Annotated in this window: 49 protein-coding genes, 1 tRNA gene and 1 pseudogene (1 of these 51 running past the window's edge); 17 read left to right on the forward strand and 34 right to left on the reverse strand. The window is 71.6% G+C overall.

The window, feature by feature from the left end:
- From atpA to ACIPPM_RS14045, 22 genes are all read right to left on the reverse strand, one after another.
- A protein-coding gene (atpA, locus tag ACIPPM_RS13940) for a F0F1 ATP synthase subunit alpha (RefSeq protein WP_401447044.1) crosses the window boundary here: on the reverse strand, positions 1 to 749 show its beginning. Its footprint begins 844 nt before the window's first position; the window shows 749 of its 1,593 coding nt (coding positions 1-749); the start codon lies at positions 747 to 749; the stop codon falls past the left edge of the window.
- A gap of 144 nt (positions 750 to 893) precedes the next feature.
- Complete coding sequence (locus tag ACIPPM_RS13945; protein WP_401447046.1) at positions 894 to 1,709, reverse strand: F0F1 ATP synthase subunit delta; 816 nt, start codon at positions 1,707 to 1,709, stop codon at positions 894 to 896.
- A complete protein-coding gene (locus tag ACIPPM_RS13950; protein WP_217461617.1) occupies positions 1,706 to 2,251 on the reverse strand; it encodes a F0F1 ATP synthase subunit B in 546 nt (181 codons plus the stop codon). Before ACIPPM_RS13950 ends, ACIPPM_RS13945 begins: the two co-directional genes overlap by 4 nt.
- Before the next feature lie 41 nt (positions 2,252 to 2,292).
- Positions 2,293 to 2,526: an ATP synthase F0 subunit C gene (atpE, locus tag ACIPPM_RS13955; RefSeq protein WP_031181218.1), complete on the reverse strand. Its 234-nt coding sequence runs from the start codon at positions 2,524 to 2,526 to the stop codon at positions 2,293 to 2,295.
- A gap of 74 nt (positions 2,527 to 2,600) precedes the next feature.
- The gene (gene atpB / locus ACIPPM_RS13960; protein WP_401447050.1) at positions 2,601 to 3,437 is read right to left on the reverse strand and encodes a F0F1 ATP synthase subunit A; all 837 of its coding nucleotides are present in this window, start codon (positions 3,435 to 3,437) and stop codon (positions 2,601 to 2,603) included.
- A gap of 210 nt (positions 3,438 to 3,647) precedes the next feature.
- A complete protein-coding gene (locus ACIPPM_RS13965; protein ID WP_401447053.1) occupies positions 3,648 to 4,088 on the reverse strand; it encodes a hypothetical protein in 441 nt (146 codons plus the stop codon).
- A gap of 420 nt (positions 4,089 to 4,508) precedes the next feature.
- Entirely contained in the window at positions 4,509 to 4,841 is a 333-nt protein-coding gene (locus tag ACIPPM_RS13970; RefSeq protein ID WP_401447055.1) for a hypothetical protein, read from the reverse strand.
- Positions 4,842 to 5,129: 288 nt separating this feature from the next.
- Positions 5,130 to 6,470 carry an MraY family glycosyltransferase gene (locus ACIPPM_RS13975; RefSeq protein WP_401448457.1) on the reverse strand — a complete coding sequence of 447 codons (1,341 nt, stop codon included), beginning with the start codon at positions 6,468 to 6,470 and terminating at the stop codon, positions 5,130 to 5,132.
- A gap of 128 nt (positions 6,471 to 6,598) precedes the next feature.
- Positions 6,599 to 7,837: a serine hydroxymethyltransferase gene (gene glyA, locus ACIPPM_RS13980; protein ID WP_401447057.1), complete on the reverse strand. Its 1,239-nt coding sequence runs from the start codon at positions 7,835 to 7,837 to the stop codon at positions 6,599 to 6,601.
- Between the two features lie 119 nt (positions 7,838 to 7,956).
- Complete coding sequence (locus ACIPPM_RS13985) at positions 7,957 to 8,616, reverse strand: protein-tyrosine-phosphatase (protein ID WP_388995438.1); 660 nt, start codon at positions 8,614 to 8,616, stop codon at positions 7,957 to 7,959.
- Positions 8,617 to 8,668: 52 nt separating this feature from the next.
- A complete protein-coding gene (locus ACIPPM_RS13990; protein WP_030815943.1) occupies positions 8,669 to 9,316 on the reverse strand; it encodes an L-threonylcarbamoyladenylate synthase in 648 nt (215 codons plus the stop codon).
- Positions 9,317 to 9,374: 58 nt separating this feature from the next.
- Positions 9,375 to 10,214: a peptide chain release factor N(5)-glutamine methyltransferase gene (gene prmC, locus ACIPPM_RS13995; protein ID WP_401448460.1), complete on the reverse strand. Its 840-nt coding sequence runs from the start codon at positions 10,212 to 10,214 to the stop codon at positions 9,375 to 9,377.
- Positions 10,215 to 10,297: 83 nt separating this feature from the next.
- Positions 10,298 to 11,374 carry a peptide chain release factor 1 gene (gene prfA / locus ACIPPM_RS14000; protein WP_393596145.1) on the reverse strand — a complete coding sequence of 359 codons (1,077 nt, stop codon included), beginning with the start codon at positions 11,372 to 11,374 and terminating at the stop codon, positions 10,298 to 10,300.
- Positions 11,375 to 11,482: 108 nt separating this feature from the next.
- A complete protein-coding gene (gene rpmE / locus ACIPPM_RS14005) occupies positions 11,483 to 11,704 on the reverse strand; it encodes a 50S ribosomal protein L31 (RefSeq protein ID WP_388995447.1) in 222 nt (73 codons plus the stop codon).
- 168 nt (positions 11,705 to 11,872) lie between these two features.
- A complete protein-coding gene (locus ACIPPM_RS14010) occupies positions 11,873 to 13,003 on the reverse strand; it encodes an LCP family protein (protein WP_401447061.1) in 1,131 nt (376 codons plus the stop codon).
- A gap of 347 nt (positions 13,004 to 13,350) precedes the next feature.
- The gene (gene rho / locus ACIPPM_RS14015) at positions 13,351 to 15,357 is read right to left on the reverse strand and encodes a transcription termination factor Rho (RefSeq protein WP_401447064.1); all 2,007 of its coding nucleotides are present in this window, start codon (positions 15,355 to 15,357) and stop codon (positions 13,351 to 13,353) included.
- A gap of 406 nt (positions 15,358 to 15,763) precedes the next feature.
- Positions 15,764 to 16,681: a homoserine kinase gene (gene thrB, locus ACIPPM_RS14020; RefSeq protein WP_401447066.1), complete on the reverse strand. Its 918-nt coding sequence runs from the start codon at positions 16,679 to 16,681 to the stop codon at positions 15,764 to 15,766.
- A gap of 250 nt (positions 16,682 to 16,931) precedes the next feature.
- Positions 16,932 to 17,990, reverse strand: a complete 1,059-nt coding sequence (gene thrC / locus ACIPPM_RS14025; protein ID WP_388995459.1) for a threonine synthase — start codon at positions 17,988 to 17,990, stop codon at positions 16,932 to 16,934.
- A gap of 6 nt (positions 17,991 to 17,996) precedes the next feature.
- Positions 17,997 to 19,289, reverse strand: a complete 1,293-nt coding sequence (locus ACIPPM_RS14030) for a homoserine dehydrogenase (RefSeq protein WP_393596149.1) — start codon at positions 19,287 to 19,289, stop codon at positions 17,997 to 17,999.
- A gap of 134 nt (positions 19,290 to 19,423) precedes the next feature.
- Positions 19,424 to 20,815 (reverse strand): diaminopimelate decarboxylase, encoded by a 1,392-nt coding sequence (lysA, locus tag ACIPPM_RS14035; RefSeq protein WP_401447069.1) that lies wholly within the window; start codon positions 20,813 to 20,815, stop codon positions 19,424 to 19,426.
- Positions 20,816 to 20,839: 24 nt separating this feature from the next.
- The gene (gene nrtL, locus ACIPPM_RS14040) at positions 20,840 to 21,826 is read right to left on the reverse strand and encodes an ArgS-related anticodon-binding protein NrtL (RefSeq protein ID WP_401447071.1); all 987 of its coding nucleotides are present in this window, start codon (positions 21,824 to 21,826) and stop codon (positions 20,840 to 20,842) included.
- Between the two features lie 68 nt (positions 21,827 to 21,894).
- Positions 21,895 to 22,302, reverse strand: a complete 408-nt coding sequence (locus tag ACIPPM_RS14045; protein WP_401447073.1) for a response regulator — start codon at positions 22,300 to 22,302, stop codon at positions 21,895 to 21,897.
- A 233-nt stretch (positions 22,303 to 22,535) separates the two neighbouring features.
- Here ACIPPM_RS14045 and ACIPPM_RS14050 point away from each other — a divergent pair.
- From ACIPPM_RS14050 to ACIPPM_RS14060, 3 genes and pseudogenes are all read left to right on the forward strand, one after another.
- Positions 22,536 to 22,607: transfer RNA gene (locus tag ACIPPM_RS14050), tRNA-Arg, on the forward strand.
- Between the two features lie 96 nt (positions 22,608 to 22,703).
- Positions 22,704 to 22,877 (forward strand): annotated as a pseudogene (locus ACIPPM_RS14055) (cold shock domain-containing protein); the annotation flags it as partial.
- A 5-nt stretch (positions 22,878 to 22,882) separates the two neighbouring features.
- Entirely contained in the window at positions 22,883 to 23,566 is a 684-nt protein-coding gene (locus tag ACIPPM_RS14060) for a DUF4304 domain-containing protein (RefSeq protein WP_401447076.1), read from the forward strand.
- Positions 23,567 to 23,589: 23 nt separating this feature from the next.
- Here the strand turns inward: ACIPPM_RS14060 and ACIPPM_RS14065 are convergent, their stop codons facing one another.
- Both ACIPPM_RS14065 and ACIPPM_RS14070 read right to left on the reverse strand, forming a co-directional pair.
- Positions 23,590 to 24,663 carry a hypothetical protein gene (locus ACIPPM_RS14065; protein ID WP_401447078.1) on the reverse strand — a complete coding sequence of 358 codons (1,074 nt, stop codon included), beginning with the start codon at positions 24,661 to 24,663 and terminating at the stop codon, positions 23,590 to 23,592.
- Positions 24,664 to 24,783: 120 nt separating this feature from the next.
- Positions 24,784 to 25,833 (reverse strand): Ku protein, encoded by a 1,050-nt coding sequence (locus tag ACIPPM_RS14070; protein WP_401447080.1) that lies wholly within the window; start codon positions 25,831 to 25,833, stop codon positions 24,784 to 24,786.
- Between the two features lie 65 nt (positions 25,834 to 25,898).
- On the opposite strand from ACIPPM_RS14070, the gene ligD reads away from it, so the two are divergent.
- From ligD to ACIPPM_RS14110, 8 genes are all read left to right on the forward strand, one after another.
- Positions 25,899 to 26,780 carry a non-homologous end-joining DNA ligase gene (ligD, locus tag ACIPPM_RS14075; RefSeq protein ID WP_401447082.1) on the forward strand — a complete coding sequence of 294 codons (882 nt, stop codon included), beginning with the start codon at positions 25,899 to 25,901 and terminating at the stop codon, positions 26,778 to 26,780.
- Between the two features lie 164 nt (positions 26,781 to 26,944).
- Complete coding sequence (locus tag ACIPPM_RS14080; protein WP_401447085.1) at positions 26,945 to 27,355, forward strand: SH3 domain-containing protein; 411 nt, start codon at positions 26,945 to 26,947, stop codon at positions 27,353 to 27,355.
- 25 nt (positions 27,356 to 27,380) lie between these two features.
- Positions 27,381 to 28,742 carry an FtsW/RodA/SpoVE family cell cycle protein gene (locus ACIPPM_RS14085; RefSeq protein WP_401447087.1) on the forward strand — a complete coding sequence of 454 codons (1,362 nt, stop codon included), beginning with the start codon at positions 27,381 to 27,383 and terminating at the stop codon, positions 28,740 to 28,742.
- Between the two features lie 32 nt (positions 28,743 to 28,774).
- Positions 28,775 to 30,226, forward strand: coding sequence for a penicillin-binding transpeptidase domain-containing protein (locus tag ACIPPM_RS14090; protein ID WP_401448465.1), 1,452 nt, complete (start codon positions 28,775 to 28,777; stop codon positions 30,224 to 30,226).
- A 132-nt stretch (positions 30,227 to 30,358) separates the two neighbouring features.
- Positions 30,359 to 31,297, forward strand: a complete 939-nt coding sequence (locus ACIPPM_RS14095; protein ID WP_401447090.1) for a diiron oxygenase — start codon at positions 30,359 to 30,361, stop codon at positions 31,295 to 31,297.
- Between the two features lie 46 nt (positions 31,298 to 31,343).
- Positions 31,344 to 32,003: a TetR/AcrR family transcriptional regulator gene (locus ACIPPM_RS14100; RefSeq protein ID WP_401447093.1), complete on the forward strand. Its 660-nt coding sequence runs from the start codon at positions 31,344 to 31,346 to the stop codon at positions 32,001 to 32,003.
- Positions 32,004 to 32,007: 4 nt separating this feature from the next.
- Entirely contained in the window at positions 32,008 to 32,319 is a 312-nt protein-coding gene (locus ACIPPM_RS14105) for a hypothetical protein (protein WP_401447096.1), read from the forward strand.
- A 114-nt stretch (positions 32,320 to 32,433) separates the two neighbouring features.
- Positions 32,434 to 33,480, forward strand: coding sequence for an NlpC/P60 family protein (locus ACIPPM_RS14110; RefSeq protein WP_401447099.1), 1,047 nt, complete (start codon positions 32,434 to 32,436; stop codon positions 33,478 to 33,480).
- 36 nt (positions 33,481 to 33,516) lie between these two features.
- Here ACIPPM_RS14110 and ACIPPM_RS14115 read toward each other — a convergent pair whose 3' ends face one another.
- The 5 genes from ACIPPM_RS14115 to ACIPPM_RS14135 are packed head-to-tail and all read right to left on the reverse strand — an operon-like array spanning position 33,517 to position 39,157.
- On the reverse strand, positions 33,517 to 34,773 hold the full coding sequence (locus tag ACIPPM_RS14115; protein ID WP_388995504.1) for a styrene monooxygenase/indole monooxygenase family protein: 1,257 nt from the start codon (positions 34,771 to 34,773) through the stop codon (positions 33,517 to 33,519).
- 29 nt (positions 34,774 to 34,802) lie between these two features.
- Positions 34,803 to 35,459 carry an ATP/GTP-binding protein gene (locus ACIPPM_RS14120; RefSeq protein ID WP_393596165.1) on the reverse strand — a complete coding sequence of 219 codons (657 nt, stop codon included), beginning with the start codon at positions 35,457 to 35,459 and terminating at the stop codon, positions 34,803 to 34,805.
- Positions 35,440 to 35,865: a DUF742 domain-containing protein gene (locus ACIPPM_RS14125; RefSeq protein WP_393596166.1), complete on the reverse strand. Its 426-nt coding sequence runs from the start codon at positions 35,863 to 35,865 to the stop codon at positions 35,440 to 35,442. The genes ACIPPM_RS14120 and ACIPPM_RS14125 overlap by 20 nt, the downstream gene beginning before the upstream one ends.
- Complete coding sequence (locus ACIPPM_RS14130) at positions 35,862 to 36,362, reverse strand: roadblock/LC7 domain-containing protein (protein ID WP_388995513.1); 501 nt, start codon at positions 36,360 to 36,362, stop codon at positions 35,862 to 35,864. Before ACIPPM_RS14130 ends, ACIPPM_RS14125 begins: the two co-directional genes overlap by 4 nt.
- The gene (locus ACIPPM_RS14135) at positions 36,359 to 39,157 is read right to left on the reverse strand and encodes a nitrate- and nitrite sensing domain-containing protein (protein ID WP_401447105.1); all 2,799 of its coding nucleotides are present in this window, start codon (positions 39,155 to 39,157) and stop codon (positions 36,359 to 36,361) included. The genes ACIPPM_RS14130 and ACIPPM_RS14135 overlap by 4 nt, the downstream gene beginning before the upstream one ends.
- 381 nt (positions 39,158 to 39,538) lie before the next feature.
- On the opposite strand from ACIPPM_RS14135, the gene ACIPPM_RS14140 reads away from it, so the two are divergent.
- Complete coding sequence (locus ACIPPM_RS14140; RefSeq protein ID WP_401447108.1) at positions 39,539 to 40,327, forward strand: hypothetical protein; 789 nt, start codon at positions 39,539 to 39,541, stop codon at positions 40,325 to 40,327.
- An 18-nt stretch (positions 40,328 to 40,345) separates the two neighbouring features.
- Here the strand turns inward: ACIPPM_RS14140 and ACIPPM_RS14145 are convergent, their stop codons facing one another.
- Positions 40,346 to 40,837, reverse strand: coding sequence for a MarR family winged helix-turn-helix transcriptional regulator (locus tag ACIPPM_RS14145; RefSeq protein WP_393596169.1), 492 nt, complete (start codon positions 40,835 to 40,837; stop codon positions 40,346 to 40,348).
- Between the two features lie 225 nt (positions 40,838 to 41,062).
- On the opposite strand from ACIPPM_RS14145, the gene ACIPPM_RS14150 reads away from it, so the two are divergent.
- Complete coding sequence (locus ACIPPM_RS14150) at positions 41,063 to 41,881, forward strand: lysozyme (RefSeq protein WP_401447110.1); 819 nt, start codon at positions 41,063 to 41,065, stop codon at positions 41,879 to 41,881.
- 60 nt (positions 41,882 to 41,941) lie between these two features.
- On the opposite strand, the gene lon is transcribed toward ACIPPM_RS14150, so the two are convergent.
- On the reverse strand, positions 41,942 to 44,371 hold the full coding sequence (gene lon / locus ACIPPM_RS14155) for an endopeptidase La (RefSeq protein WP_401447112.1): 2,430 nt from the start codon (positions 44,369 to 44,371) through the stop codon (positions 41,942 to 41,944).
- Between the two features lie 145 nt (positions 44,372 to 44,516).
- Here lon and ACIPPM_RS14160 point away from each other — a divergent pair, with 145 nt between their 5' ends.
- The 4 genes from ACIPPM_RS14160 to ACIPPM_RS14175 all read left to right on the forward strand — a co-directional run bounded on the left by ACIPPM_RS14160 (position 44,517) and on the right by ACIPPM_RS14175 (position 51,300).
- On the forward strand, positions 44,517 to 45,203 hold the full coding sequence (locus ACIPPM_RS14160) for a spermidine synthase (RefSeq protein WP_401447114.1): 687 nt from the start codon (positions 44,517 to 44,519) through the stop codon (positions 45,201 to 45,203).
- 108 nt (positions 45,204 to 45,311) lie between these two features.
- Complete coding sequence (locus ACIPPM_RS14165) at positions 45,312 to 46,052, forward strand: response regulator transcription factor (RefSeq protein ID WP_388995535.1); 741 nt, start codon at positions 45,312 to 45,314, stop codon at positions 46,050 to 46,052.
- On the forward strand, positions 46,049 to 47,161 hold the full coding sequence (locus ACIPPM_RS14170) for an ATP-binding protein (protein WP_401447117.1): 1,113 nt from the start codon (positions 46,049 to 46,051) through the stop codon (positions 47,159 to 47,161). The genes ACIPPM_RS14165 and ACIPPM_RS14170 overlap by 4 nt, the downstream gene beginning before the upstream one ends.
- A 314-nt stretch (positions 47,162 to 47,475) precedes the next feature.
- Positions 47,476 to 51,300 carry a multifunctional oxoglutarate decarboxylase/oxoglutarate dehydrogenase thiamine pyrophosphate-binding subunit/dihydrolipoyllysine-residue succinyltransferase subunit gene (locus ACIPPM_RS14175; protein ID WP_401447119.1) on the forward strand — a complete coding sequence of 1,275 codons (3,825 nt, stop codon included), beginning with the start codon at positions 47,476 to 47,478 and terminating at the stop codon, positions 51,298 to 51,300.
- A 73-nt stretch (positions 51,301 to 51,373) separates the two neighbouring features.
- Here ACIPPM_RS14175 and fxsT read toward each other — a convergent pair whose 3' ends face one another.
- From fxsT to ACIPPM_RS14190, 3 genes are all read right to left on the reverse strand, one after another.
- The gene (gene fxsT / locus ACIPPM_RS14180) at positions 51,374 to 54,391 is read right to left on the reverse strand and encodes an FxSxx-COOH system tetratricopeptide repeat protein (RefSeq protein ID WP_401447121.1); all 3,018 of its coding nucleotides are present in this window, start codon (positions 54,389 to 54,391) and stop codon (positions 51,374 to 51,376) included.
- 130 nt (positions 54,392 to 54,521) lie between these two features.
- On the reverse strand, positions 54,522 to 55,925 hold the full coding sequence (locus tag ACIPPM_RS14185) for an aKG-HExxH-type peptide beta-hydroxylase (RefSeq protein ID WP_401447123.1): 1,404 nt from the start codon (positions 55,923 to 55,925) through the stop codon (positions 54,522 to 54,524).
- Entirely contained in the window at positions 55,922 to 57,067 is a 1,146-nt protein-coding gene (locus ACIPPM_RS14190; RefSeq protein WP_401447126.1) for an FxsB family cyclophane-forming radical SAM/SPASM peptide maturase, read from the reverse strand. The genes ACIPPM_RS14185 and ACIPPM_RS14190 overlap by 4 nt, the downstream gene beginning before the upstream one ends.
- Between the last annotated feature and the right edge of the window lie 82 nt (positions 57,068 to 57,149).

Below are 57,149 nucleotides of genomic sequence, written 5' to 3' on the forward strand. Positions count from 1 at the left end.
GCAAGGTACTTGAAGCCGGCCGGGTCCGACGCCGGGGCGGCGACGATGGTCGTGTACTCCAGCGCGCCGTTCTCCTCCAGCGCGCGGCGCACGCCGGCGATGGTGGAGCCCTTCTGGCCGATGGCGACGTAGATGCAGCGGACCTGCTTCTCCGGGTCGCCGGTGCGCCAGTTGTCGCGCTGGTTGATGATCGTGTCGACGGCCAGGGCGGTCTTGCCGGTCTGGCGGTCACCGATGATGAGCTGGCGCTGGCCGCGGCCGACCGGGGTCATGGCGTCGACCGCCATGTAGCCCGTCTCCATGGGCTGGTGCACCGACTGGCGCTCCATGACCGTGGGGGCCTGCAGTTCGAGGGCGCGGCGGCCGTCGGTCTCGACCTCGCCGAGGCCGTCGATCGGCTGGCCCAGCGGGTCGACGACACGGCCGAGGTAGCCGTCGCCGACGGCGACCGAGAGGACCTCTCCGGTGCGGTGCACCGGCTGGCCCTCCTCGATGCCGCTGTACTCGCCGAGAACGATGGCACCGATCTCGCGCTCCTCGAGGTTGAGGGCGAGGCCGAGGGTGCCGTCCTCGAACTTCAGCAGCTCGTTGGCCATGGCCGAGGGAAGACCCTCGACCTTCGCGACGCCGTCGCCGGCGACGGTGACCGTACCGACCTCCTCGCGCGAGGCCGCGTCCGGCTTGTACGACTGGACGAAGTTCTCCAGTGCGTCCCGGATCTCCTCCGGCCGGATCGTGAGCTCCGCCATCTGGGTTCCCTGCTCTCCTTGTTGGGCCCGAAGTTTCACTTTGGGGGGATGTCTGACTCCGGACTCCCCCCTGAACGAGGTGAATCCTCTGCACGGCCCAACCAGGGCCGTAATTACGTACTGCGTGGTGCTACGTGTTGAGTTCTAGCTCGCCATACGGCGGGCGGCGTCGTCCAGCCGATCCGCCAGGGAGCCGTTGATGACCTCGTCACCGACCTGCACCCGGATACCGCCGATCACATCGGGGTCCACGTCCAGGTTGAGGTGCATCCGGCGGCCGTAGAGCTTCGCCAGGGCGTCGCCCAGGCGACGCTTCTGGGTCTCGCTCAGCGGCACCGCCGAGGTGACGGTCGCCACCAGCCGGTCCCGGCGCTCCGCGGCCAGCTTGGACAGGGACTCGAGTCCCGCTTCCAGGCTACGTCCACGCGGCGCGGTGACCAGTCGGGTGACCAGACGCTCGGTGACGGGCTTGGCCCGTCCGCCCAGCAGCCGGTGCACCAGCTCGGCCTTCGCCTTGGGGCTCGCCGACCGGTCGGTCAGCGCGGCGCGCAGGGCCGGGTCGGAGGCGACGATCCGGCCGAACCGGAACAGCTCGTCCTCGACCTCGTCCAGCGTGCCCGACTTCTCCGCGGCGGTGAGGTCGGCGATGTCCGCCAGCTCCTCCAGCGCGTCCACCAGGTCGCGGGACTGCGACCAGCGGGAGCGGGCCATCCCGGCCACCAGGTCGGCGGTCGGACCGCTCACCTGGTTGCCGATCAGACGTCCCACCAGCTCGGCCTTGGCCTCGGCGGGCTGCGCCGGGTCGGTGAGGGCCCGGCGCAGGCCGGCCTCGCGGTCGAGCAGCGCGGTGACGGCCGCCAGCTCGTCGGCGAGCTGCGCGGCGTCCACGGACGTGGAGTCCGTCAGGGCGTCGAGACGCTCCCGTGCGGCTGCCAGGGCCTCGCGGCTCGCTCCGTTCATCGCGTGGCCTCGGCCTTCTCGTCGAGCTCGTCGAGGAAGCGGTCGATCACACGGCTCTGCCGGGCGTGGTCCTCGAGGGACTCACCGACGAGCTTGCCGGCCAGTTCGGTGGCGAGCTTGCCGACGTCCTGGCGGAGCGAGGCGGACGCGGCCTTGCGGTCGGCCGCGATCTGCGTGTGACCGGCTGCGACGATCTCCTCGCGCTGACGCTGGCCCTCGGCCCGCATCTCCGCGATGAGCGTCGCACCCTGCTCCTGAGCCTCCTGGCGAAGCCGGGCGGCCTCGTGACGAGCCTCGGCGAGCTGCGCCTTGTACTGCTCAAGGACGCTCTGAGCCTCGGTCTGCGCGGCCTCGGCCTTCTCGATCCCGCCCTCGATCGCTTCGCGGCGCTCCTCCAGAACCTTGTTGATGTTCGGGAGGAGCTTCCAGGCGAGGAAGCCGAAGACGATGACAAAGGCGATCAGGCCGATGACGAGCTCTGGGATCGGCGGGATGAGGGGGTTTTCGGCCTCCTCAGCCGCGAGCTGAACCAGGGGGCTCATATCAATGCCTTTCGTCTAATGGGCTGTCGTGAATCCGACGATTACTTGCCGTAGACGAACGGCATGACCAGACCGATCAGGGCGAGCGCCTCACAGAAGGCGAAGCCGAGGATCTGGTTGGCGCGGATCAGGCCGGCAGCCTCGGGCTGGCGGGCGAGCGCCTGCGTGCCGTTACCGAAGATGATGCCGACGCCGACGCCGGGGCCGATGGCCGCGAGGCCGTAACCGATCGAGCCGAGCGAGCCGGAAACAGCAGCAGCAAGAGTCTGGGACATGCCCGTTCTTCCTTTTCTTTACGGACCGGTGGGGGTTGGCCACCGGACGAATGAGGGACCGAGGGAGGGAACGCTCAGTGGTGCTCGGCCAGCGCGCCCTGGATGAAGCTGCAGGTGAGCAGTACGAAGACGTACGCCTGCAGAGCCTGGATGAAGAGCTCGAACGCCGTCATCACGATGGTCATGATGAACGACACACCGGCGTAGGCGATACCGACGCCGTTGAGCATGTACCAGCTGGCGATCGTGAAGAGGAGCAGCAGCGTGTGGCCGGCGAACATGTTCGCGAAGAGTCGGACGGCGTGAGTGAAGGGCCGCACGAGGAGGTTCGAGAACAGCTCGATGAGCATGGCCAGCGGCAGCACCGCGCCGAGCGACTTGTCGTAGCCGGTGAAGTTCTTGAAGGCGCCGACGAATCCGTGCCGCTTGAAGGTCAGCGACACCCACAGGATGTAGACGATCGCGGCCAGGACGATCGGGTACGCGATGATCGAGGTGACCGGGAACTGGGCGACCGGGATGATCGACCAGAGGTTCATCATCCAGACGAAGAAGAAGAGCGAGACGACGAGAGGTACGTACTTCTCGCCTTCCTTCTTTCCGATCGTCTCGTAGACCACGCCGCGGCGGATGAAGTCGTAGCCGCTCTCGGCGATCATCTGGAGCTTGCCCGGGACGACCTTGGGCTTGGCGAAGGCGGCCCAGAAGAAGACCACGACGATGATCGACCCGAGCAGAGCCAGCAGCATCGGCTTGTTGAAGTACAGGTTGCTGTCCGCGTCGCCCCAGAGCGGCTTGAACAGGAACGAGTGCAGGCCCGGAGCCGGGAAGCCGCACCCGGAGAACAGGTGGCAGCTCGTGTCGAAAGCGAGCGTCTGCGTCGGCTCAGCACTCACCGCGGGCTCCTTCATCGTGGCGCATGGGTACGGCAACCTCGTTGTGTCGGCGCGGCGTACGGCCGCGGTTCGGCACGGGACTGGTGTGACGGATGTGGGGGCGGCTGGGGGGCATCTAGCCTCGCAGTGGAACAGGCGTCAGCTCGGATGCCCGCGTCCGCGATGCCGCAGTTGGCACCGGACGATAGCAGGATCTTTCCCGTGCCTTTATCCCGGCCCTACCCCTCACGACGAACGGTCCGTCTTGTGGGACTTGTCTTCCTTCGCCGAAGCGTCGGGATCGACGTAGAGGATCTTGGACTTCATGTGGGCGCGCGCCTGGGCGACGATCCACGTGAGGGTGGCCACCACCAGAACGACGGCGAAGGCACGGGGGTTGAACATGGTCGTGTTCTTGAACAGGCCCACGAAGATGACCAGCAGCAGGAGTTGGGCCGCGTAGAGCAGGAGGCCCATCATCTGGAAGAGCTGCGGGAAGGACCTGGCGGTGCGCTGGAGAACGTAAAGACCGATACCCATGAAGAGGATGACGATCAGTGTGCCCACGACGGCCCCGATCGCGCCCTTGCCACCTGCGACCACACCGCTGACGACGGCGGCGATCGCGCCGACGGCAGCCGTGGGCACGGCGGCCTGGGCAAGAATCCGGACGTCATTGGACGGCATGGCGGCAACTCCGCTTTCACAGGGGGCAGGTGTCGTCATGGACGAGCGTAGCCCCGGACCGGGTGATCGTTACCGCGCACCAATGGACCGTCGCACTAGGGTCCTTCGGCTCTGTCCGGGGTTCTCGTGAACCGTATCACAAACTATTTGATGAGGTCTTTACCTGGGGGGTGCATTGCCGTCACACATGAGAGTGACGGCGCGCGCACGTGCAGGAACCAGGTGGGCTTGTCTGGTATTGGGGGGCTTTGCTCCACCACGATTTGGCAATGCTCTAGTCAGATTCTTACCTTGCGGCAGGACGGGCTCAGCGGGAGTGCAGGAGATCACACCGACGCGACAACGCCCCCGGAGAAGCCCGGGCGGGCTTTCTCCAGGGGCGCTCGAGCGTGACTCAGTCAGCTCTCACGGCCGACCTCGTCAGCAGGTCACGACCTTGTCGTAGTCCACCCACGGCTGCGAGGACGTGAGGAGGGCCGACTTGCTCTTCTTCACCGACTCGCAGGCCGAGTCGTATCCGTACTTGAAGATGCCCTTGAGCTTCTTCGTGCCGCTGCAGTTGTTCGTGACCTTGTACGCCGGGTACCCGGCGTCGACCTTGGTCCTCTCGACCTTGACGCAGCTCGGCGCGGTCCCCTGGGCGACCTGTACGACCTTGCCGGCCTGCGGCGCGGCCACGGCCTCCGTGGTGGCGAGTCCGAGCGAACCGCCGAGTACGACGACCGCGACGCCCGCTGCTGCGAACTTGCGCATCGTCCACCTCCATTCATGAGCGAATGGGGCGGCGCCCGCCTGGTCATGACAGGCGCCTCAATCCCCCTGACGCGCCCATTTCTAGCAATGGGAATCACGTCGGCACCAGCGGTTACTTGTGCCTCATCCGGCCCATCCGTCTCAAAATCCACTTGCCTGACGAAACGACACACGGGCGGGCGCACGAAGATCGGCAACGTGCCTGGTGGAGGGGGTTCCATGCGGTGTGGTCCGGAAAGTCCCCGGGGCGGCCGACGCCGCTGTTCGTCTCAAAATCGAACAGGCTCGTCAGCGGTAGCTCTTGTCCTTGGGCCGGCCGGTCGGCCTCGGGCGGTGGCCGATCGCGGTCGCTCCGTTGACGCCCGGCACCGCCGCCACGGCGGTGGGCTGGGGGGTCGGCTCCGCCGGGGCCGCGCTGGACGCCTCGGCCTCTCCCCCGGCCTGCTCGACCCCGGTCTCCCCGTACCTGCGGTAGCGCGGTGGTACGAAGCGCTCGGCCCAGCGTGGGGCGTGCGGGGTGAAGCGGGGCAGGAGCAGCATCACCAGGCCGACGGCGCTGAGGAACACCACCCCGAGCACGATCCACATCGACGCCGAGTTGACCGAGTACGCCAGCACGCCGAAGCCGATCAGCGCCGACCAGAAGTACATGATCAGCACCGCCCGGCTGTGCGAGTGCCCGATCTCCAGCAGCCGGTGGTGCAGATGCCCGCGGTCCGCCGCGAACGGCGACTGGCCGCGCCAGGTGCGCCGCACGATGGCCAGCACGAGGTCGGCGGCCGGGATCGCGATGATCGACAGCGGCAGCAGCAGCGGGATGTACGCGGGCACCATCTGGTGCACGGTGCTGCGCTCGGAGCCGGAGAACAGGTTCAGCCGGTCCGGGTCGATCTGGCCGGTGACGGAGATGGCGCTGCCCGCCAGCACCAGGCCGATGAGCATCGAGCCCGAGTCGCCCATGAAGATGCGCGCCGGATGCATGTTGTGCGGCAGGAAGCCCAGACACATGCCCATCAGGATCGCCGCGAACAGGGTCGCGGGCGCCGCCGCCTCGATGCCGTAGCCGTACCAGATGCGGTAGGCGTACATGAAGAACGCGGCGGTGGCGATGCAGACCATCCCCGCCGCGAGGCCGTCGAGGCCGTCGACGAAGTTGACCGCGTTGATGGTGATGACGACCAGGGCGACGGTCAGCAGGGTGCCCTGCCACTGGGTGACGGCGACCAGACCCACACCGGGCACCGGCAGCCACAGGATCGTCAGACCCTGCACCACCATCACACCGGCGGCGATCATCTGGCCGCCCAGCTTGATCAGGGCGTCGATCTCGAACTTGTCGTCCAGCACGCCGATCAGCCAGATCAGCGCGGCCCCGGACAGCAGGGCGCGGGGCTCGTTGGAGTTGACGAAGACCTCTTTGAGGTTCTCCAGGTGGTCCGCGACGAGCAGCCCGGCGCACAGCCCGAAGAACATGGCGATACCGCCGAGCCGCGGAGTGGGCTCCCGGTGCACGTCGCGTGCCCGGATCTCCGGCATCGCTCCCGCCACGATCGCGAATTTCCGTACCGGCCCAGTCAGCAGGTAGGTCACCGCGGCCGTGATGAGAAGCGTCAGCAGGTATTCACGCACGGGCATCCCCACAGATCTCGCTGGCCATCACAGCCCCTCACCCTAGCGAGGGACGGGTAATGGTGAGGACTTCCGGGTGGCGGGCACGGTTGCGGATCGGGCCTTCCGTACCTGTATGCCACCCCTCCTCACTCCGGGTAGGGCGGGAAGTCGGCGGTCAGGGCGCGTACCTCGGCCCGTGCCGCCGCCGGGTCCCGGCCGCCGCGGACGACGCCGACCAGCAGCGCGGCGATCCGCGCCATGGCCGGCTCCCCCATGCCCTGGGTGGTGACGGCGGCCGTGCCGAGCCGGAGCGCCCGTCCGCCGGTGTGCGCAAGCGCACAGCAGTCCAGCACCAGACCGGCGGCCGCGAGCCGTCCGCGCGCGGTCCGGCCGTCCATGCCGAGCGGAGCGGGGTCGGCGACGATGAGATGGGTGTCGGTGCCGCCGGTGGCGACCGCGAACCCGGCGTCGGCCAGGTGTCCGGCGAGCGCGTGCGCGTTGGCGACCGTCTGCTGGGCGTAGGCCGCGAACGCGGGGGTGGCCGCCTCGCCGAACGCGACGGCCTTCGCGGCGACGCTGTTCATCTGGGCGCCGCCCTGGGTGAACGGGAAGACGGCGCGGTCGACCCGCCGGGCCAGCCCGGCCCCGCACAGGACCATCCCGCCGCGCGGCCCGCGCAGCGTCTTGTGCGTGGTGGCGCACACCAGGTCGGCGTACGGCACCGGGCTCGGCGCCGCTCCCCCGGCGACCAGCCCGGCGGAGTGGGTGAGGGTGACGATCAGATGCGCCCCCACCTCGTCGGCGACCTCGCGGAAGAAGGCGTAGTCGAAATGGCGGGGATAGGCGATGGAGCCGCACACGATGGCCTTGGGCCGGTGCTCGCGGGCCAGCCGCCGCACCTGGTCGTGGTCGATGAGCCCGGTCTCCGGGTCCAGCCCGTAGGCGACGAAGTCGAACCAGCGGCCGGAGAAGTTCGCGGGCGAGCCGTGGGTGAGGTGGCCGCCGTCGTCGAGGCCGAGGGCGAGGACCGTGTCACCGGGGCGCAGCACCGCGGCGTAGGCGGCCAGGATGGCGGAGGAGCCGGTGGTGGGCTGGACGTTGGCGTGCTCGGCGCCGAACAGCTCCCTGGCCCGCTCGACGGCGATGCGTTCGGCGGTGTCGGCCAGCGCGCAGCCGCCGTGGTGCCGGGCGCCGGGGTAGCCCTCGGCGTACTTGTTGGCCAGCGCGGAGCCGAGGGTGGCGAGCACGGCGGGCGAGGCGAAGTTCTCCGCCGCGGTCAGCTGGAGGGTCGTCGACTGCCGGTCCAGCTCGCCGCGCAGGATCTCGGCCAGCTCGGGGTCCTGCCGACTCAGGGCGTCCGCTTCCAGCACGGGTGTGACCGACATGACGGGCTCCGGGCGGTCGACAGTGACATGGGACGAGGCCCCAGGTCTCCAATGTAGGCCGAGGTGGAGGCGGCCGCGCGGCCTGCCGGGCCCGTCCCCGCGCCGGAGCCCGGCGCGTGTCACATGCGGGCGGGTACGCCCGTCAGCGCGGTGACGACCGGGTCGAGGGCGTCGCGTATCTCGTCGCCGATGGACCGGAAGAAGGGCAGCGGCGCCCCGTAGGGGTCGTACACCTCGTCCGCCTCGGCGGTGGGGGCGAGCAGCCAGCCGCGCAGCGCGGCGGCCGCGCGGACCAGGGCGCGGGCGCGCAGCACCACGCCGTCCTCCAGGGGCGGCAGGGTGGCCGGGTCTATCGCGCGGACCAGGCGGGTGAACTCCTTCAGCGTGAAGGTGCGCAGGCCCGCCGAGTGGCCCATGGAGATGACCTGGGCGCGGTGGTCGCGGGTGGCGGTCAGCACCAGGTCGGCCATGATGACGTGCTCGTCCAGCAGCTCCCGGCCGGTGAACCCGGCGGCGTCCGCGCCGAACTCGGCGAGCACGGTCTCCGCGTTCTCCTCCATCCGGGCGCCCTCGTGGCCCCAGGTGCCGGCGCTCTCCACGATCAGGCCGCCGCCGAGCACGCCGAGCCGCTCCGCCACGAAGTGCCGGGTCAGCCGCTCGGTGATGGGTGAGCGGCAGACGTTGCCGGTGCTGACGTGGAGGATGCGGAAGGTGTCGCGCGGGAACCCGAACGTCGTGGTCTGCTCAGCCGGGCGGTCCGCGCCGCCTATGCCGCGCATGGGGTGACCCCCTGCCCGGCCTGCTTCTCGGGGACGTACCGGTCGGGGGCCGTCAATTCGCCACCTCGAGGTCGGGTACGACCTTCCGCAGCTCCTCGGGGGAGATCGCGCCCTGGCGCAGCAGCACCGGCACCGGGCCGGAGACGTCCACGATGGACGAGGGCACGTTGCCGGGGGTGGGGCCGCCGTCGAGGTAGACGGAGACGGAGTCGCCGAGCATGCGCTGGGCGTCGTCGCAGGTCTCCGGCGCGGGGTGGCCGGTGAGGTTGCCGGAGGAGACGGCCATCGGGCCGACCTCGGTGAGCAGCTCGATGGCGACCGGGTGCAGCGGCATGCGCACGGCGACGGTGCCGCGGGTGTCGCCGAGGTCCCACTGGAGGGACGGCTGGTGCCGGGCGACCAGGGTGAGCGCGCCGGGCCAGAAGGCGTCGACCAGCTCCCAGGCCAGCTCGGAGAAGTCGGTGACGAGGCCGTGCAGGGTGTTCGGGGAGCCGATGAGCACGGGGGTGGGCATGTTGCGGCCCCGGCCCTTGGCGGCGAGCAGGTCGGCGACGGCTTCCGAGGAGAACGCGTCGGCGCCGATGCCGTAGACCGTGTCGGTCGGCAGCACCACCAGTTCGCCCCGGCGTACGGCGGCGGCTGCCTCGCGCAGGCCCGTCACGCGGTCGGTGGCGTCGTTGGTGTCGTATCGCCGTGCCATGTCTAGCGGGCCTCCTCGTACACGTAACTCTGGTGGTGGTGCTGGTTCCGGGTGCTGCTCACAGCGTCGCCTTGCGGGCCGTGGCGAACCGGGGGCGGTTGTTGAGGTCGGGGTGGTCGGCCGCGTCGGCCCAGCCCCGCTCCTCGGTGAAGATCCACGGCACCTGGCCGCCCTGGGTGTCGGCGTGCTCGATGACGACGACCCCGCCGGGGCGCAGCAGCCGGTGCGCGGTGCGTTCGATGCCCCGGATCAGGTCGAGCCCGTCCTCGCCGGAGAACAGGGCCAGCTCGGGGTCGTAGTCCCGGGCCTCGGGTGCGACGTACTCCCACTCGGTGAGCGGGATGTACGGCGGGTTGGAGATGACCAGGTCGACCTGGCCGTCCAGGTCCGGGAAGGCGGACAGCGCGTCACCCTGGCGCAGGTCGACGCGGGAGCCCTCGACGTTCTTCCGGGTCCAGCGCAGCGCGTCCTCGGACAGCTCGACGGCGTGCACCCGGGAGCGGGGCACCTCCTGGGCGAGGGCCAGCGCGATGGCGCCGGAGCCGGTGCACAGGTCGACGATGCTGGGCTCGACGACGTCCATGGCCCGTACCGCGTCTATCGCCCAGCCGACCACGGACTCGGTCTCCGGCCTGGGCACGAAGACACCGGGGCCGACCTGGAGTTCCAGATAGCGGAAGTAGGCCCGCCCGGTGATGTGCTGGAGCGGCTCACGCTGCTCGCGGCGGGCGATGACCTCCCAGTACCGGGCGTCGAAGTCGGAGTCCTGCACGGTGTGCAGGGCGCCGCGCTTGACGGCGTGCACGAAGGCGGCCAGCTCCTCGGCGTCGGTGCGCGGGGAGGGAACTCCGGCGTCGGCCAGCCGCTGGGTGGCCTGGGCCACCTCCGCGAGCAGCACGCTGCGGGGGCTCGGGGGTCGCCCCCCGAAGTCTTGCTGCACGCTTCTCCTCCGGTCCTCGTGCGTGGTCCTGCCGGGTGTTCTTACGCGGACGCGAGCTTCGCCGCCGAGTCGGCGTCGACGCACGCCTGGATCAGCGCGCTCAGCTCGCCGTCCAGTACCTGGTCCAAGTTGTACGCCTTGAAGCCGACGCGGTGGTCGGAGATGCGGTTCTCCGGGAAGTTGTACGTACGGATCTTCTCGGAGCGGTCGACCGTGCGGACCTGGCTGCGGCGGACGTCCGCGGCCTCGGCCTCGGCCTTCTCCTGGGCCGCGGCCAGCAGCCGGGACCGCAGGATGCGCATCGCCTGCTCCTTGTTCTGGAGCTGGCTCTTCTCGTTCTGGCAGGAGGCGACCACACCGGTGGGCAGGTGGGTGATGCGCACGGCGGAGTCGGTGGTGTTGACGGACTGGCCGCCGGGGCCGGAGGAGCGGTAGACGTCGATGCGCAGGTCGTTCGCGTTGATCTCGACGTCGACCTCCTCGGCCTCGGGGGTGACGAGCACGCCCGCGGCGGAGGTGTGGATGCGGCCCTGGGACTCGGTGGCGGGCACCCGCTGCACGCGGTGCACGCCGCCCTCGTACTTCAGCTTGGCCCACACGCCCTGGCCGGGCTCGGTGGCGCCCTGGCCGCCCTTGGTCTTCACGGCGACCTGGACGTCCTTGTAGCCGCCCAGCTCGGACTCGGTGGCGTCGATGATCTCGGTCTTCCAGCCGACCCGCTCGGCGTAGCGCAGGTACATGCGCAGGAGGTCACCGGCGAACAGGGCGGACTCGTCGCCGCCCGCGCCGGCCTTGATCTCCAGGATGACGTCCTTGTCGTCGCTCGGGTCGCGCGGGACCAGCAGCAGGCGGAGCTTGTCGGTGAGCTCCTCGCGCTGCTTCTCCAGGTCCTTGACCTCGGCGGCGAAGTCGGGGTCGTCGGCCGCCAGCTCGCGGGCGGTCTCGATGTCGTCCCCGGTCTGCTTCCAGGAGCGGTAGGTGCCGACGATCGGGGTCAGCTCGGCGTAGCGCTTGTTCAGCTTGCGAGCGTTCGCCTGGTCGGCGTGGACCGACGGGTCGGCGAGCTTGCTCTCCAGATCGGCGTGCTCGGCGACGAGTTCCTCGACGGCCTCGAACATCTTTCGGCTCCTGTACTGCGGGTGAAGGGTTGGCGGGCGACCAAAAACGCCGGTCCGTGGGCGCGCCCCTCGCGGGGCGCGACCGTGGACCGGCGGTTCGGGGGCTCGCTACTTCTTGGAGCCGGAAGCCTTGCCGAAGCGGGCCTCGAAGCGGGCCACACGGCCACCGGTGTCGAGGATCTTCTGCTTGCCCGTGTAGAACGGGTGGCACTCGGAGCAGACCTCGGCACGGATGGTGCCGGAGTCGATGGTGCTCCGCGTGGTGAACGAGGCGCCACAGGTGCAGCTGACCTGCGTCTCGACGTACTCGGGGTGGATGTCGCGCTTCAAGGTGTCTCCTAGGTTCGGGAGGGCGCCGGGTCGCGGCCGCGGGATGCGGGCGCGTGAACCGGAGCCGACGTACCAGTCTGCCAGGACTGGCGCCATCCCCCAAAACCGGGGGTGAGCGTCATCTATTCCCGAGGTGGGCTTCGGGGGCCTTCACGGGGTCGGGCGGCTTCAGGGGGTGACGACGCCCTTGGCCCCGCCGGTGGCGTTGCCCGTGGTCGCCGACTCGGGGATCGGCTGGTCGTTCTTCAGGGCCGTCCAGATCTGCCGGGCCTTGGTCCGCTCCAGCAGCACCCGGTTGGGGTCGGCGGGGTCGTACTGGACCGGCATGGTGACCATGTGCATCCCGGAGGCGCTGATGCCCTTGAGGCCGCCCGCGAAGTCCGCGAGGGAGTTGACCGAGCCGAGGTCGGAGTCGGTGGTGACGGTCCTGGTCGCGGTGTCGGCGAGGTCGTAGAGCTTCTTGGGGTTGCTCAGCACGCCGACCTGCTTGGTCTGGGCGATCAGGGCCTTCACGAACGCCTGCTGGAGCTGGATGCGGCCGAGGTCGGAGCCGTCGCCGACACCGTGCCGGGTGCGGACCAGACCGAGCGCCTGCGTGCCGTCGAGGGTGTGGGTGCCGGCCGTCAGGTCCAGGTGGCTGTCCGGGTCCTTGATGGGGCGCGTGGTGGTGACGCGCACGCCGCCCAGGTCGTCGACGAGGCGCTCGAAGCCCGAGAAGTCGACCTCCAGGTAGTGGTCCATCCGGATACCGGTGAGCGACTCGACGGTCCGCACCGCGCAGGGCGCCCCGCCGGTGGCGTAGGCCGAGTTGAACATGACGTTCCGGACCGCCGGGTACGTGTGGCCCTTGGTGTCGGCGCAGGCGGGGCGGTCGATGAGGGTGTCGCGCGGCACGGAGACCACGGACGCCTTCTTGTGGCCCTTGTAGAGGTGGACGATCATCGCGGTGTCGGAGCGGGCCCCGCTGTCGGCGGCGCCGCCGCCGAGCTTCCGGTTGGCGCCGGAGCGGGTGTCGGAGCCGAGGACCAGGATGTTCTGGGAGCCGTTGTCGGCCTTGGGGGGCCGGTCGTGGCCGAGCATCTGGTTGATGTCGATGCTGTGCAGGTTGCCGTTCAGCTTGAAGTAGACGTAACCCGCGCCCGCACCGGCCAGCACGACCACGCCCGCGGCCGTCCAGGCCGTGGCGAGCAGGGCCTTGCGGCCCGCGCTGCGGGGCTTGCGACGGCGCCCCTTGCCGCGGCGGCGGGGGCCGTCTCCGGTCTCCGGTATGCCGGGCTCCGGCGTGCTCTCGGTGGACACTGCGCTCCTAGGTCTCGTCCGTTCGATTACCCCCTGCGTTCAGGGTCGGGAGCGGTCATCACCACTCCATCGTCGCTCCACCTGGTCGGACAGGGAAACTCGGGACAGGCTCGCACAGCGCGCCGCGCCACCTGGTACGACAGTGATCACCTTCCGTGACCGGATCGCCGGACCGTCTCGCCGTTCACCTGCGCTTTCTCGTAAGGGGGCGTACCGAGGCAACTCGGTACCGGACGTCACACCTGTGGCAAAGGTCTCGTGAGAGCGCTCCGCACGCAAAAGGGGCCGCCCCCGTCGCGTGTGCGGCGGGGGCGGCCCTCAGATCCTTCAGGGGTGACTGGCCGGGCTCAGTCGTTGTTGCCGGGGGCCGGCGTGGTCTTCTGGATCTGGGTCAGGAACTCGATGTTCGACTTGGTCTGCTTCATCTTGTCGAGCAGCAGCTCGATCGCCTGCTGCTGGTCGAGCGCGTGCAGCACGCGACGCAGCTTCCAGGTGATGGCCAGCTCCTCGCTGCCGAGCAGGATCTCTTCCTTGCGGGTACCGGACGCGTCGACGTCCACCGCCGGGAAGATGCGCTTGTCGGCGAGCTTCCGGTCGAGCTTGAGCTCCATGTTGCCGGTGCCCTTGAACTCCTCGAAGATCACCTCGTCCATGCGGGACCCGGTGTCGACGAGCGCGGTGGCGAGGATGGTCAGCGAGCCGCCGTCCTCGATGTTGCGCGCGGCACCGAAGAAGCGCTTGGGCGGGTAGAGCGCCGTGGAGTCGACACCACCGGAGAGGATGCGGCCCGACGCCGGGGCGGCGAGGTTGTACGCACGGCCCAGACGGGTGATCGAGTCGAGCAGCACGACGACGTCGTGACCCAGCTCCACCAGACGCTTGGCGCGCTCGATGGCCAGCTCGGCGACCGTGGTGTGGTCCTCGGCCGGGCGGTCGAAGGTCGAGGAGATGACCTCGCCCTTGACCGACCGCTGCATGTCGGTGACCTCTTCCGGACGCTCGTCGACCAGGACGACCATCAGGTGGCACTCGGGGTTGTTGTGCGTGATCGCGTTGGCGATCGCCTGCATGATCATGGTCTTACCGGTCTTCGGCGGGGCCACGATCAGACCGCGCTGGCCCTTGCCGATCGGCGACACGAGGTCGATGATGCGGGTCGTCAGCACGGAGGACTCGGACTCCAGACGGAGCCGGTCCTGCGGGTACAGCGGCGTCAGCTTGTTGAACTCCGGCCGCCCGCGGCCGTGTTCGGGCGCCATGCCGTTGACGGAGTCGAGGCGGACCAGCGCGTTGAACTTCTCGCGGCGCTCGCCCTCCTTCGGCTGGCGGACCGCGCCGGTGGTGTGGTCGCCCTTGCGCAGACCGTTCTTGCGGACCTGGGCGAGGGAGACGTACACGTCGTTCGGGCCCGGCAGGTAGCCGGAGGTGCGGATGAACGCGTAGCTGTCGAGGATGTCCAGGATGCCCGCGACGGGGATCAGGACGTCGTCCTCGTTGACCTGCGGCTCGGCGATGTCGTCACGGCCACGGCGGCCACGGCGGTCGCGGTAGCGGCCCCGACGGCCACGGCGGCCGCCCTCGAAGTCGTCGTCGTCCTGCTGGCCCTGCTGACGGTCCTGGCGGTCCTGACGGCCACCGCCGCCCTGCTGCTGGCCCTGCTGACGGTCCTGGCGGTCCTGACGGCCACCGCCGCCGCCCTGCTGGTCGTCGCCCTTGCCGCGGCGGTCGCGGTCACGGCCGCCCCGGTCGCGGTCACGGTCACGGCGGTCGCGGCGGCCACGGCCCTCGCCGTCACCCGCGTCGCCCTTGTTCTCGGTCTGCGACTGCTGGGCGTCGCCCTTCGGCTCGCTCTTCTCGCCCTTGGTCTCGGACTCGGCGGCGGCCGGGCTGCCCGCGTCGGCGGTGGCACGACGGCGGCGGCGCTCGTTCGGGGCGTCGTCCGACCCACGCTCGGCGGCGGGCTGGCCGGGGATGTCGATCTGCTGCTGGGCGGCCTCGTCGGCGGCCGGCTGCGCGGGCTTCTCCGTCTTCGCCTCGGCGGCGGTCTCACCCGTACGGGCCTTGGAGGTGGCGCGGCGCTTGGGCTTGGTCTCCTCGGCGGCCTCGGCCTTGGGGGCGCTTCCCCCGGCCTGGGCCTCCTTGATGACCTCGATCAGCTGGCTCTTGCGCATCCGCGCGGTGCCCCTGATGCCGAGGCCCGAGGCGACCTGCTGGAGCTCGGCCAGCACCATGCCGTCGAGGCCGGTACCGCGGCGCCGCCGGGAGCCGGCACCGGTGGCAGGCGCGGAGTCCGTGGCGGGCGCGGCAGCGGTCTCCTCGACACGCGCGCCCATCAGATCGGTGGTGTCGCTCACGAAGGGTCCTTCCCTGGAGCGGACGTCGGCCTGTCTGGCTCGGCGACCGGTTGTGCTGTCCGGCATCGGTTCTGTTGGCAGGTACCGAGCCGGGGCGGTGGTCCGCCTTGAAGCGGCGGAAGAGAATTTCTGGTGATGGCACTCCCCGCGAGCCGTGACACCTGGTGTCACGTGGCGCGGCGGCGCCGATTCCGGAGCGTGCCCGACGACTCGCTCAGTGCCCCCACACGACGTACTGCCCAGGTACGGCGCACGGAACACGGAGTGGCTTGGGAGGCTCCCGGAAGAATGTCTGTCCCTGACGGGGACACGAAGCACCTCGCCATGGTGGGGCCGGGTGCAGACTTGAGATTAACACTACCGGATGCAACAAACATTCCCCCTCTCCAAATCCGGCAACCGGGTGTCAGGGCGCCAGCGGCAGCACGCTCGCCCCCTGGGTGTCGAGGCTCAGCCGGTTGGCCGCCCAGTCGCCGCCCGCGAGCGCCTCCACCTTGTCGGCGGTCGCCTCGTCGGTCAGCGCCATGACGGTGGGTCCGGCACCGGAGATGACGGCCGGTACGCCGTCCGCGCGCAGCCGTTCCACCAGTGCCGCGCTCTCCGGCATGGCGGGGGCGCGGTACTCCTGGTGCAGCCGGTCCTCGGTGGCGGGCAGCAGCAGTTCGGGACGCCGGGTCAGGGCCTCGACGAGCAGTGCGGCCCGGCCCGCGTTGGCGGCGGCGTCGACGTGCGGGACGGTGCGCGGGAGCAGTCCGCGCGCGGTCTCGGTGAGTACGGGCTTCCCGGGCACGAAAACCACCGGAACGATGGAACGGTCGGGCTCCATCCTGATGGCGCGGGCGGCGCCGGACTCCAGCCAGGAAAGGGTGAACCCGCCCAGCAGACAGGCCGCGACGTTGTCCGGGTGGCCCTCGATCTCGGTGGCCAGCTCCAGCAGCGCGGTGTCGTCGAGGCGGGCTTCGCCGCCTATGGTCACCGCGCGCGCGGCGACGATGCCCGCGCAGATGGCGGCGGAGGAGGAGCCGAGGCCGCGGCCGTGCGGGATGCGGTTGGCGCAGACGATCTCCAGCCCGCGCGGCTGTCCGCCCAGCAGGTCGAAGGCGGTGCGCAGGGCGCGTACGAGCAGATGGCGCTCGTCGCGCGGGAGCGACTCACCGCCCTCGCCCGCGATGTCGATGTGCAGACCGGAGTCGGCGACCCGGACGACCACGTCGTCGTACAACCCCAGTGCCAGGCCGAAGGCGTCGAAGCCCGGACCGAGGTTGGCGCTGGTGGCGGGGGTGCGCACCCGGACGGCGGCGGCGCGGAAGGCGGGACCGGCCATCGCTCGAAGACTCTCCTTGAGCTGCGTGACGGACGTGACTGCCGAATGGCCCGCGAGGGGCATCCGGTGCGGACACTCGATGACGTGCGAAGACCCGTCGGGCCGCCTGGAACGGCGCGGCCCCGTGCCACACGCGTGGGCAGGTGCGGTGGGCGGGTTTCCCCCAGCTTATCGAAGGAAGGTTCTGCCGCGACATAGGGCGCACAGGAGGCGCACAATGCGTGTCGCAAGCCCCCTGTGCACCCTTCGGTCAGGCGAGGCCGAGGCGCTCGGCGGCGATGGCCGAGTCGACCGGCACGGTGACCGGCGGCGGGGCGCCGGCCACGGCCCAGTCGGGGTCCTTCAGGCCGTTGCCGGTGACGGTGCAGACGATGGTCTGGCCGGGGTCGACCTTGCCCTGCTCGGCGGCCTTGAGCAGTCCGGCGACCGAGGCGGCGGAGGCGGGCTCCACGAAGACACCCTCCTGCGCGGCCAACAGCCGGTAGGCGCGCAGGATCTCACGGTCCGTCACCTCGTCGATGTGACCGCCGGATTCGTCCCGCGCGGCCAGCGCCTGCTGCCAGGAGGCGGGGTTGCCGATCCGGATGGCGGTGGCGACGGTGGACGGGTCCTTGACGACCTCGCCGCGCACGATGGGCGCGCTGCCCGACGCCTGATAGCCCCACATGCGCGGGGTGCGGGTGGCCGGGCCGTCGGCGGCGTACTCCCGGTAGCCCTTCCAGTAGGCCGTGATGTTGCCCGCGTTGCCGACCGGGAGGACATGGATGTCGGGGGCGTCGCCCAGCATGTCCACGATCTCGAACGCGGCCGTCTTCTGGCCCTCGATGCGCACCGGGTTGACCGAATTGACCAGCGCCACCGGGTAGTTGTCGCTCAGGGCGCGCGCGAGGTCGAGGCAGTCGTCGAAGTTTCCGGCGACCTGGAGGATCTTCGCGCCGTGCACGAGGGCCTGGCCCATCTTGCCGAGCGCGATCTTGCCCTGCGGGACGAGCACCGCCGAGACCATGCCCGCGCGCACCGCGTAGGCGGCGGCCGAGGCGGAGGTGTTGCCGGTGGAGGCGCAGATGACCGCCTTGGCGCCCTCCTCCTTGGCCCGCGTGATGGCCATGGTCATGCCCCGGTCCTTGAACGAGCCGGTGGGGTTGGCCCCCTCCACCTTGAGGTGGACCGCGCAGCCCGTGCGCTCGGAGAGCACCTGCGCGGGCACGAGAGGCGTGCCGCCCTCGCGGAGCGTCACGACCGGCGTGCTGTCGGTGACCGGCAGCCTGTCCCGGTACTCCTCGATGATTCCGCGCCACTGGTGGGTCATTGCCGCTTACTCCCCTTCAACCCGCATGATGCTGGCGACACCCCGCACGGTGTCGAGCTTGCGCAGCGCCTCCACGGTCCCGGTGAGGGACGCGTCGGAGGCCCGGTGCGTGACGACGACGAGGGACGCCTCGCCGTCCTTCCCCTGCTGCCGAACCGTGTCGATGGACACTCCGTGCTCGGCGAAGACCGTGGCGACCTGGGCGAGCACACCCGGTTTGTCGGCCACGTCGAGGCTGATGTGGTATCGCGTGACGACGTCCCCCATCGGGGAGACGGGCAGCGCCGCGTACGCCGACTCGCCGGGCCCGGTGGTGCTGTTGAGCCGGTTGCGGCAGACGGCCACGAGATCGCCGAGGACCGCCGAGGCGGTGGGCGCGCCACCGGCGCCGGGGCCGTAGAACATCAGCTGTCCGGCCGCGTCGGACTCCACGAACACCGCGTTGTACGCGCCGCGCACCGAGGCCAGCGGGTGGCTCAGCGGGATCATCGCGGGGTGGACGCGGGCGGTGACCGAGGCACCGTCCCTGGCCCGCTCGCAGATGGCGAGCAGCTTGATGGTGCAGCCCATCTCGCGCGCGGAGCGGAAGTCGGCCGCGGTGACCTCGGTCATGCCCTCGCGGTGCACGTCGTCGAGGCGGACGCGGGTGTGGAAGGCGATCCCGGCCAGGATGGCGGCCTTGGCGGCGGCGTCGAAGCCCTCGACGTCGGCGGTGGGGTCGGCCTCGGCGTACCCGAGCGCGGTGGCCTCGTCCAGGGCCTCCTGGTAGCCGGCGCCGGTGGAGTCCATCTTGTCGAGGATGAAGTTGGTGGTGCCGTTGACGATGCCGAGCACGCGGTTGACCTTGTCACCGGCGAGGGACTCGCGCAGCGGGCGGATCAGCGGGATGGCACCGGCGACGGCGGCCTCGTAGTAGAGGTCCCGGCCGTGCTCCTCGGCGGCGGCGTGCAGGGCGGCGCCGTCCTGGGCGAGCAGGGCCTTGTTGGCCGAGACGACGGACGCGCCGTGCTCCAGGGCGGTGGTGATGAGGGAGCGGGCGGGCTCGATGCCGCCGATGACCTCCACCACCACGTCGATGTCACCCCGCTTGACCAGGGCGGTCGCGTCGGTGGTGACCAGCGCCGGGTCGATGCCGTCCCGCACCTTCGAGGGCCTCCGTACGGCGACCCCGGCCAGTTCGACCGGGGCGCCGATGCGGGCGGCGAGGTCGTCGGCGTGCGTCGTCATGATGCGCGCCACCTCGGAGCCGACCACTCCACAGCCAAGCAGCGCCACCTTCAGCGGACGCGTACGCATCATCCGACCTCGTTTCCTCTCACCGTCTACGGTCCGACCAGTCTCACTCACCGGATGGGGCTTTCCGCCTTTCGTCCGGATCGTGAGACATCTGTTTCGTGTTCCCGGAACGGGGTCCCGGGCGGCCCTGGCGGGCCTCAGCCGACGTCCAGCCGGAGCAGGTCCTCCTCCGTCTCGCGCCGGACGATCACCCGCGCCTCGCCGTCGCCGACCGCGACGACCGGCGGGCGCGGGACGTGGTTGTAGTTGCTCGCCATGGACCGGCAGTAGGCGCCCGTGGCGGGGACGGCGATCAGATCGCCCGGCGCCAGGTCGGCGGGGAGGAACGCGTCCTTGACCACGATGTCCCCGCTCTCGCAGTGCTTGCCGACGACGCGCGCGAGCATGGGCTCGGCGTCGCTGGTGCGCGAGACGAGGGCGACGCTGTACTCGGCGTCGTACAGCGCGGTGCGGATGTTGTCCGACATCCCGCCGTCGACGGAGACGTAGGTCCGCAGCCCGTCGAGCGGCTTCACGGTCCCGACCTCGTACAGCGTGAACGCGGTCGGCCCGACGATGGCGCGGCCGGGCTCGACGGAGATACGGGGGACGCGCAGCCGGGCCGCCTCGCACTCGCGGGTGACGATCTCGGTGAGCGCCTTGGCGATCTCGTGCGGCTCGCGCGGGTCGTCGGAGCTGGTGTACGCGATGCCGAGGCCGCCGCCGAGGTCGATCTCGGGCAGCTCGACGCCGTGCTCGTCCCGGACGTCCTTCAGCAGGCCGACGACGCGGTGGGCTGCGACCTCGAAGCCGGACATGTCGAAGATCTGCGAGCCGATGTGGCTGTGGATGCCGATGAGTTCGAGCCCGTCGAGGGTGAGCGCTCGCCGCACGGCCTCGGCGGCCTGGCCCCCGGCCAGCGGGATACCGAACTTCTGGTCCTCGTGGGCGGTGGCGATGAACTCGTGGGTGTGCGCCTCGACGCCGACGGTGATGCGGATCTGCGCCTTCTGCCGCTTGCCGAGTCCCTGCGCGATGTGCGCGACGCGGACGATCTCCTGGAAGGAGTCGAGCACGATCCGGCCGACGCCCGCCTCGACGGCGCGGGTGATCTCCTCGACGGACTTGTTGTTGCCGTGGAAGGCGATGCGCGCGGGGTCCATCCCGGCGGACAGCGCGGTGGCGAGTTCGCCGCCGGAGCAGACGTCGAGGTTGAGCCCCTCCTCGTCCAGCCAGCGCACGACGGCGCGGGACAGGAACGCCTTGCCCGCGTAGAACACGTCGGCCTCGGTGCCGAACGCGGTGCGCCAGGCGCGGGCGCGGGCCCGGAAGTCGGATTCGTCGAGGACGTAGGCCGGGGTGCCGAACTCCTCGGCGAGCCGGGTCACGGGGATGCCGCCGACGGTCACGGCACCGTCCGCGTCCCGCTCGACGGTGCGGGCCCAGACCTTGGGGTCGAGGGCGTTGAGGTCGGCGGGCGGGGCGGAGTAGTGCCCCTCGGTCAGGACATCGGCGTGACGGGGCCCGGCGGGGTGGGCGGAACGGCTCATGACGTGGCTCTCTGTTCTGGGATCTCAGAGGTGTTCGGGTGCGTCGATGCCGAGCAGGGACAGGCCACCGGCGAGCACCGCCCCGGCGGCTTCGGCAAGCGCCAGCCGGGCACGATGGGCGGCCGTGGGTTTCTCCTCCCCGACGGGGAGCAACTCCGCGAGGAGCGGAAGCAGCGCGTCGGCGACGGCGAGGAGATGCCGGGCGAGACGGTCGGGGGCGTGCTGGGTGGCGGCAGCGAGGAGGACGCGGGGGTGGTCGGCGAGGGGGGTCTGGAGGGGATGCCCGGCGAGCTGTGCGGCCCCTGCTTCCGCTGGTTCCGCGGTGAAGCCCAGGTCGTGGGCGTTGCGGGTGAGGGCGCGTACGCGGGCGTGGGCGTAGCGGACCCGGAAGAGGGGGTTGGTCTCGCGCTGGACGAGGTGGTCGGCGGTGATCCGGGGCCGGTCGTGCGCGGCGGGATGCAGCAGGGCCCAGCGGGCGGCGTCGGCGCCGAGCGGCGCGGGGTCCTCGGGCGCGGGCACGGGTCGCAGGGTGACCGGCTCACCGTGCTCGATCTCGGTCCGCCCGCCCTGGCTGGCGACGATCCGTGCAACGGCGTCGGCGACGACCTCGGCGCGCACCTCGTACGGCACGCGCAGCACGACGGTCCGCCCGGCGAGGGCGTCCCCGTGCCCGTACTCCGTGCCGCGCTCGCGGATCTCCCGGACGAGCGAGGTGAGCAGGTCGTCGCGGGCGCGGAGGCTGATGTTGAGGAACCCCGGCCCGGTGACGACGACGTCTTTGATCCCGTCGGCACCGAGGAGCCGCGCCCGCAGGATGTCGGCGACGCGCAGCGGGGGCCGGCCGGCGGGGCGGGCGAGGCGGAGGGCGACGTTGGTGGCGTAGTCACCGCAGCCGCCGGGGCCGGGCTCGGTGACGGTGACCCGGTCCGGCAGCTCCACGCTCAGCTCCCCGGCGTCCACGGCACGGCGCACCGCGTCCAGGACGGTACGGGACAGCTCGGCGGGGGTCACGGGACAAGCCTAGGGGAGGCGGGAGGGGCGGGCTGGGAGGGGTGGTGAAGCAGTCGGGGTCCGGGTGGCTAGCCGCCGGAGCACACCCCGTCACGCCGGTCACTCCGCTCCAGGAGCCCCTTGACCAGCCGGACGAGTTCGTCGGGCTCGAAGGGCTTGGGCAGGAAGGCGTCGACACCGGCGTCGAGCCCGCTCTCCACCTCGTACTGGGTGCACGCGCTGATGATGGCGAGCGGGAGGTCGCGGGTGCGGGGGTCGGCGCGGAGGCGGGCGGCGGTACTCAGCCCGTCCAGCCGGGGCATGACGACGTCGAGCGTGATGACGTCCGGACGCACGTGGTGCACCACATCAAGACACTCGGCACCGTCGACCGCGGTCACCACCTCGAGCCCTTCCAGCTCGAGATTGACCTTGATCAGCTGCCGGATTCCCTTGCTGTCGTCCACGACAAGCACCCGGCGGAGCGCGCCTGACACAACTCGAGAGTAGGTCGGGGCGGGGAGTCACGTCCCGGTTTTCCACACTTCTCGCCCTGACGGGTGGAGCCGGGATTCCGGCTGACGGAGGGCGGCGGGACTCCGGGCCGACGCGGCACACCCGCCGCCCCGACGGGCCCGACCCCGCCTGGACAAACCCGTTCCTGATCACCCCGGAAGACCTGCTAGGGTTCTACCCGTCGCCGCAAAGCGCCCAGCGCAAAGCCCGACACGCCCCCGTAGCTCAGGGGATAGAGCAACGGCCTCCGGAGCCGTGTGCGCAGGTTCGAATCCTGCCGGGGGCACCTTGAATTTGGTGCCCGAAGACCCCGTCACCAGCGGAAACGCTGAGGATGGGGTCTTTGCGTTTTGTTGGGGCTCATGGATGAGGGGGGACGCGGATGGGTCGCCGTGAAGGGACGCCCAAGGTCGCCGCGGGGGTGGTTGCGACGGTGCGTGAGTGGCGGGACGAGGAAGGTTGGGGGGTGCTCGACTCGGTCGAGACTCCTGGGAGGTGCTTCGGGCACTACGCCGATATTCAGGCGTCCGGCTTTCGCACGCCGGTGCCGGGGCAGAGCCAGTGACCTCGGCAGCGGAGCTGTACGCCGACGTGCTTCGACAGCACATCGAGCCGCGGCTGCGGGAGTTGGGGCTCGTAGGGTCCCGGGGGTGTTTCGAGCTGCGTGATGCGGGGGTGTGGCGGCTGCTCGGGATTCAGCGGGCGGCGGGGAACTCCGCGGGGCGGGTTCGGTTCACCGTCAATCTGCTGGTCGTGGGCAAGGGGGTCTGGGAGGAGGTTCGGGGAGGTGTTCCGGGTGCGCCGGCGCGGCCCAGTCCCAACTCGGTCCACGGGAAGGGCGTACGGCCGCGGCGCATCGGTACGTTGATGCCGGGTGGACAGGATCACTGGTGGGAAGTCACCGAGCGCACTCGGCCCGAGCGGCTGGTGCGGAGCGTGCTGTCGGCGGTGGAGGGTCATGGGCTTCCGTATCTCGTCTCGCCCGCAGCTCTGCTGCTGGCCGTTGTCGAGGACATCGCTGTCCGGGTGCGGGGCCAGAAGGGGCCGGCCGATGCGTTGCGGTCGGTCGTCGCGTTGGTCGACAACGGTGAAGTCGAGCTGGCCGTCGATGACTTGACGCGGGTGGTCTCCTACTACCGGGTTCCGCTGCTGCGGGCGGAGTACGAGCGGCTCGTGCTGGTCGCGGAGTGGGTGGGGGCCGGGGACTCGTTGGTCGAGGCCGGTATCGAGGGGCTGGTCGGCTGAGCCCCCTTGCCGCGACCAGGGGTTCAGTCCGGTAGCTCCAGCTCCGCCACCGTCTCCTCGTTCTCGTTCGCCGCGTACGGGTGGACCGGGGAGAGGGGGGTGTACGGGGTGAACCAGGTGTCCGGGTCGTCGGGGACGGTGGCTTCGGGGGAGACCGGGGGGTGGAGGGTGGTCGCGAAGGTTTCCAGGGCCTGGGTGACCTCGTCCGAGAGGAGGCTGTAGAGGTCGGCTGTTACCTCGGCCTGGTTCAGGAGGGATTTGAGGAGGAGTTCCTCGGCGAGGCAGGTGGGGTGGTCGAACGGGGGGCGGGTGAGGCGGCCCGTCAGGGTGATCGCGGTGACCGTGAGACGGCGGGTGAACAGGACCGTGTACGCGTCCGCCAGGTGCGGGGGCAGGTCGTCCAGGATCATGAACGTGGCGTTGCTCCGGGCGACCGTGGGGCCGTCGTCCTCCAGGGCGGCCAGGTCGGTGAAGAGTTCGTCCACCAGGAGGTCGATCGCGTAGACCACGGCGCCCGCCGCTATCTCCGCCGCCTCTCTGCCGACCTCGCACTCCGGCGACGACTCGTCGTGGCCGAACGCCGTCAGGGTGAACGCCGTGAGCGTCGGGGCCAGTTCGCGCAGCCGCGTGCGCATCGCGCGGCTCTCGGAGTGGCCCGGGGTGTCCGGGGGCGCGGGCACCATGCCCGCCGCGAGGCGCCGGGCTCGTTCGGCCGGGTCGGAGGGCGGGGCGTCGGGGCCGTCGGCCGCGTCCAGGCTCTCCTGGATGAGTTCGGAGTTCAGTTCCACCGCACAGCGGGTCAGGCGCCAGTCGGCGAGCGGCTCGGTGCGTTCCATCAGCTCCGTCACCACCTCCCGCGCCGCTTCCTCCGCGAACTCCAGCGCCGGGGCGTCCACGAACAGCTTCAGCAGCGCCCCGCCGGGATGCGCGGCGATCACGTCGTCCAGCAGATCGACCTCCATGCCGTCCGGGCCCTCGACCGCCTCCAGCGAGTCGAAGCCCTTGCGCAGCAGGAAGACCACTCCCTCCCGGCGGAGTGCGTCGAGTTCCGGGGCCCCCTGGGGCGGGGCCATCGCCACGGTCACCACGTATGTCACATGTTCATCGTGCCTGAGGGTGCGCCGTTCGGGGAGGTGAATCCGAGGTACGGGACGCGAGGGCGTGCGCGGGCGGCGACCCCGGTGACATGCGCGGGCGCCGATCGCGCGGCCCCCGGGTCACGCCGACCGCTTGCCCGAGGCCGCCTTCTTCGCCGTCTGCTTCTTCGCGGGCGCCTTCTTCGCCGTCGCCGACTTCTTCTCGGCGGCCTTCGCCGTGGACTTCGCCGCCCGCTTCCCCGACCCGGAAGCCTCCCCCGCCTTGGACGTCGACTTCCGCGCGCTCGCCGTCTTCTTGGCGGCCTTGCCCGTCGTGGCCGTCGACTTCTTCGCGCCCGTCTCCTTGGGCGTCCCCCGCCCGTGGAGGTTCCGTACCTCCGCCTCGCCCTCCCCGCCACGGGACTCGCGGGCCTCACGGACGCTCTTCTCCAGCGCGGCCATCAGGTCGAGGACCTTGCCGCCGTCGGCCGGGGCGGGGGTCTCGGGCGGGGGCTCCCCCGCGGCCTTGGCGGCGATGACCTCTTCCAGCGCCTCGCGGTACTCGTCGTGCAGGTCGTCGAGGTCGACCTCGCCGAGGGTGTCCATCAGGGCGTCGGCGAGGTCCAGCTCCTGGTCGCGGACGGTGACGTCCACGTCCGGGGCGACACCCTCGGGGGCGCGTACCTCGTCGGGCCAGAGCAGGCCGTGCAGGACGATGACGTCGCCGACCACGCGCAGCATGCCGAGCCGCTCCCGGCCGCGCAGCGCGAACTTGGCGATGGCGACCTTGTGGCTGCGTTTGAGGGCCTCGCGCAGCAGGGTGTACGGCTTGGCGGCGGGGGCTCCGGCGGCGGCGATGTAGTACGCGGCGTCCATCTGGAGCGGGTCGATGCGCTCGGCCGGGACGAAGGCGACGATCTCGATCGTGCGGGCGGTGGGCAGCGGGAGGTGGGAGAGGTCGTCCTCGGTGATCGGGATCATCTCGCCGTCGGCGCCCTCGTACGCCTTGCCGATCTCGGACTGGGTGACCTCGCGGTCCTCCAGTTCGCAGACCTTGCGGTAGCGGATGCGGCCGTTGTCCTCGCTGTGGACCTGGCGGAAGGAGACCGCGTGGCTCTCGGTGGCGTTGACCAGCTTGATGGGGATGCTGACGAGGCCGAAGGAGATGGCGCCGTTCCAGATGGATCGCACGTGCCGGGTCCCTTCCGTACGGTGTCGATCTGTCCCGTTCGTCCCGTTTCTGGGATTGTCATCCTATGACGCCAGTGACGGAGGTGGCGGGGCGGCGGGTCTCGCTCAGCAATCTGGAGAAGGTGCTGTACCCGGAGACCGGCTTCACCAAGGGCGAGCTGCTGCACTACTACGCCACCGCCGCCGGGGTGCTGCTGCCGCATCTGCGGGACCGGGCGGTGTCCTTCCTGCGCTATCCGGACGGCCCCGACGGGCAGGTGTTCTTCACCAAGAACGTGCCGCCGGGTACGCCCGACTGGGTCACGACCGCCGAGGTGCCCCGTTCGGCGGGCGCGGCCCGGATGGTGGTGGTCCAGGATCTGCCGAGCCTGATGTGGGCGGCGAACCTGGTGACCGAGTTCCACACCCACCAGTGGCTGGTCCGGACCCCGGACGAGGCCGACCGGCTGGTGTTCGACCTCGACCCCGGCGCGCCCGCGACGGTCGTGCACTGCGGCGAGGTCGCCCTGTGGCTCAAGGAGCGGCTCGCGGCGGACGGGATCGAGGCGTACGCCAAGACCGCCGGGTCCAAGGGGCTGCATCTGCTGGCGGCGGTGCAGGGCGGGTCCTCCGCGGCCGCGAGCGACTACGCCAAGGCGCTCGCGGTGGAGGCGGAGCGGGCGATGCCGGGGCTGGTGCTGCACCGGATGAAGCGCGACCTGCGGCCGGGCAAGGTGTTCGTCGACTGGAGCCAGAACGCCGCCCGCAAGACCACCGCCGCCCCCTACACCGTGCGCGCCCGCAGCACCCCGGCCGTCTCGACACCGGTCACCTGGGACGAGGTGGAGCGCTGCCGCGACCCGGCCGGGCTGACGTTCCTGGCCGGGGACCTCGCGCCCCGGCTGGAGCGGTACGGGGACCTCCTCGCGGGCCTGCTGGACCCGGAGCGGGCGGCACCACTCCCCTGACCCGCTCCCCTCACCCGCTTCCCTGACCCGCGCCCCTCACGCGCGCCCCGCGCGCCCCGAAGGGAGCAACCATGCCCTCCCCGATGGCCCACTGCGGCGCGCCGCCGCCCACGGGGGCTCCTAATGTGGCGGTTAGTCAGTTACGCCCGCTTCCGGAGGTCTTCATGTCCCTGCGTTCCGTCCTCTTCCACGGCCTGGCTCTGGCGGCCGTGACGGGCGTGCTGCTCGGCGGGGCCGTGCCCGCCGGTGCCGCGGACGGCCCGGCCGGGGGTCCGCCGGCCGCTCAGCAGGAGAGCGGCCCCGACGGGCACGCGGGCGGCCGGGGCGACCGCGACCCGCGCCGGTACGAGGGTGTGGTGACCGCCAAGGGCGGCATCTGGCTGCGCGACCGCCCGGACCGCGGCACCCGCCGCATCCGGTTCGCGGCGCAGGGTGAGCACGTGTCCATCTACTGCAAGGTGAACGGCGACCGGGTGGGCACCAACCCGCTGTGGTACCTGCTCACCGACGGCACCTGGGCGTGGGCCTCGGCCCGGTACATCGGGAACGTCGGGCCCGTCCCGCGCTGGTGCTGACGATCCGCCAGCGGAACACGCGCCGATGACCCAGGCCGGGACCGCGCCGCACGCCTCCCGCACCGCCGCCCCGAGCCCCCGGCTGCCCCGGCGGCGCGGGGTGGAGCTGGCCCTGATCGTGCTGGCCGTGCTGCTGTCGGTGTACGGCTACTGCGCGGTGGGCCTGGCCCGCACCGGTTCCGTGCCGCCCGGTGCGGCGGGGTACGGGGCCGGGCTCGGCGGTCTCGCGCTGCTCGCGCATCTCGCGGTGCGGCTGCGGGCGCCGTACGCCGATCCGCTGCCGCTGCCGATCGCGGTGCTGCTGAACGGGCTCGGGCTGGTGCTGATCTACCGCCTCGACCTCCAGACCCCGGCTGACCGGGCGGCTCCGGCGCAGCTGGTGTGGTCCACGCTCGGGGTCGGGCTGTTCATCGTGGTGGTGCTGGTGCTGCGCGACCACCGGGTGCTCCAGCGGTACGCGTACGTGTGCGTGGCGGCGGCGCTGGTGCTGTTGCTGCTGCCGATCCTGTTCCCGGCGGTCAACGGCGCCCGGATCTGGATCAGGATCGCCGGGTTCTCCATCCAGCCGGGCGAGTTCGCCAAGGTGCTGCTCGCGGTGTTCTTCGCCGCGTACCTGGCCGCCAACCGCGGCGCGCTCGCGTACACCGGGCGCCGGATCTGGCGCTTCCAGTTCCCCACCGGGCGGGTGCTCGGGCCGATCGTGACGATCTGGCTGCTGAGCGTCGGGGTGCTGGTCCTGGAGCGGGACCTCGGCACCTCGCTGCTGTTCTTCGGGCTGTTCGTGGTGCTGCTGTACGTGGCGACGGGCCGGACCGGGTGGATCGCGGTCGGGCTGGTGCTGGCGGTGCTCGGCGCGGTGGCGGTGGGGCATCTGGAGCCGCATGTGCACGGCCGGATCGAGGACTGGCTGCACCCGTTCGGCACCATCGACGCCGGTCAGGGGCCCAACCAGCTCGCGCAGTCGCTGTTCGCGTTCGCGGCGGGCGGGATGACCGGCACCGGGCTGGGGCTCGGCCACTCCACGCTGATCGGCTTCGCCACCAAGTCGGACTTCGTCCTGGCGACGGCCGGTGAGGAGCTGGGCCTCGCGGGACTCGCGGCCATCTTCCTGCTGTACGCCCTGCTGGTGGAGCGGGGTTTCAAGGCCGCGCTCGCCCTGCGGGAGCCGTTCGGGCGGCTGCTGGTGGTGGGGCTCGCGTCGATCCTGGCGCTCCAGGTGTTCGTGATCGCGGGCGGGGTGACCGGGCTGATCCCGCTGACCGGCATGGCGATGCCGTTCCTCGCCCAGGGCGGCTCCTCGGTGGTCACCAACTGGGCGATCGTGGCCCTGCTGATCCGGGTGAGCGACTCGGCGCGCAGCCAGTACGACGGCGAGGAGGCCCCGTGAGCGGACCCGGCGAGTACGGCGGCAACCATCCGATGGCCCCCTACATCCGGCACGCCCTGGGCTTCTGCGGCCTGCTCCTGCTGGCCCTGCTGGTGAACGCGGCCCGGGTGCAGGTGGTGGAGGCGGGCGCGTACGGCGACAACCCGGCCAACCGCCGCTCGGCCATCGCCCGTTACCAGCAGCCGCGCGGGAACATCCTGGTCGGCGCGGCACCGGTGACCGGCTCCCGCGACACCGGCGAGCAGCTGCGCTACGAACGCACCTACCTGGACGGCCCGTTGTACGCCCCGGTGACCGGCTTCGCCTCGCAGCGGTTCGGCTCCACCTTCCTGGAGCACGCGGAGGACGGGCTGCTGTCCGGCACCGATCCGCTGCTGTCGGAGTTCCCGGTGTGGCACGACACGGCCGACGCACCGGGCGGGAACGTCGTCACCACGCTGAACGCCAGGGCCCAGCGGGCCGCGTTCCAGGGGCTCGGCGGGCGCAAGGGGGCGGTGGCCGCGATCGAACCGGCCACCGGCAAGGTGCTGGCGCTGGTGTCGACCCCGTCGTACGACCCGGCGCTGCTGTCGGGGAACAGTACGGGCGTGTCGGCGGCGTGGGAGCGGCTGAACGCCGATCCGGACAAGCCGATGCTGAACCGGGCGGTGCGGCAGACGTATCCGCCCGGGTCGACGTTCAAGGTGGTCACGGCGGCGGCCGCGCTGGACGCCGGGGTGATCACGGACCTGGACGCAGCCACCGACTCCCCCGACCCGTACCGGCTGCCGGGCACCACGACCCGGCTGACCAACGAGGCCGACGACTGCCGGGACGCCTCGCTGCGGGTGGCGTTCGCGTGGTCCTGCAACACGGTGTTCGCCAAGCTGGGTGTGGACGTCGGGCTGCCGGACATGTCGGCGACGGCGCGGGCCTTCGGCTTCAACGACACCAGGCTGAAGGTGCCGTTCGCGGTGGCGGAGTCCACCTTCGACACCGTGGTGGACAAGGCGCAGCTGGGGCTGTCCTCGATCGGGCAGTACAACACCCGGGCGACCCCGCTGCAGATGGCGATGGTCTCGGCGGCGGTGGCGAACGGCGGGCAGGCGCGGGCGCCGTACCTGGTGGAGCGGACCACCCGGTCCGGGGGCGAGACGGTCGCGGGCGGCGGCGCGCATCCGCTGAGGCAGGTGATGCGGCCGTCGACGGCGTGGCAGCTGAAGGAGCTGATGCGGGACGCGGTGGAGCGGGGCACCGGCGGCAACGCGGCGATCCGGGGTGCCACGGTCGGCGGCAAGACGGGCACCGCGCAGCACGGGGTCGGCAACACCGGGCTGCCGTACGCCTGGTTCGTGTCCTGGGCGCAGGCGGACGGCACCGCGGAGCCGGGGGTGGCGGTCGCGGTGGTGGTGGAGGACGCCTCGGCGGACCGGGGGGAGATCAGCGGGGGCGGGGACGCGGCGCCGATCGCCCGCGAGGTGATGCGGGCCGTGCTGGGTTCCTGAACCGGTCGGGGCCGTAAGGGGGTTCGTCGTCGGTAAAAGTCGTGCGCGAGGGATTGACGCCCTTGCTGACACGCAGTCTCATAAGAGGCGGACGACGACGTACCCCTGTGCTGGACGAGGTGACTTAAGGCCATGACGACCCTGACGGAAGAGGAAACGCTCGACGGGCTGCGCGACGCGCTGGGCGCGCTCAAGGACCGCGAGCAGGTGGCCGAGCGACTGCTCGTCTCGTCCGCCAAGCACTCCTTCGACCCGGACAAGGAGCTGGACTGGGACGCCCCCTTCGAAGAGGGCAAGTGGTTCTGGCCCCCGGAGCTGGTGTCGCTGTACGGCACGCCCCTGTGGCACAGGATGAGCGAGGAGCAGCGCATCGACCTGTCCCGGCACGAGGCGGCCGCGCTGGCCTCGCTGGGCATCTGGTTCGAGCTGATCCTGATGCAGCTCCTGGTCCGGCACATCTACGACAAGCCCGCCACCAGCGCCCATGTGCGGTACGCGCTCACCGAGATCGAGGACGAGTGCCGCCACTCCAAGATGTTCGCCCGCGTGATCACCCGCGGCGGCACCCCGTACTACCCGGTGAGCCGGGCCCACCAGAACCTCGGGCGGCTGTTCAAGACCGTCTCCACCACGCCCGGCTCCTTCACCGCCACCCTGCTCGGCGAGGAGGTGCTGGACTGGATGCAGCGCCTCACCTTCCCCGACGAGCGGGTGCAGCCTCTGATCCGGGGCGTCACGCGCATCCACGTGGTGGAGGAGGCCCGGCACGTCCGGTACGCCCGTGAGGAGCTGCGCCGCCAGATGGTGACGGCGCCGAAGTGGTCGCGGGAGTTCACCCGCGTCACCTCCGGCGAGTTCGCGCGGGTCTTCTCCATCGCCTTCATCAACCCGGAGGTGTACACCAACGTCGGGCTCGACAAGCGTGAGGCGGTCGCCCAGGTGAAGGCCAGCGGGCACCGGCGCGAGGTGATGCAGACCGGCGCGGGCAGGCTCACCGAGTTCCTGGACGAGATCGGCGTGCTGCGCGGCGCCGGACGGCGGCTGTGGAAGGCGTCGGGGCTGCTGGCGTAGCCGCCCGGGGGCGCCACGGGGAGGACGGCCGATTACGCTGCCAAGCATGACCCCGCAGGCCGCCACCCCCGCCTACCGACGCCTCAGTGTGGAGCAGCGCCGCAGCCAGCTGCTGGACTCGGCGCTGTCCCTCTTCGCGCACCGCGCGCCCGAGGAGGTCTCCCTGGACGACGTGGCGGAGGCGGCCGGGGTCTCCCGCCCGCTGGTCTACCGCTACTTCCCCGGCGGCAAGCAGCAGCTCTACGAGGCCGCGCTGAAGTCGGCCGCCGACGCGCTGCGGCTCTGCTTCGACGAGCCCCGCGAGGGGCCGACGGTGCCCCGGCTGGGGCGGGTCCTCGACCGCTATCTGGCCTTCGTGGACGAGCACGACACCGGGTTCAGCGCGCTGCTCCAGGGCGGCAGCGTGGTGGAGACCTCCCGGACCACGGCCATCGTGGACGGGGTGCGCCGGGCCGCCGCCGAGCACCTCTACCGCCACCTCGGGGTGGCCGAGCCGGGGCCCCGGCTGCGGATGACGGTGCGGATGTGGATCGCGGCGGTCGAGGCGTCGTCGCTGATCTGGCTGGACGAGGAGAAGCAGCCGCCCCGGGACGAGCTGCGGGACTGGCTGGTCGAGCAGTTCACCGCCGTCCTGGTGGTGACCGCCGGACGCGACCCGCAGACGGCGGCCCTCGTCGCCTCGCTCGACGCGGATGACCGAGACTGAGCGCGTGAAGAGTCAGGACATCCCCTTCGAGGGCGGACCGATGGACGGCCGGGTGCTGCCGGTGCTGCTCGGCCCGACCGGCCACCCCCCGAAGACGTACCGCATCCCGGTCCCCGACGCGGCGGGCGGCCCGCCCACCGTGCTGGTCTACCGACGCACCCCGCGCGGCCACACCAGGAGGCTGGGGCTGCTCCGGGGCTGGAAGTACGTGCACGACCCGGAGGGCCTCGGCGACGCCGACCGGCTGCGCTGGCCCTGGTCGCGGCCGAGGCGGGACAACACGCCGGACGGCAAGCCGGACGACCCGACCGGGTGACAACGTTGCGCCGGTCCGCGCACGTTCGGCGCGCAAACCCCGCGAAACGCGGCACAAGCTCCCGGTAGGGAGGCAGGCGGGACGGCCGCCGCCCCTCGCACCGGAGGTGATGTCGTGTCAGTAGCCCTGCTGCGTCTGGCGTGTACGGCCGCGATGGCGGCCCAGGTCGCGTTCGCGCCGCTGCCCGCGGTGGCCGCGCCGGAACCGCAGCGGCCGGTGGCCCAGCTGCTGACGGACCTTCAGCGGCTGTACCAGCAGACCGAACAGGCCACCGAGACCTACAACGCCACCGCGGAGAAGCTGGCCGCGCAGCGGGCCGAGGTCAAGCGGCTGGACGGCGAACTGGCGGACGCCCGGCAGGCGTTGCGCGGCAGCCGGAGCGACGCCGGACGGCTCGCCCGCGAGCAGTACCAGAACAGCTCGAACTTCTCCGTCTACGTCCGCGTCCTCCTCGCCCGCGACCCGCAGCAGGCGCTCGACGAGGGCCATGTCATCGGCCGCGTCGCCGGTGAACGCGCCGCCACCGTGGACCGGCTGACCGGCGCCGAGCGGCGCGCGGACGCCCTGGCCAGGTCGGCCCGCAAGGCCCTGGACACCCAGCTCACCCTGGCCGCACGGCAGAAGAAGCAGCGCGACGACGTGACGAAGCGCCTGTCCGAGGTGGAGCGGCTGCTCGCCTCCCTCACCCCCGAGCAGCAGACCGAGCTGGCCCGGCTGGAGCAGGACGGCGTGACCGAGGCGCAGCGGCGCCTGATCGCGTCGGGCACCCTCGGGGACGACGACCGGCCCGCCTCCGCGGAGGGCGGCAAGGCGGTGCGCTTCGCCCTGGACCAGATCGGCAAGCCCTACCTGTGGGGCGCGACCGGCCCCGCCTCCTTCGACTGCTCGGGCCTGACCTCCCGCGCCTGGGCCCGCGCGGGCACCCCGATCCCCCGCACCAGCCAGGAACAGTGGGCCCGCCTCCCGCACGTCCCGCTGAACTCCATGCGCCCCGGCGACCTGGTCATCTACTTCCCCGAGGCGACCCACGTCGCCCTCTATCTCGGCGGCGGCAAGGTGGTGCAGGCCCCGCGCACCGGCGACAAGGTCAAGATCTCTCCGCTGGCGGCCAACCCGGTCCTGGGCGCCGTACGACCCGACGCGGCCCCGCGCCGCCTGTAGCAGGCGGGCACGGGGCCGAAGGAGTCGTCGAGTGGATCAGGCGCCCGCGGCCACCGAGCCGACGTACGCCTCCGTCTTCGCGGGGTCGTAGAAGAAGTTCTCGAAGTCGGCCGGGTTGTCGAAGCCGTTGGCGAAGCGGTCGGCGACCGGCTGCAGCTGGCCCGCGGCGCCGATCAGGTTGAGGATGTGCTCCGGCGGCGGGGCCAGCATGGCGTTGGTCCACTTGGTGACGTGCTGGGCGGTGGCCCAGTAGCGGTCGAAGGTGGCCTTCATCCACTCCTCGTCGAACGGCTGGTCGCCGCGCTCCAGGATGGAGTCGAGGTAGGCGGCGGCGCACTTGGACGCCGAGTTGGAGCCCTGGCCGGTGATCGGGTCGTTGGCCACGACCACGTCGGCCACGCCGAGGACCAGTCCGCCGCCGGGCAGCCGCCCGATCGGGTTGCGCACGGTCGGCGCGTAGCGGCCCGCCAGGGTGGCGCCCGCGTCGGTCAGCTCGACCTTGGTGGCGCGCGCGTACTCCCAGGGCAGGAACTTCTCCATGAGCTCCAGGGTCAGGGAGAGGTGCTCGGTGGGGTCCTTGACGCCGTTGAACACGTCGAGCGGGCCACCGGGTATGCCCTCCCAGAACAGGATGTCGGCGCGGCCGGAGGTGGTCAGCGTCGGCATCACGAACATCTCGCCGACCCCGGGCACCAGGTTGCAGCGGACCGCGTCGAACTCCGGGTGCTCGGGGCGCGGGCCGAGCCCGTGCACGTACGCCACCGCGAGCGCGCGCTGCGGCTCGGTGTACGGGGAGCGCTCCGGGTCACGGCCGAACATCGACACCAGCTCGCCCTTGCCGGCCGAGACCAGCACGAGGTCGTAGGTGCGGGAGAAGTAGTCCAGGTCACCGACGGCCGCGCCGTGGATGACGAGCTGGCCGCCGCGCTGGGCGAAGGTCTCCATCCAGCCGGCCATCTTGACCCGCTGGTCCACCGACTGCGCGTAGCCGTCCAGCTTGCCGACCCAGTCGATGGCCCGCTGGGAGGGGCCGGGGTCGAAGGAGCCGGGGGCGGCGACCGAGACGCCGAGCCCCTCGATCTTCGGGGCCTGGGACTCCCAGAAGTTCAGCTGGAGGTCACGCTCGTGCTGGAGGGCGGTGTCGAACATGCACTGCGTCGACATGACCCGGCCGGACCGGATCTCGTCCGCCGTCCGGTTGGACATCAGGGTGACCTCGTAGCCGTGCGACTGGAGGCCGAGGGCGAGCTGGAGACCGGACTGACCGGCTCCGACGACGAGTATCTTCCGCATGCGGGGGCGTCTCCTACGGGGGCTGGGGACTACTCGGGGGTTACGTCGAGCGCGTGGCCCACCAGGGCCAGGAGGGTCTCGATCGCTGAGATCCGGCGCCGCGCATCCATGATCATGACAGGGATGTGGGCGGGTATGGTCAGCGCCTCCCGCACGTCCTCCGGCCCGAACATCTCGCTGCCGTCGAAGTGGTTGACCGCCACCACGTACGGCAGGCCGCAGCTCTCGAAGTAGTCCAGCGCCGGGAAGCAGTCCTTGAGCCGCCGGGTGTCGGCGAGGACCACGGCACCTATCGCGCCGCGCACCAGGTCGTCCCACATGAACCAGAACCGCTGCTGGCCCGGCGTGCCGAACAGGTAGAGCACCAGGTCGTCGTCGAGCGTGATGCGGCCGAAGTCCATGGCCACGGTCGTGGAGGTCTTGCCCGGCGTGGCGGTGAGGTCGTCGGTCTCCTCGCTCGCCTGGGTCATCAGCGCCTCGGTCTGCAGCGGGGTGATCTCCGAGACCGCGGTGACCAGGGTGGTCTTGCCGACGCCGAACCCGCCCGCCACCACGATCTTCGTGGCGACGGGGGCCCGGCTGCGGTCCTGCTGCCAGGACTTCAGTTCCTCGACGGGCTCGGCCACGCCGTCGACGGGGGAAGCGTTCCCGACGGGGGCGGTCGCGTCAGAGACGGCGGAGTCCACTCAGCACCCTTTCCAGCAGCGCGCGGTCCGGACGGCCGGTGCCGTGACCGGTTCCGGTGCCGTAAACACGGATCTTTCCCTGGTCAGCGAGGTCACTGAGGAGCACCCGGACCACGCCGAGCGGCATTCTCAGCAGCGCGGCGATCTCGGCCACCGTGCGCATACGGCGGCACAGTTCGACGATGGCGACCATCTCCGGCATCACGCGCGGAGCGGCCCCGTTCGCCAGTTCCTTGCGCTCCTCCGGGGCGTCGAGCGCCGCGGTGCTGGCCACGAACGTCTCCACCAGGAGGACGTGGCCGAAGCGGGTGCGGCCGCCGGTGAGCGAGTAGGGGCGCACGCGGGCGGCCTTGCGGTCGCTGCCGCGCGTGGGGAGCTGCGTCTTCTTCCTGGCGATGGCGCTCATCGGCTGCTCCCGCTCGGTTCGGACTCCATGGATTTCCGCAGTTCGCTGCGGAGTTCCGGGGTCAGCACATGTCCGGCCCGGCCGACGAAGAGCGCCATGTGGTACGCGATCACGCTCATGTCGCACTCGGCGGAGCCGTGCACGCCCAGCAGCGAGCCGTCGCTGATCGACATGACGAAGAGGCTGCCCTCGTCCATGGCGACCATGGTGTGCTTGACCGAGCCGGAGTCCATCAGCTTGGCGGCGCCCACGGTGAGGCTGCCGATGCCGGAGACGATGGTGGCCAGGTCGGCGGCGGAGCCGCGGGGGCCCTTGGTCACCGGCCGGTTCTGCCGCTCCGCCTCGGCGCGGCTCGGGTCGGACGACAGCAGGAGGAGGCCGTCGGAGGAGACGACCGCGACCGACTGGATACCGGGTACTTCCTCGACCAGGTTGGTCAGCAGCCAATGCAGGTTGCGGGCTTCACTGCTCAGTCCGTAGGTACTGGGCGTGGTCAACTGCTTGCCTCCTCGGCGTGGCCCCCCGTGGATTCTTCGACGTGTGCACTGCTGGTGGGCCGCTGGTTCTGCGCCGTGTGCTCGGCGATCTCCGCTTCCACGTCCCGGTAACCGGCCTGCGCCCCCTTGCGGAAGCCGCCGAGCCTGCGGCGCAGGGCCTCGGCGTCCACACCGGTGGCGCGCGGGCGGACCGGGGCCTCGGGCGCGGTGATCTTCGGGGTGCGCTTGGGCAGGCCCTTGCTCGTCAGCTTCTCCTCCGTCTCGTCCGGGGCACGGTCGTGCGTGGCCTCGGCGGGGAGGGGGGCGGCGGGCTCGGGGATGACGGGCGCCGGGGTGACGGGCGCGGGGGTGACGGGAGCAGTCCGGTCGGCGGGGGCGGCCGACGGGAGCAGCAGCTCCATCGTGGTCTCGGGGGCCGACTCGGGCAGGGCCTCGGGCAGCGTCTCCAGCAGCACCTCGGGCGCCGTCTCGGGCGGCAGCTCGCGGGTGGCCTGCCTCGGGATCACCGCTTCGGCGGCGTCCGCCTTGTCGGCGGAGGCGCCCTGCTCGGCGATCTCGTTGTCGGCCACGGCCTTCTCGGCGAGGGCGACCAGCGGGTCGGTGCCCTTGGGGCGGCCGCGCAGCACGTTGGAGTTGGCCTCGGCGTCGGCGCCGGGCAGCGAGAAGCTCTGGGTGCCCGCGGTGCGGGTGGCGTGGTGCGGGACCGCGCCGACCGGGGTCTCGGCGAGCAGCGACCGGGGCAGCACGACGACGGCGGCGACCCCGCCCTGCTTCTGCTCGCGCAGCTGCACCCGGATGCCGTGCCGGTGGGCGAGCCGGGCGACGACGTACAGGCCGAGGCCGAGGCCGTCCTCGCCCTCCTGCTCGTACGGCGACTCCGGGTCGAAGTCGGCGAGGCGGCCGTTGAGCCGCTCCATGCGCTCGACGGCCATGCCGATGCCTTCGTCCTGCACCGACAGCATGACCTCGCCGGACTCCAGCAGCCAGGCGGAGACCTCGACGGGCAGGTCGGGCGGGGAGAACGAGCTGGCGTTCTCCATGAGTTCGGCCAGCAGGTGGGAGAGGTCGTCGGCGGCGAAGCCGGCCACATGGGCGTGCGGCGGCAGGGCGGCGATCCGGACGCGTTCGTACCGCTCGATCTCGCTGACGGCCGCGCGGACCACGTCGACCAGCGGGACCGGGCCGTGGGCGGGCTGGATGTGCTCGGTGCCGGAGAGGACCAGGAGGTTCTCGCTGTGGCGCCGCATGACCGTGGCGAAGTGGTCCAGCTTGAACAGGGTGGCCAGGCGCTCCGGGTCCTGCTCGCGCTCCTCCAGCCCCTCGATGACGGAGAGCTGGCGTTCGACCAGGCCGAGGGTGCGCAGCGCGAGGTTGACGAAGGTGCCGCCGATGCTCTCCCGCAGGCGCTCCAACTGGGCGCTGGAGTCGCTGAGTTCGGCGCGCAGCGCCTCGCGGGCGTCGGCCATCTTCTGCCGCTGGCCGACCAGGTGCTTGCGGTCGGCCTCCAGGGTGGCGACCCGCTCGTGCAGGGTGACGGCGTGCGCGTGCAGGGCGTTCACGGAGCGGACGACCTGGGCGAACTCGTCGTTGCGGCCGGTGAAGGCGATCGGCTCCTGCCCGGCGGGGTCCTCGGCACCGGCCAGGCGGGCCGAGCCCCGGCGCAGCACGGAGAGCGGGCGGGTCAGGGTGCGGGCCATGGCGGTGGCGATGCCGACGGCGACCAGCATCAGGGCGCCGAGCACCGCGATCCGGATCTCCAGCCCGGTGACGTCGTCGTCCCGCAGGGTGGCGAGGTTCTGCCCCTGGCGCTCGTAGAGAGCGGACTCGGCGCCGCGCATCAGGTCGACGCGGGCGGAGAGCGCCGCGTCCGCCTTCTTGGCGCTGACGGCGAGCTGCCGGTCGCCGAAGGTGGGCTGGGCCGTGAGGAAGCCCAGGTACTTGTCGGCGGTGTTGACCTCGGGGCCGGTGACCGTGGAGTCGTAGGAGGTGACGGCGTCCTTGGGCGCGGTCTCGCGGAAGGTGGCGAGACCGGCGTCGGCGCGCAGCCGGGCCCGCTGGGCGGCGGCGGTGAGCGCGTCCCGGCGGGCGGTGTCGTCCTTGCTGCTGCCGCTGCTGGTGACGGGCAGTCCGGTGACCGGGCTGATCTGGGTGCTGGGCGTGGTGGGGACGCTGAGCGCGGCCAGCAGCAGGCCGCGCGCGGCGGCGGACTGCTGGACGGCGGAGTCCAGTTCGGCGAGCGCGTAGGCGCCGGACCCGGCGCGCGGGGGCGTCCGCTCGGCCAGTTCCTCGGCGAGCCGGTGCAGTTCGGTGATGGTGGCCGAGTACGCCTGGTGGGTGCGCAGCGCGTCCGACTTGCCGGTCAGGGCGGTGCGGCGGACGGTGGCGATGCCGTCCAGCGCGGTACGCAGCCGGGACGGCAGGTCGGTGTCCGCGCGCAGGTCCTCGACCTGGTGGTCGACGCGGGTGCCGCGCTGCTCGGAGGGCGCCTTGGTCTTCGGGCGTCCGGCGGCGACGTAGGAGGTGACCTCGTCGCGTTCGTCGGCCAGCGCGTGGGCGAGCGAGAGGGCGTCCTGCGTCTCGTCCGCCAGTGTCACCAGCTTCTGGGACTCATGGAGGTCCCCGGAGGCGGTGAGCAGGGCGGGGGCGCCTGCCGCGGCTATGGCGGCGGCCACCACGGCCACGGCGACGATCAGCCGGTTGCGCACATGGGTGGGACGTCCAGCGCCCACGGGGGTCTGTTCGGTCCCCTGGGGGGCCGTCTGCCTGCCTGTGCGCCGAGGCCGCTTCTTCTGCACCGGTGCTCGCAATCCTGAACTCGTCTACGGAAGGGCCGGGCGGCGCCCCGTCGTCTCGGTGCCAAGTGGTGCGTACACCCGGTTCGTGGTTCCCGACCCTCCCAGCGCCGGTGGGCAGTGGCCGCGCATCACCTGACCCGCCACCCGAAGGAGTGAACATCGGAGGGGAGTTGGCGGGCAAGTCGTGACGGCGCCCCGAGCACCCCAGTGCGGCGGGCCGGTTGGACGCGCGGGACAGGCTTTGGCAGTATTCGCCGCCACGCATTCCCGGACCATGCCATTTGCCGCCAATTCCGGCGTCTGAGCTGCACGGTCGCGCCAAAGAGGGCGCATGCTCCGGACATTGCCCCGCCTCGTGAAGGAGTCGTGCAGACTGGCGGGATGCGCACTGATCTCGTCTCGGAACCCGGCGGCGCCGACCGGCCCAACGAGGACTTCGCGGGCGTCGGACTACCCGCCTGCGGTCAGGGCGGTTGCGTGATCTTGCTGGACGGAGTGACACCGCCCCCGTACGCGCCGGGCTGCTCGCACCCGGTGCCCTGGTTCACCGCCCGGCTGGGCGGCGCGCTGACCGAACTGACCGTTTCCCACCGAGATCTGACGCTGGCGGAGATTCTCAGCCGGGCGATCAGCCAAACATCCGAGGCCCATCTGATCACCTGTGACCTTTCTCACCCGCGTACGCCCCAGGCGACGGTGGTGCTGGTCCGCTGGTCGGCACGGACGGTCGAGTACCTGGTGCTCTCGGACTCCGCGCTGCTGCTGCGCGCCCCGGACGGCACGGTGACCCCGGTGCTGGACGACCGGCTGAGCCGCCTGCCCCGCGAGGCACTGGTGAGCGCGGAGCGGGTGGACGCCGAGCTGCGGAACAAGGAGGGCGGCTTCTTCACGGCCGCCGCCGACCCCGCGGTGGCCCGGTACGCGGTGACCGGCTCGGTGCCGCGCGCCGAGGTGCGCTCGCTGGTGGCACTGACCGACGGCGCGGCCCGCTGGACGGAGAAGTTCCACGAGGGCGACTGGACGGCCCTGTTCGACCTGGTCGCCAAGGAGGGCACCCGCGCCCTGGTGGACCGGGTGCGGGAACTGGAGCTGGGGGACCGGGAGGAGCGGGCGTTCCTGGGCCGCAGCAAGACGCACGACGACGCGACAGCGGTCCACGTGGAGCTATGAGGGCGCGTCCGGAAGCGGCTACTTCTCCGCGATGCCGTTCAACTCGTGCAGCAGCCGCGCGAGTTCGGCGACCTCGCGGCGGTCCCAGTGGGCGAGCTGGCTGACGTAGCGGGCGCGGCGGGCCTCTCTGACCTGGCCCACCCGGCCCCGGCCCTCGTCGGTGAGGGTGACCAGCCAGGCGCGGCCGTCGGCCGGATCGGGCTCGCGGGCGATCAGCCCGAGGTCCTCGAGCGCGCGCAGCTGACGGGACATGGTGGCCTTGCCGACGCCGATGTAGGCGGCCAGGTCGGTGGCCCGCTGGGCGCCCTGCTCGTCGAGCCTGATGAGCAGGCCGTACGCGGCCGGTTCCAGGTCGGGGTGGACCTCGCGGGCCATCTCGCCCTGGTTGGCCCGCGCCCGCCGCAGCAGCACCGTCAGTTCGCGTTCCAGTGCCAGGAATTCCTGGTCGACACAGCGCGGCGCCACGGGTGCGGCGCCGCCGCCCGTACCGTTGTTCCCGTCCTCGTGCACCTCAGTACCCCTGCCCGGTTTCGCGTCTGAAATTTTCTGCCGGACCCCGTCATCGCCGCAGCTCGGTCAGTATTTCGCAGGCGTAGACCAACGGCGGCATCCGGACCCCCTTCCCACCCCCGTATCTACGTGCGTAGCTTCTTGGACGGGCCCCTTTGGGCGGCCCCACGCAACAGGCTCGTCGGTCATTTCTGGTCCCCCACCTTTCTCCCGGAAGGCCACGCCATGCCCGTGCACAGACCCGGCCCCGCCCGCCCGCGCACGTTCGCCGTCCTGCTCACGGCCCTGCTCGGCGCGCTCTCGCTCGTGTTCGGTACCGCTCCCGCCCAGGCCGCGCCCCACCGCGGTGACGCCTACCTAGGTATCGGCGTCCTCTCCCACGACGGCCGCTCCGGTGCTCCCGCGGGCACCCGGGCCGCCCAGACCGAGGGCGTCGACGTCTCCGGCCACCAGGGCGACGTCGACTGGGCCACGCTGTGGAACAGCGGTGTGCGCTGGGCCTACACGAAGGCCACGGAGGGCACCTACTACACCAACCCGTCCTTCGCCCAGCAGTACAACGGCTCCTACGGCGTGGGCATGATCCGGGGCGCGTACCACTTCGCCACCCCGGACACCACGAGCGGCGCGGTGCAGGCCAACTACTTCGTGGACCACGGCGGCGGCTGGTCGCGGGACGGGCGGACGCTGCCCGGCGTGCTGGACATCGAGTGGAACCCGTACGGCGACGCCTGTTACGGCATGGCCGGGGCCGCGATGACCAACTGGATCGCGGACTTCCTGAACACCTACCGGGCGCGCACCGGCCGGGACGCGGTGATCTACACGGCGACGAGCTGGTGGACCCAGTGCACCGGCAACACCGCCGCCTTCGGCGCGGTCAACCCGCTGTGGATCGCCCGGTACGCCACCGCGCCGGGCACGCTGCCCGCGGGCTGGGGCGTGCAGACGATGTGGCAGTACACCTCCTCCGGCCCGACGGTCGGCGACCACGACCGGTTCAACGGCGCCCTGGACCGGGTGCAGGCGCTGGCCAACGGATAGGAGCACGAGGAAAGGCCCGAGCCCCCCTTCTTCCAGGGGGACTCGGGCCTTCGCCCTGCCTCAGGCCGCGGCCGGGACCTCCGCCACGGTGGCGGCGGGCGCGAGGGCCAGCTCCAGCACCTGACGGACGTCGGTCACGGCGTGCACTTCGAGCTTCTCCAGCACCTCGGCCGGGACGTCGTCCAGGTCGGCCTCGTTGCGCTTGGGGATGATCACGGTGGTCACCCCGGCGCGGTGCGCGGCGAGCAGCTTCTGCTTCACCCCGCCGATCGGCAGCACCCGCCCGGTCAGCGAGACCTCACCGGTCATCGCCACGTCCGTGCGGACCAGCCGGCCGGAGAGCAGGGACGCGAGCGCGGTCGTCATGGTGATGCCCGCGCTCGGCCCGTCCTTGGGGACCGCGCCCGCCGGGAAGTGGATGTGCGCCCCCCGGTCCTTCAGGTCGGCCACCGGCAGCTCCAGCTCCGCGCCGTGACTGCGCAGGAAGCTCAGCGCGATCTGCGCCGACTCCTTCATCACGTCACCGAGCTGCCCGGTCAGGGTCAGCCCCGCCGCGCCCGTCTCCGGGTCGGCGAGCGATGCCTCGACGTACAGCACGTCGCCGCCCGCCCCGGTGACCGCGAGCCCGGTCGCCACACCGGGTACGGCAGTACGGCGCTCGGCCGGGTCCTGCGCGGACTCGGGAACGTGGTGCGGACGCCCGACCAGGCCGCGCAGATCCTCCTCGCGGACGGTGAACGGCAGCTCCCGCTCGCCCAGTTCGTGCTGGGCCGCGACCTTGCGCAGCAGCCGGGCCACGGTCCGCTCCAGGGTGCGCACGCCCGCCTCACGGGTGTACTCCCCCGCGAGCTTGCGCAGCGCGCCCTCGTCGATCACGACCTCCTCGCCGGTCAGACCGGCGCGCTCCAGCTGGCGCGGGAGCAGGTGGTCGCGGGCGATGACGACCTTCTCGTCCTCGGTGTAGCCGTCGAGCCGGACGATCTCCATCCGGTCGGCCAAGGCCTCCGGGATCGCCTCCAGGACGTTGGCGGTGGCGAGGAAGACCACGTCGGACAGGTCGAGTTCGACCTCCAGGTAGTGGTCGCGGAAGGTGTGGTTCTGCGCCGGGTCCAGCACTTCGAGCAGGGCGGCGGCCGGGTCGCCCCGGTAGTCCGAGCCGACCTTGTCGATCTCGTCGAGCAGCACGACCGGGTTCATCGACCCGGCCTCCTTGACGGCGCGGACGATACGGCCGGGCAGCGCGCCGACGTAGGTGCGCCGGTGGCCCCGGATCTCCGCCTCGTCGCGGACACCGCCGAGCGCGACCCGGACGAACTTCCGCCCCATCGCGTGCGCCACCGATTCGCCGAGGCTGGTCTTGCCGACGCCGGGCGGTCCGACCAGCGCGAGCACGGCACCGCCGCGCCGCCCGCCGATGACACCGAGGCCACGCTCGTCGCGCCGCTTGCGCACCGCCAGGTACTCGGTGATGCGTGCCTTCACGTCGTCCAGTCCGGCGTGCTCGGCGTCCAGGATCTCCTTGGCGCCCTGGATGTCGTAGGCGTCCTCGGTCCGCTCGTTCCACGGCAGTTCCAGGACGGTGTCCAGCCAGGTCCTGATCCAGGAGCCCTCGGGCGACTGGTCGGAGGAGCGCTCCAGCTTGTCCACTTCCTTGAGCGCGGCCTCGCGGACGTGCCCGGGCAGGTCGGCGGCCTCAACGCGGGCGCGGTAGTCGTCGGACTCCTCGGCCGCGTCCGGGCCGTCGCCGTTCAGCTCGCGCAGCTCCTTGCGGACCGCTTCGAGCTGGCGGCGCAGCAGGAACTCGCGCTGCTGCTTGTCGACGCCCTCCTGGACGTCCTTGGCGATGGTCTCGGCCACGTCCTGCTCGGCGAGGTGGTCGCGGAGCTGCTGGGTGGCGAGCTTCAGGCGGGCCACCGGGTCGGTGGTCTCCAGCAGCGCGGTCTTCTGGTCGGTGGTGAGGAACGGCGAGTAACCGGAGTTGTCGGCGAGCGCGGAGACGTCGTCGATGGCCTGGACCCGGTCCACGACCTGCCAGGCGCCGCGCTTGCGCAGCCAGGTGGTGGCCAGCGCCTTGTACTCCTTGACCAGGTCGGTGACCTGGCCGGGCAGGGGCTCCGGCACGGTCTCCGCGACCTTGGCGCCCTCCACCCACAGGGCGGCGCCGGGGCCGGTGGTGCCCTGGCCGATGCGCACCCGGTCGCGCCCCTTCACCAGGGCGCCGGGGTCGCCGTCGGCGAGTCTGCCGACCTGCTCGACGGTGCCGAGCACGCCGGTCCTCGCGTAGGTGCCGTCGATGCGCGGGACCAGCAGCACCTTCGGCTTGCCGGACTCCGTGCGCGCGGCGGACTGGGCGGCCTCCACGGCGGCCCGGACCTCGGCGTCGCTCAGATCCAGCGGAACGACCATGCCGGGCAGCACGACCTCGTCGTCGAGCGGCAGCACGGGCAGAACGAGCGTGAACTCCATGGACTCACCCGACTCATCAGGCATGATCTCCCCTTTGTCAGTCAACTTGAGCAACACTGACTCAACTCAATGCACTGATCTCAATGCGCCGGGGCGGTTGAATGTTCCCCGAACATCGTTCGCTCTGGGCGAACGAAGACTTCCGCGGCGAGCGGGGCAGGATGTCGGCATGACTGCCACGCACGACGACCCCGTGGAGCCCGTCGTCCTGGACCGGCGCGAGGGTCCGTACGGCGAGGTGGTGCTGCGCCGGAGCGGGGAGCTGCTCCAGATCATCGCCAACGGGTGCTTCCTGATGGACACTTCGGACGGCCGCTCGGAGCGGCTGCTGGTGGACGCGGCGCGGGACGCGCTGGACGGGCGCCCGGCGCCGGAGGTGCTGATCGGCGGGCTCGGCGTGGGCTTCTCCCTGGCGCACGCGGCCGCCGACCCCCGCTGGGGGCGGATCGCCGTGGTCGAGCGCGAGCCCGCCGTCGTCGACTGGCACCGCGGCGGCCCGCTGGCCGGGATCTCCGCCGACGCCCTGGCCGACCCGCGCACGCGCGTCGTGGAGGCGGATCTCGTCACTTACGTCAATGAGACATCGGACACGTTCGACGCGCTGTGCCTCGACATCGACAACGGCCCCGGCTGGACCGTCACAGAGGGCAACGACAGCCTGTACACACCGGACGGACTCGCCGCCTGCGCAAGGGTGTTGAGGCCCGGCGGGGTACTGGCGACGTGGTCCGCGCAGCCCTCTCCGGAATTTGAAGGAACCTTGCGGAATGCCGGTTTCCGGCAGGTGCGTACCGAAGAGGTCCCCGTTGCCCGTGGCGTTCCCGACGTGGTCCACCTCGCCGTCCGACCTGGATAGCGATGGCCAGGCGTGTCCCCGTAATGTGCGGCGTGACGCGGATCATTCAAGCGTCAATCGCAGTCATGGGATCACCCCACGGATTCCGGAAAGCAACAGGGGCGGGCGATGGAGCAGACACACACCTCCCAGACCAGCGCGGCGACGACGTCTCAGGGCGCGCAGCGCCGGGTCCTGGTCGTAGAGGACGACCCCACGATCGTCGACGCCGTCGCGGCCCGGCTCCGTGCCGAGGGATTCCTCGTACAGACGGCCAGTGACGGACCGTCAGCGGTCGACACGGCCGAGGCATGGCAGCCGGATCTGCTGATCCTCGACATCATGCTGCCCGGCTTCGACGGCCTGGAGGTCTGCCGCCGGGTGCAGGCGTCCCGCCCGGTGCCGGTGATGATGCTCACCGCGCGCGACGACGAGACCGACATGCTGGTGGGTCTCGGGGTCGGCGCCGACGACTACATGACCAAGCCGTTCTCCATGCGGGAGCTGGCCGCGCGCGTGCACGTCCTGCTGCGCCGCATGGAGCGCGCCGCGCTCGCCGCGACCACGCCCCGCTCCGGGATACTCCGGCTCGGCGAGCTGGAGATCGACCACGCCCAGCGCCGGGTGCGGGTGAAGTCCGACGACGTGCACCTGACGCCCACCGAGTTCGACCTGCTGGTGTGCCTGGCCAACACCCCGCGCGCGGTGCTCTCCCGGGAGCAGCTGCTCGCCGAGGTGTGGGACTGGGCGGACGCCTCCGGCACCCGGACCGTGGACAGCCACATCAAGGCGCTGCGCCGGAAGATCGGCGCCGAGCGCATCCGCACGGTGCACGGGGTCGGTTACGCGCTGGAGACGCCGACGCCGTGAGTCTCGGACGGGAAGCGGGGCGCCGACGCGCCGGGGGCGGACCCTGGGGCGGCGTACGCCCGTTCTCGATCAAGACCAAGCTGGGCGCGCTGGTCGTCATCTCGGTGCTGATCACCACCGGTCTCTCCATGATCGCGGTGCACACCAAGACCGAGCTGCGCTTCATCACGGTCTTCTCGATGATCGCCACGCTGCTGATCACCCAGTTCGTGGCGCACTCGCTCACCGCGCCGCTGGACGAGATGAACGCGGTGGCCCGCTCCATCTCGCACGGCGACTACACCCGCCGGGTGAGCGAGGGCCGCCGCGACGAACTCGGCGACCTGGCCGTGACGATCAACGTCATGGCGGACGAGCTGGAGGCACAGGACCTCCAGCGCAAGGAGCTGGTGGCGAACGTCTCGCACGAGCTGCGCACCCCCATCGCGGGGCTGCGCGCGGTGCTGGAGAACATCGTCGACGGCGTCACCGAGGCCGACCCGGAGACCATGCGCACCGCGCTGCGCCAGACCGACCGGCTGGGCCGCCTGGTGGAGACCCTGCTCGACCTCTCCCGCCTCGACAACGGCGTGGTCCCGCTGAAGGCCCGCCGCTTCGAGGTGTGGCCGTATCTGTCCGGGGTGCTCAAGGAGGCCAACATGGTCGCCTCGGCACGCGCCGGGCTCGCCTCCGGCTCCGGCAGTCACACCCGTACCGACGTCCATCTGCACCTGGACGTGTCCCCGCCGGAGCTGACCGCGCACGCCGATCCCGAGCGCATCCACCAGGTCGTGGCGAACCTCATAGACAACGCGGTCAAGCACAGCCCGCCGCACGGCCGGGTGACGGTGCGGGCCCGGCGCGGGCCGCGTCCGGAGTCGCTGGAGCTGGAGGTGCTGGACGAGGGTCCGGGCATCCCCCGGTCCGAGTGGCACCGCGTGTTCGAGCGGTTCAACCGGGGCCAGGTGACCCGCCCGCACGGTCCGGGCAGCGACGGCGGCACCGGTCTGGGGCTGGCCATCGCCCGCTGGGCGGTGGATCTGCACGGCGGCCGGATCGGTGTGGCCGAATCCGAGCGCGGATGCCGGATCATCGTCACCCTTCCGGGAGCCGTTCCGGCGTCGAGTTGACGCTCCGCGCCCCCATGGGGTTCAGTCGGATGATCAAGATCACAATCGTTCGCCCAGCCGGACACCTGTGATCAGGCACGGGCCAGCGCGATGCGCCGAGCGAGGACGCTCAGGGCCCTGCTGCGGCGTGCCCGCAACGTCCCTTCCGTATCCGGAACCCCGGTTGTTTCCCGCCATTTCACGGCCCGAAACGCGGTTCCCGATGTGACTTGCGCGACGATGAACGGGCCCGACCTGACCTTCCCGCTCGGGGAGGCGTAGCCTTTATTCCCGCTGTCCATCACCTTGTGAAGCGGAAGAGGGCGGTTACCGCCGTGTCGCCACAGTCCCCCAGTAACTCGAACGTCTCCACCGACGACCAAGCCGGGAAGAACGCCGCCGCGGCGTTCGGCCCGAACGAGTGGCTCGTCGATGAGATCTATCAGCAGTACCTCCAGGACCCGAATTCGGTAGACCGTGCCTGGTGGGACTTCTTCGCCGATTACAAGCCGGGGGCGCCCGCCGCCCCGGCTCCGGCGGGTACCGCGGCCGCGGGGGCCGCGGGCACCACCCCCACCGCTCCCCCGGCCCAGGCCGCGCCGGCTCCGGCCGCGCCCGCCCAGGCCCAGGCACAGGCCCCGGCTGCCAAGCCCGCCGCCACGCCCACGCCCGCCCAGGCTCCGGCCCAGGCGCCCGCGGCGAAGGCGGCTCCGGCCGCCCCGGCCCCGGCGAAGGCGGCCCAGCCGGCCGCGAAGCCGAAGGCCGCCGCCGCGCCCGCCACGGAGGCCCCCGAGGGCCCCGAGTACGTGACGCTGCGCGGTCCGTCCGCGGCCGTGGTCAAGAACATGAACGCCTCGCTGGAGCTGCCGACCGCCACCTCGGTCCGCGCGGTCCCGGTGAAGCTGCTGTTCGACAACCGCATCGTCATCAACAACCACCTCAAGCGGGCCCGCGGCGGGAAGATCTCCTTCACGCACCTCATCGGGTTCGCCATGGTGCAGGCCATCAAGGCCATGCCGCCGATGAACTACTCGTTCGGCGAGAAGGACGGCAAGCCGACCCTGGTCAAGCCGCCGCACGTGAACCTCGGTCTGGCCATCGACCTGGTGAAGCCCAACGGCGACCGCCAGCTCGTCGTCGCGGCCATCAAGAAGGCCGAGACGCTGAACTTCTTCGAGTTCTGGCAGGCCTACGAGGACATCGTCCGCCGCGCCCGCGAGGGCAAGCTCACGATGGACGACTTCACCGGTGTCACGGTCTCCCTGACCAACCCCGGCGGCCTCGGCACCGTGCACTCCGTGCCGCGCCTGATGCCCGGCCAGTCCGTGATCATGGGCGTCGGCTCCATGGACTACCCGGCGGAGTTCCAGGGCACCAGCCAGGACACCCTGAACAAGCTCGGCGTCTCCAAGGTCATGACGCTCACGTCGACCTACGACCACCGGGTCATCCAGGGCGCCGCCTCCGGCGAGTTCCTGCGCCAGGTCGCGAACCTTCTCCTCGGCGAGAACGGCTTCTACGACGACATCTTCGAGGCGCTGCGCATCCCCTACGAGCCGGTCCGCTGGCTCAAGGACATCGACGCGTCCCACGACGACGACGTCACCAAGGCCGCCCGCGTCTTCGAGCTGATCCACTCCTACCGGGTCCGCGGCCACGTCATGGCCGACACCGACCCGCTGGAGTACCAGCAGCGCAAGCACCCCGACCTCGACATCACCGAGCACGGGCTCACCCTGTGGGACCTGGAGCGCGAGTTCGCCGTCGGCGGCTTCGCGGGCAAGTCCCTGATGAAGCTGCGCGACATCCTGGGCGTGCTGCGCGACTCGTACTGCCGCACCATCGGCATCGAGTTCATGCACATCCAGGACCCCAAGCAGCGCAAGTGGATCCAGGACCGCGTCGAGCGCCCGCACTCCAAGCCGGAGCGCGAGGAGCAGCTGCGCATCCTGCGCCGCCTGAACGCCGCCGAGGCGTTCGAGACGTTCCTGCAGACGAAGTACGTCGGCCAGAAGCGGTTCTCCCTGGAGGGCGGCGAGTCCGTCATCCCGCTGCTCGACGCGGTCATCGACTCCGCCGCCGAGTCGCGCCTGGACGAGGTCATCATCGGCATGGCCCACCGCGGCCGGCTGAACATCCTCGCCAACATCGTCGGCAAGTCGTACGCGCAGATCTTCCGGGAGTTCGAGGGCAACCTCGACCCGAAGTCGATGCACGGCTCCGGTGACGTGAAGTACCACCTGGGCGCCGAGGGCACCTTCACCGGGCTGGACGGCGAGCAGATCGCGGTCTCGCTGGTCGCCAACCCCTCGCACCTGGAGGCGGTCGACCCGGTCCTGGAGGGCGTCGCCCGCGCCAAGCAGGACATCATCAACAAGGGCGGCACGGACTTCACCGTGCTGCCGGTGGCGATCCACGGCGACGCGGCCTTCGCGGGCCAGGGCGTGGTGGCCGAGACCCTGAACATGTCGCAGCTGCGCGGCTACCGCACCGGCGGCACGGTCCACATCGTCATCAACAACCAGGTCGGCTTCACCGCCGCCCCGGAGTCCTCGCGCTCCTCGATGTACGCCACCGACGTGGCCCGCATGATCGAGGCCCCGATCTTCCACGTGAACGGCGACGACCCGGAGGCCGTGGTCCGCGTCGCGCGGCTCGCCTTCGAGTTCCGTCAGGCGTTCAACAAGGACGTGGTGATCGACCTCATCTGCTACCGCCGCCGCGGGCACAACGAGTCGGACAACCCGGCCTTCACCCAGCCGCTGATGTACGACCTGATCGACAAGAAGCGCTCGGTGCGCAAGCTGTACACCGAGTCCCTGATCGGTCGTGGTGACATCACCCTGGAGGAGGCCGAGCAGGCGCTCCAGGACTACCAGGGCCAGCTGGAGAAGGTCTTCACCGAGGTCCGCGAGGTCACCTCGCAGCCCGCGCAGGGCGAGTCCCAGCCGCCCAAGGACGGCTTCCCGGCCGCGGTCCCGACCGCGATCTCCGCCGAGGTCGTCAAGCGGATCGCGGAGTCCCAGGTAAACGTCCCGGACAACATCACCGTCCACCCGCGGCTGCAGCCGCAGCTCCAGCGCCGGGCGGCGATGGTGGAGGACGGCACGATCGACTGGGGCATGGGCGAGACCCTGGCCATCGGTTCGCTGCTGCTGGAGGGCACCCCGGTCCGGCTCGCGGGCCAGGACTCCCAGCGCGGCACCTTCGGCCAGCGCCACGCGGTGCTCATCGACCGGGAGACCGGCGAGGAGTACACCCCGCTGCAGTACCTCTCCGAGGACCAGGCGCGGCTGAACGTCTACAACTCCCTGCTCTCCGAGTACGCGGCGATGGGCTTCGAGTACGGCTACTCGCTCGCCCGCCCGGACGCGCTGGTGATGTGGGAGGCGCAGTTCGGCGACTTCGTCAACGGCGCGCAGACGGTCGTGGACGAGTTCATCTCCTCGGCCGAGCAGAAGTGGAACCAGACCTCCGGTGTGGTCCTGCTCCTGCCGCACGGTTACGAGGGCCAGGGCCCGGACCACTCCTCGGCCCGCCCGGAGCGGTTCCTGCAGCTCTGCGCGCAGAACAACATGACGGTCGCCATGCCGACCTCCCCGGCGAACTACTTCCACCTGCTGCGCTGGCAGGTCCACAACCCGGACCACAAGCCGCTGGTCGTCTTCACCCCGAAGTCGATGCTGCGTCTGAAGGCCGCGGCGTCGTCGGCGGAGGAGTTCACCTCCGGCGAGTTCCGTCCGGTCATCGGTGACAGCACGGTGGACCCGGCGGCCGTCCGCAAGGTCGTGTTCTGCTCGGGCAAGGTGTACTACGACCTGGAGGCCGGGCGGCAGAAGCGCGGCGCCACGGACACGGCGATCATCCGCCTCGAGCGGCTGTACCCGCTGCCCGGCGCGGAGGTCCAGGCCGAGGTCAACAAGTACCCCAACGCCGAGAAGTACCTGTGGGTGCAGGAGGAGCCGGCGAACCAGGGTGCGTGGCCGTTCATCGCGCTCAACCTGATCGACCACCTGGACCTGGCCGTCGGTGCCGACGTCCCGGCGGGCGAGCGCCTGCGCCGCATCTCGCGCGCGCACGGCTCGTCCCCGGCGGTGGGCTCCGCGAAGCGCCACCAGGCGGAGCAGGAGCAGCTGGTGAACGAGGTCTTCGAAGCCTGACCTCGGCTCACTGAGCAACGCTGTAGGGCCCGCCCCCCGGATCTGATCCGGGGGGCGGGCCTTTTCCGTGCTCTCAGCTCGCCTGGGGTTCGAAGTCCCAGTACGGGCGGTTGCGGGAGCGGGCGGAGATGGTGTGGACGTGCTGGGGGCCGAGGGTGGCGGCGAGGTCGGCCAGGGCCTCCTGTTCGACCTTCTCCGCCTGCTGGCGGTCGCGCAGGGCGCGCAGGTCGGCCGCGTAGGCGACGCGGGCGGTCAGGGTGAGCGGGTGGGTGCGGCCGAGGGTGTCGGTGGCGCGCAGGATGGTGATCTGGCTGAGGTCGGCCGCGGACTCGGTGTCCCCGACGAGGTTGCGCAGCGCGGCCGCGTTGACGGCGCAGCCCAGGGCGTAGGGGTGGGTCTCGCCGAGCGCGGCGGACATGTCGGCGAGGCTCTGCTCGATCAGTACGTGGGCGTGGTCGCGTTCGCCGACGCTGCGCAGCACCAGCGCGTGGTTGGCGCGGGCGCCGATGATGAAGGGGTGGCCCTCGGGCAGCAGCAGTTCGTAGCGGGCGAGGACGGATTCGCCTGCCTCGCGGGCCTGGTCGATGTCGCCGTGCTCGCGGGCGAAGCAGCTCTGGCTGACGGCGGCGGCCAGGGTGTGCGTGTGGCTGTCGCCGAGCTTGCGCTCCAGCCCTTCCAGGACGCGGGTGAGCAGTTCGCCCGCCGCCGTGCGGTCGCCGCCGCGCAGCTTGCACAGGGCGAGGTTGTGCTCGGCGCGCAGGGTGTTCTGGTTGTCCGGGCCCATGACGATGCGGTACTCACGGACGTTCTTGGCCTGGATGGACTCGGCCTCGGCGTACCGGCCCAGCAGGCGCAGGTCGACGGCGTAGGAGACCTCGGAGAACAGGGTCCAGGGGTGGCGGCCCTTGAGCAGTTGGCGGCGGGCCTCCAGGGTGCGGGTGTCGAAGCCGCGGGCCTGCTCGTAGCGGCCGAGGAGGCGGAGGGTGAAGCCGAGGTTGTTCTGGGCGTTGAGTGTGCGGGAGTCGTGCTCGCCGAACAGCTCGCGGTAGGTGGGGTAGAGCCACTGGTCGAGTTCCAGCGCGTCGTCGTACTGGCCGAGTTCGCGCAGGTCGGCGGCGAGTCCGCCGGCCATCCGCAGATGGTCGAGGTCGTGTTCGCCGCGTTCGGCGCGGAGTTGTTCGCGGGCGGCCCGGTCGATGGCCTCGGTCTCCTGGAAGCGTCCGGCCGAGCGGAGCAGGTTGGCGTAGTGGTAGGTGACCTCCCACACCCGGGGGTGGGACTCGCCGAGCAGGGCGCGCCAGGAGCGCAGGGCGCGGCCGCCGAGGTTGACGCCCGCGGTGTACTCCCCCGCGAACAGCATGTACCGCAGGCAGTTGAGCACCAGCCCCTGCACCTTGCGGTCCTTGCTGCGCAGTACGTCGGCGTATTTGAGGTGCGGGACGATCTCGGCGTAGGCGTCCCAGTTGCGGGTGTCGGTGGGGCGGCCGGGGTCGGCTTCGGCGAGGGCGCGGCGGACCACCTCGATGAACTCTTTCCGGTCGGTCTCGGGCATGTCCTTGTGCACGATCTGGTGGACCATCCGGTGCAGGTAGACCGACTCGCCGGAGGCGACGACCTCGTCGAGCATGGCCTCGTGCGACTCCAGCCGGACCACGGAGTACTGGCGGAGTTGGTTGACGGCCTTGTTCCACAGCAGCGGGTCGTCCAGCAGTCCGGCGAGCTGTTCGGGCAGGTCGTCGTGGCTCATGTCCTTCAGCAGCCGGACCGGGATGAAGCCGGGGGCGAAGAACGTGCACAGCCGGAGCAGGTCGACGGATTCGGGGACGGTCTCGCGGAGCTTGTTCAGCAGTATCGACCAGGCGGTCTGGAAGGCGAGCGGGAAGTCCGCGGACACCTTGACCACGTCCTGGTCGATGCCGCCGTCCAGCAGGGCGATGTACTCCTCCACCGACAGGTCGGAGTCGTTGAGCCAGCCCGCGGTCTGGTCGAGCAGCAGCGGCAGGTCCTCCAGCGCCTGGGCGAGCTGGTCGGCGTCGGGTTCGGTGAGCCGGGGCGCGCGGCGGCGGATGAAGGCGACCGACTCGTCACGACCGTAGACGGGGACTTCGAGGAGCTTGCTGTTGTGCTCGCTCCACTCGGGGTTGCGGGAGGTGATGAGGACGTGGCCGGGGCCGGTGGGGACGAGGTCCCAGATCTGGTCGGGTTCGTCGGCGCCGTCCAGCACGAGCAGCCAGCGGGAGTACGGGGTGCCCCGGCGCAGCGCGTCCCGGACGGCGCGCAGCCGCTCGCCGTACTCGGCGCCGGTGGACAGGCCGAGTTTGGGGGCGAGTTCGGCGAGGAGGCGGCGGTAGCTGACGCGTTTCTCGGCGTTGACCCACCACACCACGTCGTATTCGGAGCCGAAGCGGTAGACGTACTCGGCGGCGAGCTGGGTCTTGCCGACGCCGGACATGCCGTGCAGGGTGAGGACGCCCGCGCCGGGCTCGCTGCCCTGGAGCAGGTGGTAGGCGTCGTTGAGCAGCGGTTCGCGGCCGGTGAAGCGGGTGTTGCGGCGCGGCACCCCGCCCCACACGTCGGGCATGGCGGCCGGGAAGCGGGGTGCGGGGCGGGCCGGGTCGTCGGCCACGCGGGTGTCGTGGGGCAGGTCGAGGCGGTCCGTCAGGCGGCGTTCGGCCTCGTCGGCGCCCATGTTGGTGAGGTCCACCGGGGCGAGGGCGGCGACGGCCGAGGGAACCGAGGCGTTGGTGACGGAGACCGCGGTGAACCGGCCCGGATCGGCGCCGACCACCTCGCGCAGGGCCGCGTTCCACTCGTCGTGGGTGCGCGGGCCGAGCTGGAAGTACCACTCGCTGACCACGATCAGGGTGCGGCCCTCGGCGAGGGTGAGGTCGCGCAGCAGGTCGGTGAGCGACTGGTCCGGCGGGGCGTCCCAGCGCAGATAGACCACTCTGAGGCCGCGCCGCTCCAGCCGGTCCCCGATCCAGGCCGCCCAGGCCCGGTTGAACCCGGCGAAGCTGATCGTGACGGTCTGCCTCGCGGCGCCGTTCCCGTTCGGTGCCGTCGACCCGACCGGCGTACGAGCTTCAGACATGCGGCGGCCTCCAGCACGTAGACAGGAAATCCTAGAACCTCGGCGCGGCTCTGGGGAGAGCCCGGCGACCGCCGGAACGAGCGGCGCGCTGCGCCGATCTTCGCGCAGCCGGGGGTGCGAAGTCGGCATTTCACCTGTTCGGGATCGGCGGCGTGGGGGGCTGTCGCTGCGCCCACAGGGTGCGCACCGCCTGGACGTACGCCTGCGCGCGCGCCGTGTGCCCCCGTGGTGCGGGGCGGGCGGAGAGCCGTTCGTGGGCGGCGGCCATGCCGTCGACGAACCGGCGTCCGGCCGGGGTGAGGTCGGGCGAGGCGACCAGCGCGGGCAGGGCGGCGGCGACCTGGGCGTGGTAGCGGGCGTGTTCGGCCCAGGCGGCCTCGCGGCGGGCGGGTTCGGCGAGCGCGGTGCGCTGGAAGTGTCCGGCCAGCGCGAGGTGCGCGTAGGTGCCGTGCAGCAGTCCGTCGTAGGGGCGGGGGTCGGGGCGCCAGGGGGCGAAGTAGCGGGCCTCGGGTCCGGCCCGGTGCAGTTCCACCAGTTCGCCGAACGCGGCGAGTTTGGTGTGCTGCATCTCGTGGACGAGGGTCGCGGCCAGCGCGGTCGGGGTGGCGGGGGTGGTGCTGAGCAGCGCGCCGAACGCCTCGCGCCGGGTCCCGCTGGAGCTGCCCCGGCCGTCGGAGCCGGGCGGGGGTGCGAGCGGGACGAGGCAGCGCAGCAGGGCGACGGTCTCGGCCAGCCGCTGCTCGCCGCCGGTGCGCAGCGCCTGCGCCGTGCCGGACCAGGCCTGCAGCCAGCGCTTGCGTTCGGCGTGGTCGGGTCCGCCGGGCCCGCTGAACGCGAACCGTCCGGGGTCGCGGGGCGGGACGCGGTACGGGTCGAGGTCGTCCAGCGGGACGGGCGCGGCGCCGGGCAGCAGGCCGGGCAGGGCGTGGGCGGGGGTCCAGGCGGGGGCGCCGGACCAGGCGCCGATGCCCTGCTCCAGCCGGACGTGGACGTCGGAGGCGCCGCGTCCGCGCAGGGTCAGGCGGCCGTTCTTGTGCCGTACCCCGATCGCGGCCGAGCCGGTGCGGCCGGTGCGGAGCACACCGAGGGAGGGCAGGCAGAGCAGGCCGTCCCGGGTGGTCAGCTCGGTGGTGAAGGGCAGCCCGGCACGGGCGGCGGCCGCTGCGGCGAGCGCGCTGAAGTAGGCCAGTTCCAGCGGGAGTTCGCGGTCGCCGCCGGGTGCGGTGAGCGCGGTCAGGCAGCGGCGGGCCCAGGGGCCGGTGAAGGGGTGGGTGAGCCGGGTCCGGGCGGGCGAGTGCGGGCCGTCGGTGGCGCGGTCGGCCGCCGTCAGCAGGGCCCAGTCCTCGCGCAGCCGCCGCTTGGCGGCGGGCGGGCAGTGGGCGGCGTCGGCCGCCTCGGCGGCGTCGAGGACGGCGCGCAGCAGCAGCATGCGCCGGGTGTCCTGGTCGCGGACGAGGAGGGCGAGGGTCTCGGGGCCGCCCTCGGTGCGGCTGAGTTCGGTGAGGGCGCGGTCCAGGGCCGTGGGAGCCGTCACGGGGTGCCTCCTTCCTCGGCGAGCCGCGCGGCCACGTGCCGGATGAAGCGCTGGAGGTCGGCGCAGTACACCGACGGGTTCTGGAAGCCGTGTCCGGCGCGGTACCGGTGGGCGTAGTGGCCGCCGCCGCACACCCTGACCAGCGGGCAGGCCCGGCACCGCCCGGCGAGCCCCGCGAGTCCGGTCTGCCGGGCGGCGACACCGGGGTGGGTGAGGGCCTGGTCGAAGTCGTGCCGGAACACGTCGAGCCCGGTCTCGGCGGCGCCGTCGTACGCCGACTTCAGCGAGTCGACCTGTTCGATGGAGCCGTCGGTCTCGATGACGACGGCGTCGAACGGGGCGAGGCCGAGGGACTCGGTGGCGGCGGGCAGGCCGAGCAGCAGGGCGAGGCACTCCTCGAAGAGCCGGACCCGGGTCTCACGCCGCCCGGCCGACCACCACCGGTCGAAGACGCGGCACAGCCAGTCGCCGTACGCGCCCGTGTGCGGGGGCGGGGCCGACCAGTTGCCGTGCGGCAGCAGCAGGTCGAGGGCGGGCGGGCGGAGCGTGAGGAGGGACTCGTAGGTGCCGACGGGGTCGGTGGTGGGGTCGACGACGGTGAGGACCCCCGCGTACGCCTCGGGGAAGCGGTCGGCGACCAGGCGGGCGCCGCGCGCGGCGGCGGGCCAGGAGGGGCGTCCGGCGTGGTCGACGCGGCGGTGGTTGAGCGCGGCGCTGCCGCCGTCGAGGCTGATGCCGATCCGGATGCCGTGCCGGGCGAGGTGGGCCACCCGGTCGTGGGTGAGCAGGGTGGCGTTGGTCTGCACGGTGGCGTGGACGGCGCAGCCCTCCGGTACGCGGGCGCGCACGGTGTCGGTGAACGCGGCCAGGGTGTCGGCCCCGGCCAGCAGGGGTTCGCCGCCGTGCAGGACGAGGGAGAGCGCGGTCAGGGCATGGGCGCGGGCGTGCCGTCCGATCCGGTCGGCGGTGCGGTCCAGTACCTCGGCGGGGGCGGCGGCGGGGCGGGCGCGCCAGGTGTGGTCGGGGCCCTCGTAGAGGTAGCAGTAGCGGCAGGCGAGGTTGCAGCGGCCGTGCGCCTTGACGATGAACTGGCGGAAGGGGCGCGGTGCCGCCCGCGTCGGGGCGGCGGTCGTCCCGGACATCCAGCACCCCCGTACCCGTGATGCGGGCGCGGCTCGTTCGCCCGTGTGTGCGGGCGATGCCCGGCCGTGGCCCGGAGCCAAA

It is taken from the genome of Streptomyces sp. NPDC090119, assembly GCF_044747085.1.
Lineage (GTDB): Bacteria > Actinomycetota > Actinomycetes > Streptomycetales > Streptomycetaceae > Streptomyces.

Excerpts from the sequence above, each read along its gene's own strand:
- ACIPPM_RS14190 (WP_401447126.1), bottom strand. The coding sequence starts at position 57,067 with ATGTCCGGGACGACCGCCGCCCCGACGCGGGCGGCACCGCGCCCCTTC.
- ACIPPM_RS14085 (WP_401447087.1), top strand. The coding sequence starts at position 27,381 with ATGACCCAGGCCGGGACCGCGCCGCACGCCTCCCGCACCGCCGCCCCG.
- ACIPPM_RS14160 (WP_401447114.1), top strand. The coding sequence starts at position 44,517 with ATGACTGCCACGCACGACGACCCCGTGGAGCCCGTCGTCCTGGACCGG.
- ACIPPM_RS14080 (WP_401447085.1), top strand. The coding sequence starts at position 26,945 with ATGTCCCTGCGTTCCGTCCTCTTCCACGGCCTGGCTCTGGCGGCCGTG.
- ligD (WP_401447082.1), top strand. The coding sequence starts at position 25,899 with ATGACGCCAGTGACGGAGGTGGCGGGGCGGCGGGTCTCGCTCAGCAAT.
- ACIPPM_RS14090 (WP_401448465.1), top strand. The coding sequence starts at position 28,775 with ATGGCCCCCTACATCCGGCACGCCCTGGGCTTCTGCGGCCTGCTCCTG.
- ACIPPM_RS14030 (WP_393596149.1), bottom strand. The coding sequence starts at position 19,289 with ATGATGCGTACGCGTCCGCTGAAGGTGGCGCTGCTTGGCTGTGGAGTG.
- ACIPPM_RS14115 (WP_388995504.1), bottom strand. The coding sequence starts at position 34,773 with ATGCGGAAGATACTCGTCGTCGGAGCCGGTCAGTCCGGTCTCCAGCTC.
- ACIPPM_RS13990 (WP_030815943.1), bottom strand. The coding sequence starts at position 9,316 with ATGGCACGGCGATACGACACCAACGACGCCACCGACCGCGTGACGGGC.
- glyA (WP_401447057.1), bottom strand. The coding sequence starts at position 7,837 with ATGTCGGTCACACCCGTGCTGGAAGCGGACGCCCTGAGTCGGCAGGAC.
- atpB (WP_401447050.1), bottom strand. The coding sequence starts at position 3,437 with ATGAAGGAGCCCGCGGTGAGTGCTGAGCCGACGCAGACGCTCGCTTTC.
- ACIPPM_RS14165 (WP_388995535.1), top strand. The coding sequence starts at position 45,312 with ATGGAGCAGACACACACCTCCCAGACCAGCGCGGCGACGACGTCTCAG.
- thrC (WP_388995459.1), bottom strand. The coding sequence starts at position 17,990 with ATGACCCACCAGTGGCGCGGAATCATCGAGGAGTACCGGGACAGGCTG.
- lysA (WP_401447069.1), bottom strand. The coding sequence starts at position 20,815 with ATGAGCCGTTCCGCCCACCCCGCCGGGCCCCGTCACGCCGATGTCCTG.
- ACIPPM_RS14095 (WP_401447090.1), top strand. The coding sequence starts at position 30,359 with ATGACGACCCTGACGGAAGAGGAAACGCTCGACGGGCTGCGCGACGCG.
- ACIPPM_RS14125 (WP_393596166.1), bottom strand. The coding sequence starts at position 35,865 with ATGAGCGCCATCGCCAGGAAGAAGACGCAGCTCCCCACGCGCGGCAGC.
- ACIPPM_RS13965 (WP_401447053.1), bottom strand. The coding sequence starts at position 4,088 with ATGCCGTCCAATGACGTCCGGATTCTTGCCCAGGCCGCCGTGCCCACG.
- fxsT (WP_401447121.1), bottom strand. The coding sequence starts at position 54,391 with ATGTCTGAAGCTCGTACGCCGGTCGGGTCGACGGCACCGAACGGGAAC.
- ACIPPM_RS13945 (WP_401447046.1), bottom strand. The coding sequence starts at position 1,709 with ATGAACGGAGCGAGCCGCGAGGCCCTGGCAGCCGCACGGGAGCGTCTC.
- thrB (WP_401447066.1), bottom strand. The coding sequence starts at position 16,681 with ATGGCCGGTCCCGCCTTCCGCGCCGCCGCCGTCCGGGTGCGCACCCCC.
- ACIPPM_RS13950 (WP_217461617.1), bottom strand. The coding sequence starts at position 2,251 with ATGAGCCCCCTGGTTCAGCTCGCGGCTGAGGAGGCCGAAAACCCCCTC.
- ACIPPM_RS14100 (WP_401447093.1), top strand. The coding sequence starts at position 31,344 with ATGACCCCGCAGGCCGCCACCCCCGCCTACCGACGCCTCAGTGTGGAG.
- lon (WP_401447112.1), bottom strand. The coding sequence starts at position 44,371 with ATGCCTGATGAGTCGGGTGAGTCCATGGAGTTCACGCTCGTTCTGCCC.
- ACIPPM_RS14150 (WP_401447110.1), top strand. The coding sequence starts at position 41,063 with ATGCCCGTGCACAGACCCGGCCCCGCCCGCCCGCGCACGTTCGCCGTC.
- atpE (WP_031181218.1), bottom strand. The coding sequence starts at position 2,526 with ATGTCCCAGACTCTTGCTGCTGCTGTTTCCGGCTCGCTCGGCTCGATC.
- ACIPPM_RS13970 (WP_401447055.1), bottom strand. The coding sequence starts at position 4,841 with ATGCGCAAGTTCGCAGCAGCGGGCGTCGCGGTCGTCGTACTCGGCGGT.
- prfA (WP_393596145.1), bottom strand. The coding sequence starts at position 11,374 with ATGTTCGAGGCCGTCGAGGAACTCGTCGCCGAGCACGCCGATCTGGAG.
- ACIPPM_RS13985 (WP_388995438.1), bottom strand. The coding sequence starts at position 8,616 with ATGCGCGGCATAGGCGGCGCGGACCGCCCGGCTGAGCAGACCACGACG.
- ACIPPM_RS14140 (WP_401447108.1), top strand. The coding sequence starts at position 39,539 with ATGCGCACTGATCTCGTCTCGGAACCCGGCGGCGCCGACCGGCCCAAC.